We start from the raw sequence: 57,671 nt of genomic DNA, 5'->3' as shown, positions 1-57,671 counted from the left end.
ATGTTGTCGTGGATCTCGCCCATGGGCACGGTGCCGGTGCGCAGCGCGTGCACGAACTCCGCCAGCGCGCCGGCCACCCCGCGCGCCGCCGTCACCGGCCCGGGGGCGGGGGCGGCCTGCCGCCCGGCCGCCGCCGCCACGTCGAGGGCCCGGCCGCCGTCCCAGACCGCGGAGCCGTGCTCGCCGCTGAGCCGCCAGCGGCCGTTCCAGGAGGTCTCCAGCCCCGGGCTGCACCAACTGCCGGTGTAGACGTACCGGATGCCGCCCGTCATCTCGAAGACGGCGGTGGCGGCGGCATCACCGGCGTACCAGCTCCAGGAGGGGCTGTACTCCTCGCAGCGGACCGACACCGGCTCGGCGGCCAGCAGCCAGCGCGCGGTGTCGAACGGGTGTATCGCCATGTCGAGCAGCAGCGGGTGGTCCATGGCGTCGCGGAAGCCGCCGAAGCGCGGTGCGCGGAAGAACTCGGTGGTGAGGACGGCGAGCCGGCCCAGCCGGCCGGCATGTTCCCGGAAGGCGGAAAGCTGCGGGTGATAGCGGCGGGTCTGGCCGACCATGAAGAGGCGGCCGGCCAGCCCGGCCGTGGCGGCCAGGCGCAGCGCCTCGGGCAGGGTGGCGGCGGCCGGTTTCTCGCCGAGGACGGGCAGGCCGAGCCCGAGGGCCTCCAGAGTCACGGGCAGATGGGCCACGGGAACGGTCACGTCGATGACGGCGTCGGGCCGGGCCGCCGGTGCCAGCGCGGTCAGGGTCGTCCCGGTCGGCACGGCGCCGGCCCCCGTCTCCTCGGCGGCCTTGCGGGCCTCGGCCGCGTCGATGTCCACGACGCCGGCCAGCACGACATCGGGGGAGTCCTGGACGGCGCGCAGCCAGTACCGTGCCATGACTCCGGCGCCCACCAGCACCACGCGCAGCGGCCCGCCGGGCGGGACGGTGGCGAAGGCCGGCCTGCCGCTCATCCGGTCACGCCCGCCCGCCGGCGTCGAACCAGCCGGCCTCGCTGTGGATCAGCTTCGGCTTTCCCCGGAAGCCGTCGGGGGCGGCCCAGCGTACGGCGTTGGCGATCACCCGGCGCACATCCGGGTGGTGGTAGACGGGGTAGTCCTGGTCGCCGGGGCTGAAGTAGAAGATCCTGCCGTGGCCGCGGCGGAAGGTGCAGCCGCTGCGGAACACCTCGCCGCCGCTGAAGGAGCTGACGAAGACCAGCTCGTCGGGGACCGGGATGTCGAAGAACTCCCCGTACATCTCCTGCTGTTCGATCACGATGGGATGCGGCACGCCGGCGGCGATCGGATGCCCGGGGGCGAGAGTCCAGACCAGTTCGCGTTCGCCCGCGGCACGCCAGCGCAGGGTGCAGGTGGTGCCCATCAGCCGGGTGAAGATCTTCGACCAGTGCCCGGAGTGCAGCACGATCAGGCCCATCCCGCCGAGCACCCGCCGGCGCACCCGCTCCACCACCTCGTCGGAGACCTCGCGGTGGGCCAGATGCCCCCACCAGGTCAGGACGTCCGTCCCGGCAAGCACCTGTTCGGTCAGCCCGTGCTCGGGCTCGTCCAGGGTGGCGGTGCGCAGCCGCGCCCCGTCGCCCAGATGCTCCGCGATGCCCTCGGCGATGGCGCCGTGGATGCCGCGCGGATATCTGGCGGCCACCTCGGCGTGGAGCCGCTCGTCGCGGCCCTCGTTCCAGACCGTGACCCGCAGGGGTTGTGGTGAGGCATGCGTCGCTGACATCCGGACCGAGCCCTCCTCCGTCGCAGGGTGTCTGCCGGTATATCCAGGGCCAATTTGCGAAACTTCGATAGGGCAGCTTGACGCCGGTGCCGAGAGGCGTCAAGAGTTCCGGAGCATACTCTTCCGAGGTCCATGGTTTTGTCCTGGATTTTCCGAATATACCCGGGTTTTGGTGACGGACAGTGGTGACCTCCCCCGGTGATGGTTAGGAAACCACCTGCCGGGAGGGCTAGAGTGTGCGAAAAGTGTCGGGAGAACAGAGAGCGGATCGTGACCGGTACGAGCATGCAGCGTGCCACGCTCGCGCAGATTGCCGAGACCGCCGGCGTGTCGGTCTCCACCGTCTCCAAGGTCCTCAACGGCCGGGACGACGTCTCGCGGGACACCCGTGCCAAGGTCGACTCCGCCCTGCGCCGGCACCGCTATGTGCGCCGCGGTGCCTCGCTCGACCCGGCGGTGCGCACCGTCGACCTGGTGATGAGCGGGCTGGACGGCTCCTGGCCGGCGAGTGTCGCCAGCGGCATGGAGGCCGCCGCGTACGAGGCGAGGGTGCATGTCTCGATCCATGTGGCGCGGTCGGCCCGCTCCGCCCCCCACGCGGCGGGCGGCACCGCGGGCCAGGACTGGGTGGACCGGGTCCTGGAGCGCGGTTCCGAGGGCGTGGTGCTGGGCCTTGTCGAACCGGCCTCCGGCCAGCTCGCCCGGCTCCGGCAGGCCGATGTGCCGTGCGTGGTCATCGACCCGCTGAGCGACCCGCCGCCCGACGTGGTCTCGGTCGGCACCACCAACTGGGCCGGCGCCTACGAGGCGACCAGCCATCTCCTTCAGCGCGGCCACCGCCGCATCGCGCTGGTGACCGGCCCGCCGGATCACCTCTACGCGCGGGCGCGCACCGCGGGCTATCACTCGGCCATGGCGGCGGCGGGCCTCGGCCCGGCCCCGGAGCTGATCCGGAACGGCACCTACGACCGGGCCAGCGGAGCGGAGCAGGTGCGGGCGCTGCTCGCGCTGCCCGAGCCCCCGACGGCGCTGTTCATCTGCTCCGACCACATGGCCATCGGCGGCTACGAGGCGGTCTCCGAGGCGGGGCTGCGGGTGCCGGAGGACATCAGTGTCGTCGGCTTCGACGATCTGCCCGAGGCCCGGTGGGTGTCCCCGGCGCTGACGACCGTGCGCCAGCCGCTCAAGGAGATGGGCGGCAGCGCGCTGCGGACCCTGGTCCGGCTGCTGAACGGTGACGAGCTGGAGACCCCCCGCATCGAACTGGCCACCACGCTGGTCGTCCGCGACAGCACGGCCCCGCTCCGCTGACCCTCGCACCCCGGGCTCCCCGGGCCGGACTTCCGGCCCGGGGAGCCCGGCTGTGTCAGAAGCCTTGACGGTGTGCGAGGTGCGTTCCTACTCTCCCGGTTGTTGCGAAACTTTTCGTCCCGGGAATCCCGGCTGCACGGCCGTCAGGAGAGGAGCTGAAGTCCGTGACCTCTGGACAGCGGCAGGCGATGGTGGTGCGAGGAGGCTGGGACGGCCACCACCCCGTGGAAACCACCGACCTCTTCATCCCCTTTCTCGAACGGCACGGCTTCCGGGTCCTGGTCGAGGACTGCCTGGAGGTGTACGAGGAGGAGGGACTCCTCGCCGAGACCGACCTGATCGTGCAGTGCTGGACCGGGGGCGACATCACCCGGCGGGAATCCGCCGGACTGGTCGCGGCCGTCCGGTCCGGTACCGGACTGGCCGGCTGGCACGGCGGCATCCTGGACGCCTTCCGCGGCAGCCTGGACTACCAGCTGCTGACGGGGGGCCAGTTCGTCGCCGTCCCGCCGAATCCGGGCCGGCACCGGGTCCTGCTGTCCGCGGGCCGTCCGGAGCACCCGGTCGTCGCCGGGCTCGGCGACTTCGAGATCGACGCCGAGCCGTACTGGACACTGAGCGATCCCCTGAACGACGTGCTGGCGACCGTCACCGTGGACGCCGACGAGACCCGCTCCCGGCCCGCGAACATCCCCGCGGTGTGGACCAGGAACTGGGGCAAGGGCCGCGTCTTCGTGTCCACGATCGGCCACGGCCCGGAGGACTTCCGGGTCCCCGAGGTGCGCACGCTCACCGAAAGGGGCCTGCTGTGGGCGAGCCGCTGACCACCGGAACCGCCCCGCAGGCCGGGACCCGCCACTGAAATACCGGACCGGAAACGGGACCGCCGAACCCCGGACCTCCGGTCAGCACCCTCCCGGGCCGCCGTCCACCAGCACCACCAGCACCACCACCATTACCACCACCAGCACGGAACACCACCGTCGCATGCCAGGGCCGAACACCCGGGGACCCGCCCCGGACCAAGGGAGCGCACCGCCCTATCCCTCTGCAGTGGAGAGCACCTGATGACAACGGCAACCCGCCCTGCCCGCCCACCATCCCGAAGAACGGCGCTGCGCGTCGTCGCGGCCGTGCTGACGGCCGCGCTGGCGCTGCTCGTGCCCGGACTGGCCGCCGCCCATCCCGGACACGGTGACGAAACGTTCAACGCGCTGGTGTTCAGCAAGACCGCCGCCTTCCGGCACGGCTCCATCGAGGCCGGCGTCGCCGCGATCGAAGCGCTCGGCGCCGAGCACGGCTTCGATGTGACGGCCACCGAGGACGCCTCCGTCTTCAACGACGAGGACCTCGCCCAGTACGAGGTGGTCATCTGGCTGTCCACCACCGGGGATGTCCTGAACGACAGTCAGCAGGCCGCCTTCGAGCGGTACATCCGCGCCGGCGGCGGCTACGCCGGCGTGCACGCCGCCGCCGACACCGAGTACGACTGGGCCTGGTACGGCGAGCTGGTGGGGGCCTACTTCTCCGGCCACCCGGCACCGCAGCAGGCCACGGTGAAGGTCGAGGACCCCGCGCACCCCTCCACCGCCGGCCTGCCCGTCCAGTGGGAACGCACCGACGAGTGGTACGACTACCGCACCAACCCCCGGGGTGATGTGCACGTCCTGGCCTCGCTGGACGAGAGCACCTACTCCGGCGGCACGATGGGCGCCGAACACCCCATCTCGTGGTGCCAGATCCATGACGGCGGCCGTTCGTGGTACACCGGCATGGGCCACGACAACGCGTCCTTCTCCGACCCGCTGTTCCTGGACCACCTGCTGGGCGGCATCCGTTCGGCCGCCGGAGTGGCCCCGTCCGACTGCGGCGCGTCCCTGACCGGCAGCTACGAGAAGGTCGTCCTGGACGACAACACCAGCAACCCGATGGAGCTGGCCATCGCCGACGACGGCCGGGTCTTCTACATCGACCGCAACGGCGAGGTGCGCGTGGTGCGCACCGACGGCACGGTCGTGACCGCCGGCACCGTGCCGGTGTACACCGGGCAGGAGTTCGGGCTGCTGGGCGTGGCCCTCGACCCGGGCTTCGCCGAGAACAACCTGCTGTACCTGTACTACTCACCGGCCGGCACCGACCCGGTGGACCGCGTCTCCCGCTTCACCGTGAACGGTGACAGCCTGGACCTCGCAAGCGAGGAGGTCCTGCTGGAGATCGACGTGCAGCGGCAGGAGTGCTGCCACGCGGGCGGGGCCCTGGAGTTCGACTCCCAGGGCAACCTCTACATCACCACCGGGGACAACACCAACCCGTTCGCCTCCGACGGCTACGCGCCCCTGGACGAGCGCCCCGGCCGCGCCGCCTGGGACGCCCAGCGCACCTCCGCCAACAGCAACTCGCTGAGCGGCAAGATCCTGCGCATCACCCCGCAGCCGGACGGCGGCTACACCGTCCCCGAGGGCAACCTGTTCCCGCCGGGGACCGCGGACACCCGGCCCGAGATCTACGCCATGGGCTTCCGCAACCCCTTCCGGATCGGCATCGACCCCACGACCGACCGGCTCTATGTCGCCGACTACGGACCCGACGCCGGGAGCAGCAACCCCGACCGCGGACCCGACGGCCGCGTCGAGTGGAACATCGTCGACGAGCCCGGCTTCTACGGCTGGCCCTACTGCGTCGGCGACAACACCCCCTACCACGAGTACGACTTCGCCACGGGTACCTCCGGGCAGGCGTACGACTGCGCCGCGCCGGTCAACGACTCCCCGAACAACACCGGCATCACCGAGCTGCCGGCGGCGATCCCGGCCGAGCTGTGGATGGGCAAGTCCGCCTCCGGGGTGCCGGAGATCGGCGGCAGCGGCGCCCCGATGACCAGCGGCGCCTACGCCTTCGACCCGGACCTGGACTCCGGCCGCAAGTGGCCGGCCTACTTCGACGGCAAGGCGGTCTTCGCCGACTGGAACGACGGCCGGCTGTTCTCCGTCCAGCCCGACGCGGAGCGCACCGGTGTCGCGGATGTCTCCCGGATGCTGGAGGGCATGGAGTTCGCCCGCCCGCACGCCCTGCAGTTCGGGCCGGACGGCGCGCTCTATGTCATCGAGTGGGGGAGCGGCTTCGGCGGCAACAACGCCGACTCCGGCGTCTACCGGGTCGACTACGTCCAGGGCAACCGTGCCCCGATCGCCCGGTTCACCGCCGACCGCACCTCGGGGCCGCTGCCGCTGGAGGTCGCGTTCGACTCCGCGGGATCGTACGACCCCGACGGGCAGCCGGTCACCTTCTCCTGGGACTTCGACGGTGACGGCACTCCCGACAGCACCGACCCGGCCCCCAGCCACACCTACACCGAGGCCGGCCGCTACACCGCCCGCCTGACCGTCACCGACTCCGAAGGCCGCAGCGCCGTGTCCAACCTGGACATCACGGCCGGCAACACCGCACCCGTGATCGAGGTGGCCGCGCCGCTCAACGGCGGGTTCTTCGAGTTCGGCGACACCATCCGCTACGAGGTGGCGGTCACCGACCCGGACGGCGGCCCGGTGGACTGCCAGGACGTCGTGGTGCAGCCGGGCCTCGGCCATGACGAGCACTCGCACGGCTACGAGCAGTACCACGGCTGCACCGGGACCTTCCCGCTGCCCGGTGACGAGGGACACATCGGCGCCAATATCTTCGGCACCGTGACGGTCACCTACACCGACCAGGGCAACGGCGACGCACCCCCGCTGACCACCCAGGAGGTGCTGGTCCTCCAGCCCAAGCACCGCGAGGCGGAGCACTTCGACGCCACCGGCCGGCTGGCCTCCTCCACCGCGGGCGGCGATCCCGGCGTCCAGCGCGAGACCACCGGCGACACCGCCGGCGGCGGCCAGAACATCGGCTACATCGAGGACGGCGACTGGTGGGCCTGGGACCCGGCCAACCTGACCGGTATCGAGGAGATCGGCCTGCGCGCCGCCTCCCCGTCCGCCGGCGCCACCGTCGAGGTCCGCACCGGCGACCCCGACACCGGCCCGGCCGTGGCCGTCATCGAGGTCGCGGCCACCGGCGACTGGCAGGTCTACGGGGACTTCACCGCACCGGTGAGCGGCGCGAGCGCCACCGCAAGCGGGCCGCTGTACTTCGTCAAGACCACCGGCCAGCTCAATGTCAACTGGGTGGAGTTCACCGGCCGCGGCGTCACCGAGAACCAGCGCCCCGAGGTGAGCGTGACCGCCGATCCGGTCACCGGCACCGCACCGCTGGAGGTGGACTTCACCGCCGAGGCGACCGACCCCGAGGGTGACTCCCTGGAGTACGCCTGGACCTTCGGCGACGGTTCCACCGCCACCGGTCCGGCCGCCACCCACACCTACACCCAGGCCGGGGACTACACCGCACGCGTCACCGTGACCGACGCCCGCGGCGCACGTTCCTCGCAGAGCGTGGCCATCGACGTCAGCCCGCCCGACGCGCTGCCGGTCTGTCTGTCCGGCAGGTCCGACGGGTTCGACGGCACCGCCCTGGACCGCGACCGGTGGACGGAGGTGGTCCGGGAGGACCAGGACCTCGCCGTCCGCGACGGCCACCTGGTCCTGCCGCTGACCAACACCGACATCTACGGCACCGGCAACAGCGGCACGCCCAACATCGTGCTCCAGGAACTGCCCGACGGGGCGTGGGAGGCCACCGCCAAGATCACCCTTGAGGCACGCCTGGCCTACCAGCAGGCCGGCCTGATCGTCTACGGCGACGACGACAACTACGCCAAGATGGTCCTCCAGGGCCGTTCCACCGGTGACCCCTCGGCGGCGAACCGGATCTTCCAGTTCATCCGGGAGGAGGCCGGCAGCCCCAACGAGGTCGGCGACAGCAACACCGCCGCACTCGGGGCGGACTACCCCGACACCTTCTGGGTGCGCTTCACCAGTGACGGCGAGAACCTGCGCGCCTTCCACAGCCCCGACGGCACCACCTTCACCGCCATGCCCGAGACCAAGAGCCTGACGGGCATCGACAACCCGCGTATCGGACTGTTCGCCCTGGCCAACCGGGCCGAGGCGCTGCCCGCGACGGCGTTTGTCGACCACTTCGTCCTCACCCCGGACGCCACCGCGACGCGGCCCGAGCCCTCCGACGAGTTCGACGGCGGCGCGCTCGACACCTGCCGCTGGTCGGATGTCGTCCGGCCGGACACCGGCGCGCTGGCGGTGGCGGACGGTGCCCTGCGCATCGACACGAGCCCCGGCGACATCTACCAGGGCGACGCGACCGATCCGCGCAACTTCGTCCTGCAGCCCGCACCCGAGGGCGACTGGACCATCGAGACCAAGGTCGACGCCTCCGCGTTCGACGAGCGCTACCAGCAGGCCGGTCTGATGGTCTACGCCGACGACACCACCTATGTGAAGTTCGACTATCTGACCACCAACGCACCCGGCGAGGCCGTCGGCCGCGCCATCGAGCTGCGCGGCGAGGCCGGCGACGTCCTCCTGGACCCGGCGCCCAACGCGGACCCGGCACCCACCCAGGGTGTCTGGCATCTGCGGCTGACCAGGAACGGTGACACCTACACCGGTTCCTACAGCGCGGACGGCGAGACCTGGACGGAGCTGCCGCCGGTGTCCAACCCGGCGCTGGCCGAGGGCACCCCCCGCTTCGGGGTCTATGCCTTCGGGGCCGGCCAGACCGCCTCGAAGCCGGCCCTGTTCGACTACTTCCGGTATGCGCCGGTGGAGTCGGACACCACCGCGCCCACCGTGGAACTCACCACCGACCCCGCCGGGCCCACCGGCGCGGACGGCTGGTGGACCACCCCGGTGACGGTGACCGCGACCGCCGAGGACGACGGGGACGGCGAGGTGTCCGTCGAGTACCGGACGGACGGCGGCGACTGGACCGCCTACACCGAGCCCGTCACCCTGTCCGGCGACGGGGCGCACACCCTGGAGGTCCGGGCCGGCGACGCCGCCGGCAACGTCTCCGAGGCCGTCGCGGCGGAGTACCGGATCGACACCACCGCCCCCGCCGTCTCCTTCGACGGGATGGCGGACGGCGACGCCCTCGGGCTGGGCGACGTCGTGGCGGCGGACGTCCTGGCCGAGGATGCCGGCTCCGGTGTGGCGGAGGTGGCGATCACCCTCGACGGCACCCCGGTGACCTCCCCGGCGCAACTGGACCCCGCCGTTCTCGGCCTGGGCGAGCACGTCCTGGCCGTCACCGCGGCCGACGTCGCGGGGAACACGGCCGAGGTCCGGGCGGCGTTCACCGTGGCCGCCGACTACGACGGCGCGATCGCCCTGGTGGAGCGCCTGGTGGCGGAGGACCGGGTGGCCGAACGGAGCGGTGACCGGCTGGTCCGGGAGCTGACCAAGGCCCAGCGGGCGCTCGCCAAGGGCCACGACAAGCAGGTCGGGAAGCGGCTGGACCGCTTCATCCGGCACGCCGAGGATCTGCCGGACGAGGAGGTGGGAGAACTGCTGCTGTCGGTGGCCGAGGCGCTGCGCGAGCAGCTCTGACGGTCGCCCGGCGGCAGCCGTCACAGGGCCCGCGAACGGCACCGCCGCCCTCCCCGCTTGTGTTCGGCCCGGCGGGGAGGGCGGCGGGCGGGCCCGCGTGGCGGGCGGAGGACCGGAGCGATCCGGCCCTTGCCGGTGGCGTCGGGGCCGGCGCGCTCCGCCCCGACGCCACCGCCGCCCCGCGCCCCGCCGGCGCGGGCGGCGCGGGCGGTGTGGTAGGTGTTGCTGTCCGGCCGGCGACACGAGGACAGGGGCGGTTTGCGGTGGGTGTGCGATTTGCGGAACTGGACTGGCAGCCCACCCCGATGGGGGAGATCAGTCTGCGGCGCCGTATCGAGCCGGTCACCGGGAAACCGGTGCACGAGGTGAAGCTCGGTGACGAGTTCCTGATGTCGGACCTGTTCACCGCCGGGGAGGAGGAGCTGGCCCGGCTGGGCCTGGCGGCGCTCGCGGAGGACACCTCGCCCGAGGTGGTGGTGGGCGGCCTGGGCCTCGGCTACACGGCCGCGACCGCGCTGGCGTCGTCCCGGGTGGCGTCGCTGCTGGTGGTGGAGGCGCTGGAGCCGGTGATCTCCTGGCACCGGCGCGGGCTGGTGCCGCTGGGCGGCCGGCTGGCCGGCGATGCGCGCTGCCGCCTGGTGCACGGGGACTTCTTCGCCATGGCCGCCGGGGACGGCTTCGACCCGGACCGGCCCCGGCGGCGGTTCGACGCGGTGCTGCTGGACATCGACCACTCCCCGGACCATGTGCTGCGGCCGGCGAACGCCGCCTTCTACACCCCGGAGGGCCTGCGGGCGCTGTCACGCCGTCTGCGGCCGGGCGGGATCTTCGCGCTGTGGTCCGACGACGCGCCCAGCGAGACCTTCGGCGGCATCCTGGCGCAGGTGTTCACCGAGGTCACCGCACAGGTGGTGACCTTCCCCAACCCACTGCGCGGCGGCACCGCGAGCAACACCGTCTACCTGGCCCGCAACCGGGACCGCTGAACCTCCCGCGCCCTCCCGCCCTGCCCGCCCGTGCTCCGGCCCCACCGTTGACAGGGGAGCGGCGGGAGGGCTACGTTCTCGACACAATCTCGAACAGCATTCGAGATATCGAACGAATGTCATGGCTCCCGGATCTCTCCGCCTCCCGGCGGGGGCCGGGGTATCCGGGGTGCGCGGACGGGTGCGGGAGGATGACGGGAAGGGCTGCATGTTCGCTTCCTCGAACGGTAGCCGACATGCCGGGCAGCCGGCGCCTTCCGTTCCCTCCGCTCCCGTCACTCCGGCGCGAAGCACGCAAGGAGCGGAGTCCATGCCCCAGTGCGCCTTCCCCGACCGGGAGATCTGGTTCCTGACCGGCAGCCAGGACCTGTACGGCGAGCAGACCCTGCACCAGGTGGCCGAGCAGTCCCGCTATGTGGCGGAGTCCCTCGACGAGTCCCCGGGAACGGCCGCCCGGGTGATCTGGAAGCCGGTGCTGACCGACGCCGAGTCGATCCGCCGGGTGTGCCTGGAGGCCAACGCCTCGGACGACTGCGTCGGGGTCGTCCTGTGGATGCACACCTTCTCCCCGGCCAGGATGTGGATCGCCGGACTGGGCGTCCTGGACCGCCCCGTGCTGCATCTGCACACCCAGTACAACCTGTCGCTGCCCTGGCAGAGCATCGACATGGACTTCATGAACCTCAACCAGGCCGCGCACGGCGACCGCGAGGCCGCGCATCTGGAAGCCCGCCTCGGCCTGCCGCGGAAGATCGTCGCCGGCCACTTCAGCGAGCCCCGCACCCTGCGGCGGATCGCCGACTGGTCGCGCGCCGCCGTCGGCCGGCACACCGCCCGCACCCTCCGGCTGGCCCGCTTCGGCGACACCATGCGCAATGTCGCGGTCACCGAGGGGGACAAGGTGGAGGCGCAGCTCCGCTTCGGCTTCTCGGCCAACACCTATGGCGTCAACGATCTGGTGGCGGCCGTGGACGCGGTCGCGGACCGGGACGTCGACGACCTGGTGGCCGCCTACGAGGACGAATACCGGGTGGTGCACGCGCTGCGGCGCGGCGGCCCCCGGCACGACGCGCTGCGCCAGGCCGCCCGCATCGAGGCAGGGCTGCGCGCGTTCCTCACCGACGGCGGCTTCACCGCCTTCACCACCAACTTCGAGGACCTCGGCGGACTGCGCCAGCTTCCCGGCCTGGCCGTGCAGCGGCTGATGGCGGACGGCTACGGCTTCGGCGGCGAGGGCGACTGGAAGACCGCGGCCCTGCTGCGGATCATGAAGGTGATGGCGCGGGGCCTGCCCGGCGGCACCTCCTTCATGGAGGACTACACCTACGACCTCGGCCCCGGCACCCCGAAGGTGCTGGGCGCCCACATGCTGGAGGTCTGCCCCTCCATAGCGGCGGCCACGCCGAGCTGCGAGATCCACCCGCTGTCCATCGGCGGCCGGGAGGACCCGGTGCGGCTGGTCTTCGACGCCGCCCCGGGCGACGGCCTGCTGGCCGGACTGTCCGATCTGGGGGACCGGTTCCGGCTCACCCTCAACGAGGTGGACATCGTGCCCCCCGCCCTGCCGCTGAGCCGGCTGCCGGCCGCACGGGCCGTCTGGGTGCCGCGCCCCTCCCTCGCCGAGGCCGCGGAGAGCTGGCTGCTGGCCGGGGCACCGCACCACACCGTCCTCAGCTCCGCCCTCACCACCGAAGTCCTCGCCGACTTCGCCGACATGTGCGGCACCGAACTCCTCACGATCGGCGCGGACACCACCCCCCGGCAGTTCGCCCGGGAGATCCGCTGGAACCAGGCGTACTACCGCCTGGGCCGCGCCCTGTGATCACCGCACCGCCACGAAAGGAAACAACGGCATGACCGTCACCGTCCCGGACGCCCTGCGCCAGGAGGTCCTGGAGGCCAATCTCGCCATCCCGGCCGCCGGGCTGGCGACTCTGACCTGGGGCAATGTCAGCGGTGTGGACCGGGAGGCCGGGGTCTTCGTGATCAAGCCCTCCGGAGTCTCCTACGACCGGCTCACCGCCCGGGACCTGGTCACCGTCCGGCTGTCGGACGGCGCCGTGGTGGACGGCGATCTGCGGCCCTCCACCGACACCGAGACCCACCGCTGCCTGTATCTGGCGTTCCCCTCCATAGGCGGGGTCACGCACACCCACTCCACCCACGCGGTCGCCTTCGCCCAGGCCCGCCGCGACATACCCGTCCTGGGCACCACCCACGCCGACACCTTCAACGGCCCGGTGCCCTGCACCCCCAACCTCACGCCCGAGCAGTGCGCCGAGGACTACGAGTACAACACCGGCCGGGTCATCGTGGACATGCTGGCGAGCGACGACGACCGCGCCGCCGAGGTGCCCGCCGCCCTGGTCGCCCACCACGGACCGTTCACCTGGGGCTCCGGCGCGCGGAAGTCCTTCGAGCACGCGGTGATCTGCGAGGCGGTGGCCGAGATGGCCCTGCGCACCCTGGAGCTGGGCTCGCCCGTCACCCCGCCGCGCCACCTCCTCGACCGGCACTACACCCGCAAGCACGGCCCCGGCGCCTACTACGGCAACCCCTGAGCCCTCGACCACCGGGGGATCCCGCGCCGCCGGCCGGCGAACGGCCCGGCTCCCGCGCTCGGGCACGGGAGCCGGGCCGTCTTCCCGCCGGCGGCGCGGGCGGCGGGGGCTACCGGGCCGCGGAGGGCTGCCGGACGATGAGGCGCTGGAGCATGATGAAGGCGAGCAGCAGCACACCGATGACGATCTTCGTCCACCAGGAGCTGAGCGTGCCCTCGAAGGAGATCAGGGTCTGCACGGTGCCCAGCACCAGCACGCCCGCGACCGAACCGGCCACATAGCCGAAGCCCCCGGCCAGCACGGTTCCCCCGATGACCACGGCGGCGATGACGTCCAGCTCCATGCCGACCGCGTGCAGGCCGTAGCCGGAGAGCATGTAGAGGCTGAACAGCAGGCCGCCCAGCGCGGAGCAGAACCCGCTCACCATGTAGACGCCCACCTTGGCGCGGCTGGTCGCCAGACCCATCAGCCGTGCCGAGGACTCGCTGCCGCCCACCGCGTACACGGTCCGGCCGAAGCGGGTCAGATGCAGCACATACACCGCCACCGCCACCGTGAGCAGCGCGATGACCACGCTCCAGGTCACCACGATGTCGCCGGGCAGCGAGATGGTGGAGGTCGCCAGGTCGCGGAAGACCGGGTCCTGGATGGACACCGACTCCACGCTGATCAGGAAGCACAGTCCGCGGGCCAGGAACATGCCGGCCAGCGTGACGATGAACGGCTGCACCCCGAAGTAGTGGATGACCAGCCCCATCAGCAGGCCCAGGGTGCTGCCCGAGGCCAGCACGGTGAGCACCGCCAGCCAGGGCGGCCAGCCCGCCTCCAGGGTGGCCGCGGCGATCATGGTGGACAGCGCGGCGACCGCGCCCACCGAGAGATCGATGCCGCCGGTGAGGATGACGAACGTCATCCCGACGGCGAGCACGATGAGAAACGCGTTGTCGACGAACAGGTTCGCCACGACCTGTCCGGAGAAGAAGCCCTCGTAGCGGAACGAGCCGACACCGAAGGTGATCACAAAGACCGCGAAGGTGGCGATCACCGGCAGGAAACGCTGGGGAAGACGGCCCGGGAGCAGCCGCCCGGAAGGACGTGACGGAGCCAGCACAGTCATCGGACGCCCACCTTCTGCGGTCGCGGGACGGAAACGGAGGGCTGCTTCCGCCGGCGCCGCTCCCGGACGAATCCGGCGGTGCGCGGCGACTGGAGCAGGCAGACGGCGATCACCACCACCGCCTTGAACACCAGCGTCACGTTGGTGGGAACGCCGATGGTGTAGACGGTGGTGGTCAGGGTCTGGATCACCAGGGCCCCGACCAGCGTGCCGGCCAGCGAGTACCGGCCGCCGGCCAGCGAGGTGCCGCCGATGACCACGGCGAGGATCGCGTCCATCTCGATCCACAGACCGGCGCTGTTGGCGTCCGCCGCGTTCACATTGGAGCTGATCATCAGGCCCGCCACCCCGGCGCAGAGCGCGGCGAAGACATAGACCGTCCAGATGATGGTGCGCGAGCGCACCCCGGCCAGCCGGCTGGCCTCGGGATTGACCCCGACCGATTCGATCAGCATGCCCAGCGCGGTCCGGCGGGTCAGCAGCGCCACCCCGCCCAGCACGGCCAGACTGATCAGGATCGCCACCGGCAGCACCACGAAGCCCGCGCCGATCTTGCTGTACAGCGAGTCGTTGATGGTGATGATCTGGCCCTCGGTGAGCAGCATCGCCACCCCGCGCCCGGCCGTCATCAGCACCAGGGTCGCGATGATGGGCTGGATGCCGAGGACCGAGACCAGGAAGCCGTTCCACAGCCCGAGCAGCACGCACACGCCCAGCGCCATGATCATCGCCGTGACGGCATTGCCGCCGTCCGCGATCCAGGTGCAGGCGATCGCGCCGGCGATGGCGGCGACCGCGCCCACCGAGAGGTCGATGCCGCGGGTGGCGATCACCAGGGTCATCCCGACGGCGATCAGCATGGTCGGCGCGCCGTTGCGCAGGATGTCGATGGTGCTGCCGAACAGATGGCCGTCCTGGATCCGCAGACTGAGGAAGGACGGCGTGACAATGATGTTGAGCACCAGCAGGCCGGCCAGGGCCGCCAGCGGCCACAGGATCTGTGCGCGTTTCATGACGCCACCGCCGCCACCGGGCCGCTCTGCGCGGCGATCGCGGACATCACATCGCTGACGGACACGTCGTGACCGGCGAGTTCGGCCACTTTCCGGCGGTCGCGCAGCACCACGACCCGGTCCGAGACCCGCACCACTTCCTCCAGTTCGGCGGAGATGAACACCACCGCCATGCCCTCGGCGGCCAGATCGGCCACCACCTTCTGGATCTGCGCCTTGGCGCCGACGTCGATGCCCCGGGTCGGTTCGTCCAGGATGAGCAGCCGGGGCCTGGTCACCAGCCATCGCGCCAGCAGCACCTTCTGCTGGTTGCCGCCGGAGAGATTGCCGATCACCGCGCCCGGATCGGCCGGGCGGATGTCGAGCTTCTCGATGTACTCGGCGACCAGGTCCTCGGCGAGCCGCCGGGGGACCGGGCGCGCCCAGCCGCGGGCCGCCTGCATGGCCAGCACCAGGTTGTCGCGCACGCTCAGATCGGCGATGACGCCCTCCCCCTTGCGGTCCTCCGAGCAGAAGGCGACCCCGTGGGAGATCATCGACCGCGGGCCGCGGGCCCGGGCCGGCTTCCCGCCGATGGTCAGGGTGCCGGTGTCCGGCCGGTCCGCACCGAACAGCAGCCGGGCCAGCTCGGTGCGGCCGGAGCCGAGCAGCCCGGCCAGGCCCACCACCTCGCCGGCGTGGATGTCCAGGTCGAACGGCGCGATCGCGCCCGCCCGGCCCAGCCCGCGGGCCTGGAGCACCGGCTCGGTGCCCGGGGCGTGGTGCGAGGTGCGCCGCTGGACCTCCTCCAGTGTGCTGAGCTCGCGGCCCAGCATCGCCGACACCAGGTCCAGCCGGTCCAGTTCGCGGGTCAGATGCTCGCCGACCAGCCGGCCGTTGCGCAGCACCGTCATCCGGTCGGCGATCTCGTACACCTGGTCGATGAAGTGGGAGACGAAGAGGATCGCCACCCCCTCCTCGCGCAGCACGCGCAGGATGCGGAACAGTTCGGCGACCTCGTCGGAGTCGAGGCTGGAGGTCGGTTCGTCCAGGACCAGGACCCGTGCCTGCACGGCCAGGGCCCGGGCGATCGCCACCAGTTGCTGCACCGCGATGGGGTGACTGCCGAGCTGGGACGCGGGGTCGATGTCCAGGCCGATGCGGTCCAGCAGCTTTGCCGCGGCGGCCCGGGTGGCCCGGCCGTCGATGGCGCCGAAGCGGCGCGGTTCCCGGCCGAGCAGGATGTTCTCCGCGACGGTGAGGTTGGAGCAGAGATTGACTTCCTGGTAGACGGTGCTGACACCGGCCTGCTGCGCCTGGCCGGGGCCGGTGAAGGCGACCGGCCTGCCGTTCAGCCGGATGGTGCCGGCGCTGGTCCGGTACACCCCGGTCAGCGCCTTGATCAGGGTGGACTTGCCCGCGCCGTTCTCGCCCATCAGGGCATGCACTTCACCGGGGAAAAGCCGGAAGTCGACCTCCGAGAGCGCCTTGACGCCCGGGAACTCCACGCTGATACCGCGCATGTCGACCACCGGAGCGCGCTCCGGCGCTGAGGGTTCGGTCATGACCAGTGCTTTCTTGTCGAGGATGCGGTGTGTCCCCGCCACCGCTCCCCGGCGGGGGAAGGCACGGTGGCGGGGACCGAGGCGTGGGTCAGTACTGGCGCTCGTCGAGCACGGCCTTGGCCTGCTCCGGGGTGAACGTGGTCTCCTCGGTCACCACGCGCTCCGGGACCTCCTCGCCCGCCACGACCTTCTTGGCCAGGTCCATGAGCTGCTCGCCGAGCAGCGGGTTGCACTCGACGATGAAGTTGATCTCGCCGTTGGCCAGGGCCGTCATGCCGTCCTTGACCGCGTCCACGGTGATGATCTTGATGTCGGTGCCCGGCTGGAGGCCGGCCGCCTTGATCGCCTCGATGGCACCCAGGCCCATGTCGTCGTTGTGGGCGTAGACCACGTCGATGTCATCGGTGGAGTTCAGGAACGCCTCCATGACCTGCTTGCCGCCGGCCCGGGTGAAGTCACCGCTCTGGCTGGCCACGATCTCGATGTCGGGCCGCTGGGCGATGATCTCCTCGAAGCCCTCCTTGCGGTCGATGGCGGGCGCCGCGCCCGTGGTGCCCTGGAGCTCGACCACATTGACCGGGCCCTCGGTGTTGTCCACCAGCCACTGGCCGGCCTTGCGGCCCTCCTCGACGAAGTCGGAACCGAGGAAGGTCTCGTAGAGCGAGGTGTCCTCGGAGTCGACCGCGCGGTCGGTGAGGATCACCGGGATGCCGGCCCGCTTGGCCTCCAGCAGCACCGCGTCCCAGCCGGTCTCCACCACCGGGCTGAAGGCGATGACGTCCACCTTCTGCTGGATGAAGGAGCGGATCGCCTTGATCTGGTTCTCCTGCTTCTGCTGGGCGTCGGAGAACTGGAGGTTGATGCCCGCGGCCTCGGCGGCCTCCTGGATCGACTTGGTGTTGGCCGTCCGCCAGCCGCTCTCCGCGCCGACCTGGGAGAAGCCCATGGTGATGGCGGAGTCGCCGTTGCCCCCTCCGCTGCCGCCGTCGGAGCCGGAGTCCGACCCGCCGCAAGCTGCCAGGGTTGCCAGCAGCGCGAGGGCACCGGCGGCCTTGGTGATCTTCTTGAACACTGCGCATCCTCCGTGTCAACAACCGTCCGCGCCCGCGGCAGCGGGCTTGATGGCCGGGTCACTTGGCGTCCCAGAGTGAGCGCTCACAATGTGGCCGTCAACCCCCCCGGAAACGACAATTTCGCATCGTTGATACTTGGGCGGGGGTGGGCTATGTTAGCGCTCACCTTCGGACCTGCTCCGATGGTCGGGATACTTCTCGGGCCGTGGGCGACGTTCATGGAATGCGTAGACTCCCGTTGGCCGCGCCGGAGCGCCGACCGGGCCGGTTGGCGCTCCGGGGGCGGTTACCGCTCACAATCCGTGATGCGGGGAAGAACACCGTGAGCTCAGGGAGTACGGGTGGAAGGCACCTCTCAGGGCGGCCAGGCGGCACGGGCGCCGGCCATGACCGACGTCGCCCGGCTGGCCGGCGTCTCGCACCAGACGGTGTCCCGCGTGCTCAACGGGCACCCCAATGTGCGGGAGCAGACCCGGCTGCGGGTGCGGGCCGCCATAGAGGAGCTGGGCTACCGGCCCAACCGGGCCGCCCGCACGCTGGTGACCGGGCGCTCCCAGCTGCTCGGGGTGGTGGCACCGAACTCGACCCTGTTCGGCCCCGCCTCGCTGCTGGCCGCCTTCGAACTGGCCGCCGGGGCCGCCGGCTTCTCGGTCAGCGTGCGGCGGGTGCGGGTGCTGGACCAGCCGTCCATCGCCGCCGCCGTGGAGCACCACCGGGACCAGCGGGTCGCCGGGATCGTGGTGATCGCCCCGACCGCCTCGGCGAACGAGGCGCTGGCCGGGGTCCCGGCCGAGGTGCCGGTGGTGACCGTGGACGGCGATCCGGAGCGGTCCGCCGCCCTGGTCACCGTGGACCAGGAGGCCGGCGCCTATGCCGCCACCCGCCACCTGCTGGCCGCCGGGCACCGGACGGTCTGGCATGTCTCGGGCCCCTCCGACTGGCTCGACGCCGCCGGCCGGGTGCGCGGCTGGCAGCGGGCGCTGGAGGAGGCCGGGGCCGAGGTCCCGCCGGTCACCCCCGCCGACTGGAGTGCGGCGGCCGGCCACCGGGCGGGCCAGATGCTGGCCAGAATGCCGGAGGTGACCGCCGTCTTCGCCGCCAACGACCATCTGGCCCTGGGCGTGCTGCGGGCCCTGAACGAACGCGGCCGGCCGGTGCCCGCCGAGGTCAGCGTGGTCGGCTTCGACGATGTGCCGGAGGCGGCCTATTTCACCCCGCCGCTGACCACCGTGCGGCCCGACTTCGACCAGGTGGCCACCGAGACCCTGAACCTGCTGCTGAAGCGGATCACGGGCGGGGAGTCCGGCCCGGTGCGCCGGATCCTCACCCCCGTGCTCGTCGAGCGGGAGAGCGTGACCGCCCCGCCGCGCTGACCCGGGATCCGGCACGGGGCCGGATCCCGGGCCGGCGGCATGCATCGGTGCCCCCCGTACCGGTGACAAATGAATTGTGAGCGATAACAAGAATCGGCTTCGATCATTCCGGAGGTGGCCCTCATGGCCGACGCGTCAGACCCGCTCGTGGTGGGTGTCGATTTCGGCACCCTTTCCGGCCGCGCGGTGGTGGTCCGGGTGCGCGACGGCGCCGAACTGGGCACCGGCGTGCACGAGTACCGGCACGGGGTGGTGGACCGGGAACTGCCCGCCACCGGCCGGCCGCTGCCGCCGGACTGGGCGCTCCAGGTCCCCGAGGACTATCTCGACGTGCTGCGCGTCGCCGTCCCGGCCGCCCTCGCCGACGCCGGAGTGGACCCGGCCCGGGTCATCGGCCTGGGCACCGACTTCACCGCCTGCACCATGGTGCCGGTGAAGGCCGACGGCACCCCGCTGTGCGACCTGCCCGAGTACGCCGGTGAGCCGCACGCCTATGTCAAGCTCTGGCGCCACCACGCCGCCCAGCCCCAGGCGAACCGGATCAATGAACTGGCCCGGCGGCGCGGCGAGAAGTGGCTGCCCCGCTACGGCGGACTGATCTCCTCGGAGTGGGAGTTCGCCAAGGGGCTGCAGGTCCTGGAGGAGGCCCCGGAGATCTATGCCGCGATGGACCGCTGGGTGGAGGCCGCGGACTGGATCGTCTGGCGCCTGACCGGCCGCTATGTGCGCAACGCCTGCACCGCCGGCTACAAGGGCATCCGCCAGGACGGCGCCTACCCGTCGCCGGACTTCCTGGCCGGGCTCAACCCCGGCTTCGCCGGCTTCGTGGCCGACAAGCTGGAGCATCCCATCGGCAGCCTCGGCGACCGGGCGGGCGGCCTCACCGCCGAGGCCGCCGCCTGGACCGGACTGCCCGAGAACATCGCGGTCGCGGTCGGCAATGTGGACGCCCATGTCACCGCCCCCGCCGCGGGTGCCGTCCGTCCCGGCCAGATGGTGGCCATCATGGGCACCTCCACCTGCCATGTGATGAGCGGCGACGTACTGCGCGAGGTGCCCGGCATGTGCGGGGTGGTGGACGGCGGCATCGTCCCCGGCCTGTGGGGCTACGAGGCCGGCCAGAGCGGCGTCGGCGACATCTTCGGCTGGTATGCCGACCACCAGGTGCCGCCGGAGTACCACGAGCGGGCCAGGGAACGCGGCATCGGCGTCCACGAGCTCCTCACCGAACTGGCCGCCGCGCAGCGGGTCGGCGAGCACGGGCTGATCGCGCTGGACTGGCACAGCGGCAACCGCTCCGTGCTGGTCGACCACGAACTGTCCGGGGTGATCGTCGGGCAGACCCTGGCGACCCGGGCCGAGGACGTCTACCGGGCGCTGATCGAGGCCACCGCCTTCGGCACCAAGGTGATCATCGAGTCGTTCAACGACGCCGGTGTCCCGGTGACCGAGCTGATCGTGGCCGGCGGCCTGCTGCGCAACCCCCTGCTGATGCAGATCTACTCGGACGTCCTGGACATGCCGCTGTCCGCCATCGGCTCCAGCCAGGGCCCGGCCCTCGGCTCCGCGCTGCACGCCGCGGTCGCCGCCGGCGCCCACCCGGACATCCGGGCCGCCGCCGAGGCCATGGGCTCGGTGCGGCGCGCGGTGTACCGGCCGGACCGGGCCGCCGCCGACGCCTACCGGGAGCTGTTCGCCGAGTACCTGCGGCTGCACGACCACTTCGGCCGGGGCGGCAACGACGTGCTGCACAGGCTCTCGGCGATACGCCGGGCCGCCGCCGAGGGGGCGGGGGAGTAGCGGGTCCCGGGCCGGCGCGCCGGGCGCCGCCGGCCCGGGACGCACCAGCACGGCCGCCGGCGCGTCGGGCGGAAGCAACGACCGTTCCGGCCGCGGCCGGCGGCGACGACGGCCCGGCGCACCGGCACCCGTCCGCGCACCGCGGCGGTCCGGCCGGACGAGCGCCACCGACACGTCTACGGGCCCTGGGCCCAGGAGAGGATCACCGATGACTTCCGTCGCCAAACCGCAGGTCTGGTTCCTGACCGGCAGCCAGCACCTCTACGGCGCCGAGACCCTGGAGCAGGTCGCCGACCAGTCCCGGAGCATCCAGCGGATGCTGGCCGAATCCGGCGCGACCGGGGCCGAGATCGTGTGGCAGCCGGTGCTGACCGACCCGGCCGGCATCCGGCAGACCATGGAGGCGGCCAACACCGATCCGGCCTGCGTCGGGGTGATCGCCTGGATGCACACCTTCTCCCCGGCCAAGATGTGGATCTCCGGACTGGACGTGCTGCGCAAGCCGCTGCTGCATCTGCACACCCAGCTCAACCGGGCGCTGCCGTGGTCCACCATCGACATGGACTTCATGAATCTCAACCAGGCGGCCCACGGCGACCGGGAGTTCGGCTACATCCAGACCCGCATCGGGGTGCACCGCAAGACCGTGGTCGGCCATGTGTCCGACCCGCAGGTCACCGGGCGGATAGCCGACTGGGTCGCCGCCGCGCTGGGCCACCGGTGCCTGCGCACGCTGCGGGTGGCCCGCTTCGGCGACAACATGCGCAATGTCGCGGTCACCGAGGGCGACAAGGTGGAGGCCGAACTCCGGTTCGGGGTCAGCGTCAACACCTACGGCGTCACCGAGCTCGCCGACCTGGTGGACGCCGTGGCCGCGCCCGACATCGACCGCCTGGTCGAGGAGTATGCCGCGCTCTACCGGCTGGCACCGGAACTCGCGCCCGGCGGCGAGCGCCATGAGTCGCTGCGCTACGCCGCCCGGATCGAGGCCGCCCTGCGGCAGTTCCTCACCGCGGGCGGCTTCGGCGCCTTCACCACCAACTTCGAGGACCTCGGCGGGCTGCGCCAGCTTCCCGGCCTGGCCGTGCAGCGGCTGATGGCGGACGGCTACGGCTTCGGCGGCGAGGGCGACTGGAAGACCGCGGCGCTGCTCGCCGCCGCCAAGGCGATGGGCCCCCGGGCGTCCTTCATGGAGGACTACACCTACCACTTCGGCCCGGGCGAGCCGAAGGTGCTCGGCGCGCACATGCTGGAGGTCTGCCCGACCATCGCGGCCGGCCGGCCGTCCTGTGAGATCCACCCGCTGTCCATCGGCGACCGGGAGGACCCGGTGCGGCTGGTCTTCGACGCCGCGCCCGGCCCGGCCACCGTCATCGGCCTGGCCGACCTCGGCGACCGGTTCCGCCTGGTGGCCAACGAGATCGATGTCGTCGAGCCCGACGAGCCGCTGCCCAGCCTGCCGGTCGCCCGGGCGGTGTGGAAGCCCCGCCCCTCGCTGTCCACCTCCGCGGAGTGCTGGCTGATCGCGGGCGGTCCGCACCACACGGTGCTGACCCGGGCCGGATCGTCCGTGCTGCGCGACTTCGCCCGGATGAGCGACACCGAGCTGGTGGTCGTCGACGGGCGGACGACCCCGGAGGACTTCGCCGACCGGCTGGCCTGGAACCAGGCGTACCGCCGGCTGGCCCGGGGCCTGTCCTGAGCCGCCGGTCCACGGGTCCGCCCTCCCGGGCCCGTGGACCGGTGTGAGCGCACCGGCGTGAGCGGGGATGCCGCCGGCCGGGCGGAGGCGGCCCGGCGCATCGTGCACCGACCGCCCCGCGCCGGGCACCGCCCGGGCGGGGTGCCGCGGCCCGCCCTGGCCCCCGCCCGGGTGGCCGGAAATCTGTGAGCGTTCACCCATCAATGGTGCTCAGGGTGTGCGGGCCCGGCCCGGAAGGGGCCGTTCGGCGGTGCCGCGGCCGTTCTCCGGATGCCCGGCCTCGCCCATGTCACGCGATCTGCGTGCAACTTTGCCTGCGGCAGCGGCTGTCCGGCCGCCCACCGCGCCGCCTGCCCGGAACGACGAGGCGTGCGCGATCCCTTGACGCGATTTGTGTTAGCGCTCACACTTCCGGGTTATGAAGCTGGCTGTGCCCGGCTTGTCCTGCGTGGAACTCACAGTGGAGCGCGCCTCATGACAACAGCCCAGCGGCCGGGCGGCAGCCCCGGCCGAAGGTGGACCAGAGCCCTGGTGGCCGGGAGCATGACACTCGGCCTGGCGGTGCCCCTCTCCGCGGTGACCGCCCCCGGTGCGGGAGCGGTCGAAGGGGAGACCTGGACGGACGACTTCGGCTCGACGACCCTGCATCCGGAATGGGAGATCACCAACGAGGACTCCGCGGCCTGGTCGCTCGGGGACGGGGTCCTGCGCATCACCGGGCAGACCGGTGACACCTACCAGGACGTCAACTCGGCCCGGAACGTCTTCATGGTCGACATCCCGGCGGGTGACTTCACCGCCGAGGTGACCGTCCGGGCACCGGTGGCCGGCACCTACCAGGGCGCCGGCCTGATCGCCTGGCAGGACATGGACAACTACGTCCGGTCCGGCCTCACCTATGTCGGCTCCCTGTCGCCCTCGGGGATCGCCATCGAGAACGACATCGAGACCGCCGCCGCGTTCAGCGCCGTGTCCTTCACCGACCGGCCCGCATCCACCGGCGAGACGCTCCAGCTCCAGCGGACCGGAGACACCCTCACCACCCGCTACCGGGACGCCTCCGGCGCCTGGACGGACGCCTCCTCGGTGACCGCGGCCTTCCCGACCACCCAGGTGGGCATCTACGCCCTCGGCGCGCTCGACGGCACCACCCTCGACGCCACGTTCGACGACTTCCGGGTGACCGCGGCCGAGGGCCGCGACATCCAGCCCGACGGCACCTTCGCCCTGCGGCAGTCCGGCACCGGCGCCCATCTCGCCGAGACCGAGGCCGGCCTCGCCCTCACCCCCGACCAGCCGCTGTCCCCGCTGTCCTTCACCGCGACCGCCCGGAGCGACGGCTCGGTCCACCTGCACAGCACTGACGGCGACCGCCCGGTCGTCGCCGACAACGGCACGCTGGCGCTCGGCCAGAGCGGCGACCCGGCGACCGCCCTCCGGCTGACCGACGCGGGCGGCGGCGAGCTGTACCTGCGCGACGAGGCCGGCACCGGCTACGCCGGCGGCGGGAACCCGCTGGTGCTCGGCGCCGAGGCCGACGCGGTCCGCTTCAGGCTGAACCAGGTCAGCACCTCCAGCGCCGACCTGACCATCGACGGCGACGCGTCCGCCGCCCAGATCAGCGACACCATGTTCGGCATCTTCTACGAGGACATCAACTACGCCGCCGACGGCGGCCTGTACGCCGAACTGGTGCGCAACCGCTCCTTCGAGTTCAACTCCTCGGACAACGCCTCCTTCACCGGCATGACCGGCTGGCAGCTCGTCAACGGCGGCGGCCAGGCCCCCGAGGCACTCGTCGTCGACGACGACGGCCGGCTGAACGAGCTGAACCGCAACTACTTCCGGCTGGTCGCCGACGGCCCCGGCGACGGCCTGCGCAACCTGGGCTACAACAACGGCTTCGCCCTCCAGGCCGGCGCCGAGTACGACGCCTCCCTGTGGGCGCGCAGCACCACCGCCCAGCCCCTGGCCATCCGGCTGGAGAACGCCGACGGCAGCGCCGTCCACGCCGCGGCCGAGGCCGCCCTGGACGGCTCCGGAACCTGGCGGAAGTACGAGGTGACACTGACCGCGAACGCCACCACCGACGCGGCCCGGCTGGTCGTCACCTCCGGCGCCGCCTCCGAGATCGGCCTGGACATGATCTCGGTGATGCCCCGGGACCGCTGGGTCGGCCCGGTCAACGGCCGGTCCGTGCTGCGCAAGGACCTCGCCGAGCACATCGCCGCGGCGAAGCCGGCCTTCCTGCGCTTCCCCGGCGGCTGCGTCACCAACGTCGGCACCTTCCGCACCTACCAGGAGAGCGGCTACCAGGACCGGCGGCGCACCTACCAGTGGAAGGAAACCATCGGCCCGGTCGAGGAACGCCCCACCAACTGGAACTTCTGGGGCTACAACCAGTCCTACGGCATCGGCTACCTCGAATACTTCAAGTTCGCCGAGGACCTCGGCGCCGAGCCGCTGCCCGTGGTCTCGGTGGGCGCCAACGGCTGCGGCTCGACCATCCCCGAGATGCACGACCCCGAGATGATCGCCAGGTGGGTGGACGACACCCTGGACCTCATCGAGTTCGCCAACGGCGACACCACCACCGAGTGGGGCGCCAAGCGGGCCGCGCTCGGCCACCCCGAACCCTTCGGGCTGGAGATGATCGGCCTGGGCAACGAGGAGAACACCACCACCTTCGAGGCCAACTTCCCCGCCTTCCGCGACGCCATCGAGGCGGAGTACCCGGAGATCACCATCATCTCCAACTCCGGCCCCGACGACTCCGGCGCGCGGTTCGACACCCTCTGGGACTACAACCGCCGGCAGAACGTCGACATGGTCGACGAGCACTACTACAACGACCCCGCGTGGTTCCTGCTCAACAACCACCGCTACGACGCCTACGACCGCAACGGCCCCAAGGTGTTCCTCGGCGAGTACGCCTCGCGCGGCAACACCTTCTACAACGCCCTGGCCGAAGCGGCATACATGACCGGACTGCAGCGCAACGCCGACGTGGTGCGGCTCGCCTCCTACGCGCCGCTGCTGTCCAACGAGTCCTATGTGCAGTGGAGCCCGGACGCCATCTGGTTCGACAACGACGAGTCCTGGACCACCCCCAACTGGGAGGTGCAGAAGCTGTTCGGCAACAACCCCGGTGACGAGGTGGTGCCCAGCACCTTCACCGGCACCGTCAACCAGGGCGTCGTCCAGGGCGGCGTCTTCCTGTCCACCTGGAACACCGCCGCCGCCTACGACAATGTGCGGGTCACCTCCAACGCCACCGGGGAGACGCTGTTCTCCGACGGGTTCTCCGACGCCTCCGGCTGGAACCCCGTGGCCGGCTCCTGGGCCGTCACCGACGGCGAGTACGTGCAGTCCTCGGACACCACCACCGACGCCCGCTCCGTGATCACCGACGGGTACACCAAGGACTGGACCAACTACACGCTCGAACTCGACGCCCGGAAGATCTCCGGCAGCGAGGGCTTCCTCATCGGGTTCGCCGCCCAGGGCGGCAACGACTACTACTGGTGGAACATCGGCGGCTGGAACAACACCCGCTCGGTGCTCCAGCGGGCCCAGGGCGGCTCCGCCGCCGAGGTCAAGGCGGTCGAGGGCACCGGAGTGGAGACCGGCGTCACCAACAAGGTGAAGATCGTCGTCGCCGGCAACACCATCTCCCTCTACCTCAACGACGAACTGCACATGACCCATGAGGCCGCGGACAACGAGAAGCTGTTCCAGGTCGTCACCCGCGACAAGGCCACCGGGGACCTGGTGGCCAAGGTGGTCAACACCTCGGCGGAGACCGTCCGCACCCGGGTCGAGGTCTCGGACGTGGCCGTCGAGCCGTCCGGAGAGATCATCCAGATGACCGCCTCCTCGCTCACCGACACCAACACCAAGGCCGACCCCACCAACGTCATGCCGGTCACCCGGCAGATCGACGGGCTGTCCAACTCGTTCGACTACGACTTCCCCCCGCAGTCCGTCACCTTCCTGCGGATGCACACCGCCGACGGCACCGCACCCGCGGTCGACGACGTGACCGTGGCGGGCACGGCGGTGAACGGGTGGTACGCCGACCCGGTCACCGTGTCCGCGACCGCCTCCGACGACCGCGAGCTGGACCGGATCGAGTTCCGGGTGGACGGCGGCGACTGGGTGGCCAGGCCGCCCGCCGAGGCCTCCGTCCAGGTCGGCGGCAACGGCCCGCACACCGTCGAGGTCCGTGCCGTGGACGCGGCCGGCAACACCGGCGAGCTGCGTCCGGTCGGCTTCGGCATCGACAGCGCCGCCCCGGTGTCCAACGCCACCGTCGACGCCGAGGCGCGCACCGTGACGGTCCGCGCCGCCGACTCCGGCTCCGGCGTGGAGCGGATCGAGACCCGGACCGGCACCTCGGGCGACTGGCAGCCGTACACCGGCCCGGTCGTGGTCGGCGACGCCGAGACCACCGTGCAGTTCCGCGCGGTGGACCGGCTGGGCAACGCCGAGCAGCCCGGCACCGTGGTGGTGCCCGCCCACCGGGCGGAGCTGACCGGCACCATGACCACGGTGTGGCCCGGAAAGGTGAAGGCCGAACGCGGCGAGGCCGTGGAGCTGACCGTGCGCGTCATGGGAGCCGACGGCGGCCCGGCACCCACCGGCGAGGTGCGCGTCCTGGAAGGGGGCGAGCCCCTGGCCTCCGGGATGCTCACCGACGGCACCGCGACGGTGTCCCTCGACACCACCGTCCTGACCAGGGGCACCTACCGGCTCGTCGTCCGCTACCTCGGCGACGGCGACCACAAGCCCTCCCAGACCAGCCTCAAGCTGCGCGTCACCAAGCCGAAGAAGGACTGACCGCCATGCGGAAAACCACACGCAGACGGGCCGGTATCGGCGCACTGCTGAGCGCCGCCCTGCTCGCGGGCTCACTCACCGTCACCGCCGCTCCCACCCACGCGGCCGAGGCGCCCGACCCCGGCCTGGTGGCCTGGTACCGGCTCGACGAGACCGAGGGCACCCGGGCCGCCGACTCCTCGGGCAACGGCAACGACGGCACCGTGGAGGGCGAGGCCGCCTGGCGCTCCGGCGCGGGCTTCGCCTTCACCGGCGGCCCGGAGAGCTCCGGCAACGCGATCCGGCTGCCGGACTCCCTGCTCGCCGGACTCGACGAGATCACCGTGGACTTCGACGTCAGCGTCGACCCGGGCCTGACCGGGAACTGGTTCATGTTCAACCTGGGCAACCGGCAGAACTGGCCGGACGGCGACGGCTATCTCTTCGTGACCGGATCGGACGCCGACGGCCGGCTGCGCGCCGCCATGGCCGAGAGCGGCCACGCCACCGAGCAGAGCGCCACCGCCGCCACGGCACTGCCGGCCGGTGCGTGGAAGCACATCACCTACACCGTGCGGGGCGGCAGCGCCGCCTCGCCCGGAACGGCCCGGCTCTATGTGGACGGCACCCTGGTCGCCGAGAACAGCGGCATCACCTCGCTGCCCGGTGCCATCGGGGAACCCGACGGCGTCTCCGCCCACAACTGGCTTGGCCGCTCCGCCTACCCCGCGGACAACTCCTTCGCGGGGATGCTGCGCGACTTCCGCATCTACGACCGGGCGCTGGCGGAGAGCGAGGTCACCGCGCGCATGGCGGCCAAGGCACAGGAGGCGGCCGACGCCGTCACCCTGACCGACGCCGACGGGGTGCGGGAGAACCTCACCCTGCCCACGGCCGGTGCCTACGGCGCCGAGCTCACCTGGCGGTCCGCCGACGAGTCGGTGGTGACCGCCACCGGCGAGGTCACCCGGCCCGAGCACGGCGCCGAGGCGGTCACCGTCCCGCTCACCGTCACCGCCTCGCTGGCCGGCGCCACCGCCACCAGGACCATCCCGGTCACCGTGCTGCCCCGGCCGGCCCCCGCACCGTACGAGGCGTACTTCTTCCCCTACTTCGCCGGTGAGAGCACCGACGACGGCGAGAAGATCTACTTCGCCGCGTCCAAGGGGAACGATCCGACGGCCTGGGACGAGCTGAACGGCGCCCGGCCCGTGCTCACCTCCACCATGGGCGAGCGGGGCCTGCGCGACCCGTTCCTGATCCGTTCCCCCGAGGGCGACAAGTTCTATCTGCTCGCCACCGACCTGAAGATCTACGGCGGGAACAACTTCGGCGAGGCCCAGGAATCCGGCAGCAGACACCTGATGGTGTGGGAGTCCACCGACCTGGTGCACTGGTCCGACCAGCGGATGGTCAAGGTCTCCTCGGACTTCGCGGGCAACACCTGGGCCCCCGAGGCGTTCTGGGACGAGGCATCCGGCCAGTACGTCGTCTACTGGGCCTCCAACCTCTACCCGACCACCGATGTGGAGTCCCGCGACGTCCGGACCACCTACAACCGGATGATGTACGCCACCACGCGGGACTTCCGCACCTTCAGCGAGGCCCGGCCCTGGGTCGACGTCCAGCGGGGCGCCGGCCTGGGCATGATCGACGCGACCGTGGTCCGGGACGGCGACACCTTCTACCGGTTCATCAAGGACGAGGCGTCCATGACCATCCGGCAGGAGAGGTCCACCGATCTGATGGCCCAGGTCAGCGGGGAGCTGCCGACCGCCTCCTCCGCGCCGTGGTCGCTGGTCGCCGAGCGCATCGGGGTGGGCCAGCCCAACCCGTGGGGCGGCACCTTCACCGGCGGCGAGGGCCCGACCGTCTTCCGCGACAATGTGATCCCGGACCGCTGGCACATGCTCATCGACCAGCCCGGCTACCACGGCGGGCAGGGCTATCTGGCGTTCTACACCGACGACATCGCCTCCGGCTCCTGGACCTCCGTTCCGGAGGCGGAACTGCCCAGCAGCCCGCGGCACGGCACCGTCATCCCCGTCAGCCAGGACGAACTCGACGCCCTGCGTGCCGCGTACCAGCCGCACCTGCTGGCCACGGCCGCGGCGCCGGCCGAGGTGCGCACCCGGGAGGGCGTCGCCCCGGAGCTGCCCGCCACGGTGGAGGTCGGCTACGCCGACGGCTCGACCCGGGCCACCGCCGTCGACTGGGACGAGGTGGCGCCCGGACAGTACGCGGCCTGGGGAACGTTCCGGGTCGAGGGGGCGCTGACCGGGCAGCGGCTGCGCGCCGAGGCCACGGTGACCGTCACCGACGCCGCGGACCCGGTGGTGGAGCTGGGCACCGACCCCGACGGGCCGGACGGCCTCGCGGACTGGTTCACCGTCCCGGTGACCGCCCGCGCGACCGCCACCGACGACACCGGGGTGCGGCAGGTGGAGCTCTCCCTCGACGACGGCGCGACCTGGACGGCCACCGACGGCGGGGAGGCGTCCCTCCCGCTGGGCGACGGCCGGCACACCGTCCTGGCCCGGGCGGCGGACCTCACCGGCAATGTCTCCGCCCCGGTCGGCCGGGAGATCGCGGTGGACACCGAGGCACCGGTGAGCCGGGCCGTGTGGAACGGCGAGGACCGGACCGTCACCATCGCCTCGGCCGACAACACCTCGGGCGTGGCCCGGGTCGAGTACCTGGCCGGCGCCGGATCCTCCTGGACGGTCTACACCGGGCCGCTGACCTTCGGCGATGTGGCGACCACCGTGCTGTACCGGGCGGTGGACCACGCGGGCCTGGTGGAGCAGACCAACTCCATCGCCGTGCCGCGCCGGCAGCTCGACGCCACCACCACGACCGCCACCCTGACCCGCAAGTCGGTGGGGCCGGGCGGCGAGGTCTCCGCGGTGGTCGAGGTGACCGGCGGGGCGGCCACCCCGACCGGCGAGATCCGCATCCTCTCCGGCGGCGATCTGGAGGTGGGCCGCGGCACGCTCTCCGGCGGGCGCGCCACCATCGCCATCGACACGGCAACCCTGGGCACCGGCACCTGGCGGCTGACCGTCGGCTACGCCGGCGACGACAACCACGCCACATCGGCCGCGGAGGTGACGCTCAAGGTCCGCAAGCGCTGAGCGGCGGACGCCGGGGCCCTCCCGGCATCCGGCGGGCGGCCGTCCCGGCAGGCAACCACGCGCCGGGACGGCCGCCTCGCCGCACCGGCGGGGCCGGGCCGGCGGCGCTCAGCGGATGCCGGCCCGCCGGGCGCGGGCCAGGTACCGGTCGCGCAGGGCGGTCCAGCGGTGCTTCTCGGGCACCGGGAGATCGCTCCACGGCTTGGCGCCCCCGGCATAGTGCAGCAGCCGGACGTCCTCGCCGACCGGCTCCCGGGTCGGGAAGGCGTTCCACCGGTCCGGGAGCCGGGCCGCGCCCTCTCCGGCGTAGCAGCAGAGCACGTCCTGGTCGTTCAGCCCGTAGCGGCCGGCGATGCCGGCGAAGTGCTCCGTGAAGCCGTCGGCACGCATCCGGGCCAGATCGAGCACCAGGATGCCGGCGTTGAACGAGGTGAAGTCGCCGCCGACCCGGGCGTGCATATAGGCCCGGAACTCGTGTGCCGGCTCGACGGGGAGCCGCTGCGCGGAGCGGTAGACGGACCGGAGGCCGGACTCGGCCCACTCCGAAGCGGTCGGACGGGCCGCGAGTGCCGCGCCGCCCAGGCCGAACTCCCACAGCTCCCGCACATCGCCGAGCACCGCGACATCGATGTCGAGGTAGACGACGCGGTCGAGACCGCTCAGGATGTCCGGCAGCAGCAGGCGGTCCATGGTGGAGACGGTGGTGTGCGAGAGCATGCCGCGGATCTCGCCGTAGCCGACCTCGTCGAAGCGGTAGTGCGAGAACTTCAGGCGCGGAAAGGCCTTCGCCCAGTCCCCGACCGTCTCCGGGCCGATGCCGCGGGTCATCACATGGACCCGGACATCGGAGGCGGTGTGCGTGTCGATGCCCTCCAGCACCACGGGCGCCTGCTCGACGAGGTTCTGGTCGAGCGCGATCGCGACATGGACATCGCCGCCCTCGCCGAGGTGGACGGCGTTCTCCCGGACCGGGTCCGCGGCCGTCGCGAGCGACTCGACCGGCGGGCGGAACGCCTGCCACCGGGCACGCCGCTCGCGGGCGAGCCCGACCAGCGGAGCGGTGGCCTCGCGCCAGGCGTCGTACACCTCCTTCTCCTCGGCACCGGAGGTGACCGGGCCCAGGACGGTGTCCAGCAGGCCGGAGATCCGCTCCTGGATGGCGGTGATCTCCGGGGAGCCGGGGGTGAGGCCGGCCAGGCCCTCGAAGCGGATGTCGGCCGCGTTGCGCGGCTCGAAGTCGACCGGCACGCCCATGGAGGTGGCCGGCAGGTAGACGTGGAGCCGGCTGGTGCGGAGCCGCTCGTGGGCGTCGCGCAGCACCAGGTGGTGTTCGTGGGCGGCGAGGAGGTTCGCGCCGAAGGACCGGTCGTTGACCTCCGTCGTGACCTGTGTGAGCCCCGTCCCCGGGGCCTGGCCCCGCGCGTCGACCTCACCGGTCCCGGGGGCACCGGTGCCCGGCCTGCGGATGCCGCCGGTGAAGTACGTGGTGGTGGTGACGCAGCCGGAGAAGAAGGCGTCGACGCCGTGGCTCAGGAGCCGGTCGACGGTGTGCCAGTCGCGGCAGCCGACCGGGCCGTACTTCTTGAGGTACGCCACGGCCCCGGGGGTGAGAATCTCGGACCGGTTGAGGTGGAAGCTGAGGAAGAGGGGCCGGATCGCCGGGTGCAACGGGAAGTCGTGGCGCCCCCATATCCGGCGCATGTACCAGCCGAACACGATGGTCCAGGTCGGCTCCGGCAGCGCGTCCCGGCGGGACGCGTCGCGCGAGACCGGGACGAGATCGGCGTCGGCGGCCGGACGGTCCAGCCGGATCTCCGGGGGAATGCAGGCGCGCAGGGTGTCCAGGGCGCCGGCGAGCCCGGTGTCGTCGGTGTGCAGGGTCAGACCGTTGCGCCGCAGCAGGTGGCCCAGTACGGCGACGGTCTGGGTGTAGTCGCCGATGTCGGAGGATTCCAGCTCGTGGTGCGGGTGCCCGTAGTGGATCAGGCCGATCGCCGGGCGGGTCCGCGGCGGCGCCACGGTGTCGAGCTCCTCGGGGCGCTCCCGCAGCCACTCGCCGAGCCGCGCGATGTCCCTGGCGAGCAGCCCGGTGTGCGGGCCGCTCTCCTCGGCGCGCCGGAGGGCACGGCGGGCGAGGGCGAGGCGGTGCTCGCCGGTCAGCACGCCCGCCACGGCGAAGGCGGCCTGCCCGGAGAGGCCCGGTTCCGCCACGAGTCTCGACGCGAGTTCCTGGCCCGCCGCCGGGTCGGCATGGAAGGCGCAGGACAGGGCCTCGCCGGCCGCCGTCCTCGCGATCAGGTCGACGGGGGCCCGGGAGAAGGCGCCGTGGGCCTTCTCCCGCGAGCCCCACACCAGCAGGTAATGCCCCAGGGCGACCCAGGCGCCGGGGCGGGTGCGCTCGTCCTCCAGAAGCGCGGTGCACAGCGCGCGGGCGCGGGCGATGTGCTGCGGGTCGGCCAGCAGGGCCCGGACCGCGCCGACGACGGCATCGTCCAGGCCCTCGCCGTGCAGAACTCCGTGGACCAGCAGCGCCTCGGCCTGGAGCCGGCCCACCGCCTGACGCAGGTGGCCGGCGCCCGCGGCGGGGTCGAAGTCGAGGCCGAGCTTCCTGGCCAGGGCGTCGATCGCCAGGGCGGCGGGCCGGAAGCGGTCCCGCTGGTTCTCCAGGACCGTGCTGCGCTTCAGCGCACGCCTGAGCTCCTTCTCCAGCTCACGCCCGCGGTTGTCGAGTGTGCGCGCGCGCTCCTCCAGCACCCGCGCGCGTTCCTCCAGTACCCGCGCGCGCTCCTCCAGCGCCCGCGCACGGTCGGAGGTGATGCCGTGCGCGGCGGCTCTGTTGACCACTCTGCTCGCGGCCCTGCGCGCCGTTGACCTCAGCCGTTCGCCGACCGGCTTCGATGCCATGCCCTTACCCCTGCTCTCTGCCGTGCGGCGACCGCGGACGCGGGTTCTCTTCGGTGGCGGAATGCGTGGCGAAGAACCTACCTCACCCGGGCGGCGGGGCCCGGGGGCCGTCGGCGGTCGCGGTGGCGAACGGGGTCAGCGGGCGCCGAGCCAGGCGAAGGTCTCCTCCCACACGGGTTCCGAGCCGCTGCGGAAGAAGCCGAAGTGGCCCAGCCCGCGGAGCCCGTGGTCGGCGGGGCGCAGATGGCGGCGCTCCAGGCGGGGATAGGCGGCCATCATGGCGTCGACCGAGCGGGCGGTGCCCCAGGCGTCGTCGTCGATGGAGTAGGCCAGGACGGGGGCGTGGAATGTCCGGTAGCGCTCGACGGGAAGAGTGGCATCGCCCAGCAGATAGCGGGGGTCGCGGCACCAGCGGGACCACTGGAGGGCCACGCCCCCGGGGAGGTCCTGGGCCGAGGAGAAGCGGCTCCAGGGCATGTATCCCAGGGCGCGGGAGAGCAGCGGCAGGGTGACCCGGGTGTGGAAGGCGACCGGGAGGCGCTGGCGGCGGCCCTGGTAACGCCAGTAGCCGCTCTGGGAGGAGACGGTGATCATCCCGTCCACCGCGGCGGTGTTGTCCAGCAGCCCGGCCGCCTGCCCGCCGAAGCTGTGGCCGACCAGGAAGAGGCGCTCGGGACGGAGGGTGCCGGTCACATGGTCGAGCACCCCGGCCATGTCCTTGAGCGCCCAGTCGGCGGCCGTGGCCGGGAAGCCGCGCAGGCCGGTCTCCGGCCGCGAGCCGCCGATTCCCCGGTAGTCGTAGGTGAGGACGGTGTAGCCGCGGTCTGCCAGGGCGGTGGCATAGGCCCGGTAGTAGCCGCGCGGGACGGCGGTGGCCGAGCTGATGACGACGGCGCGGGGGCCGGAGCCGTAGCGGGTGGCGGCGAGCCGGTAGCCGTCCCGGGCGGGTATCCGGATGTCCTGGCGGGCGGAGGTCGCGGTCATGCGGGATGTCCTCGGGGGTGCAGTTCGGCGGCGATACGGCCGGCGAGGCGTTCGCTGACCGTCTTCAGCGGGGCGGTGGAGCGGAGCGCCTTGGCCAGCAGCAGGGCGCCCTCGACGGCCGCGACGATCTCCATGGCCAGGGCGGCCGGATCGGGATGGGCGGGGTTCTCGGCGGCGATGCGGCGGGCGAAGGTGCCGACCAGCAGCTCCATGGCGGCACCGATTTCCCGGCGCACGGTCTCGTGCAGGGCGCCGCTCTCGGCGGCGACGGCGGCCAGCGGGCAGCCGTCGCGGAAGTCGCTGGCCGCCAGGTCCTCGGCGTAGCGGTCGCAGAAGGCGCGTACCGCCGCCCCGGTCGATCCGGCGCGGTCGGCGAAGCGTTCCAGAGCGGCCACCATGCCGGCCGCCGACTGCCGTACCGCCTCGGCGGCGAGCTCGGACTTGCCGCCGGGGAAGTGATGGTAGAGCGAGCCCTTGGGCACGCCGCTGGCGGTGAGGATCTCGGTGAGCCCGGCGCCGTGGAAGCCGCGCTCGCGCAGCAGCGCGGCGGTGGTGGTCACCAGCCGGCCGGGGGTGCTCCCGGGGGCGCTTCCGGGGGATTTCCGTGGCTCCATGTCGGCCTCCACGCCCCAGTAGACCGGTCGGTACAGGGGCTGTCAAGCAGCCCGCGGCCGTCGCGACGGGCGGCCGCCGGGGTCAGCCGGGATCCCGCGGCAGTCCCGGGGAGCCGGCGATCTCCCGCTCGGCGGCCTCGATGACCGCCAGCACGGCCGCCGAGGCCGCCGCGGGGTCGCCGGCCGCCACGGCTTCGACGATGGCGCGGTGGGGTGCCAGCGAGGCCTCGGCCGCGCCGGGGGTCTGGGTGCTGATCAGGAAGCTGTGCTCCAGCGCGATGTCCACCGCACGGCCCAGTGAGCCGAGGAGGCGGTTGCCGCTCGCGTTGAGCAGGGCGCGATGGAAGGCGATGTCGGCCTCGACATAGCCGCCGCGTTCCGGCCGCGCCGCGGCGGCCTCCATGGCCGCCAGGGCGTCGTGCAGGGCGCGCAGCTCGGCCGGTCCGGCCCGGCCGGCGGCGAGCCTGGCGGCCTCGGGCTCGACGATCCGGCGCAGCTCGCCGGTGTCGCGCAGCAGGGCCGCGGGGTCTCCGGCCTGTTTCCAGCGCAGCACGTCGCGGTCCAGATGGTTCCAGTGCTCCGGGGGCAGCACGCGGGTGCCGGTGCGCGGACGCACGGCCAGCATCCCCTTGGCCGCCAGGGCCTTGACCGCCTCCCGCAGCACGCCGCGGCTGACGCCGATGTCGGCGGCGAGCGCCTCCTCGACCGGCAGCGGCTGCCCCGGCTCCCATGCGCCGCCCACGATGCGGCGGCCGAGTTCGTCGACCACGCGCTGATGCATGGTCCGGAAATGCACCACGGCCTTCGCTCACCCCCTGGACACCAATCATCCAATCATTTAATGATTGTCGTCATGGTACCGGCCTGGGTGCCCGCCCGAACGGGCGAGGAGCGGGCGAGGAGCGGGCGAGGAGTATGCAGATGACGGACGCGAACCGGACGGGCCGCCGCAGCCAGGCATGGTTCGGCGCCCAGGGCCGCAGCGGGATGCTGTACCGCTCCTGGATGCGCAACCAGGGATTCGGCCACGAGGTGCTCGACGGCCGCCCCGTCATCGGCATCGCGACCAGCGCCTCGGAACTCGCCCCGTGCAACGCCCATCTGACGCGGGTGGCCGAAGCCGTCAGGCGCGGGGTGTGGCAGGCGGGCGGCTTCCCGCTGGAGTTCCCCACCATGGCCACCGGCGAGACCCTGATGCGTCCCACCGCCATGCTCTACCGCAACCTCATGGCCATGGAGGTCGAGGAGCTGATCCGGGCCAACCCGCTGGACGGTGTCGTGCTGCTGTCCGGCTGCGACAAGACGACGCCCGCCATGCTGATGGGCGCCGCCAGCGTCGACCTGCCCGCGATCATGGTCACCGGCGGGCCGATGCTCAACGGCAAGTACCGGGGCCGGGACGTGGGCTCGGGCACCCAGGTGTGGAAGTTCGAGGAGGACCTGAAGACCGGCCGGATGACGCAGGAGGAGTGCTTCTTCGCCGAGGGCTGCATGGCCCGCTCGGCCGGCCACTGCATGACCATGGGCACCGCTTCGACGATGGCCTGCGTGGCCGAGGCACTCGGCATGCAGCTGCCCGGCTCGGCGGCCTGGCCGGCCGTGGATTCCCGGCGGATGGAGACCGCACAGGCGGCCGGGCAGCGCATCGTGCGGATGGTGGAGGAGGAACTGCGGCCCTCGCGGATCCTGACCCGCCGGGCGTTCGAGAACGCCATCCGGGTCAACGCGGCCATCGGCGGCTCCACCAACGCCATCATCCATCTCACCGCCCTCGCCGGACGCGTCGGTGTCCCCCTGAGCCTGGAGGACTTCGACGCCCAGGCCCGTGCGGTGCCGACCCTGGTCAATCTGATGCCCAGCGGCAGCTATCTGATGGAGGACTTCTGCTACGCGGGCGGGCTGCCCGCGGTCATGGCCGAACTCCTCCGCGGCGGCCTGCTGCACGGCGGGCAGATCACGGTCACCGGGCGCGGCATCGCCGAGAACGTCGCGGACGCCGAGCGGCTCGATCCGGACGTCATCACCGGCCTGGACGCGCCGTTCCAGCCGGCCGGCACCGGCACCGCCGTCCTGCGCGGCAACCTGTGTCCGGACGGCGCGGTGCTCAAGCAGTCCGCCGCCTCGCCGCACCTGCTCACCCACCGCGGACCGGCACGCGTCTTCGACTCCCCCGAGGAATACCACCGGGTCGCCGACGACCCGGAGCTCGATGTCGACGAGAACACCGTGCTGGTCATCCGCAACGCAGGCCCCAAGGGCTACCCCGGCATGCCGGAGGTCTCCAACGTCCCGCTGCCCGCCAGGCTGCTGAAGGCCGGCATCCGGGACATGGTGCGCATCTGCGACGGCCGGATGAGCGGCACCGGGTACGGCACCGTGGTCCTGCACGTGGCGCCCGAGGCCGCCGTCGGCGGGCCCCTCGCCCTGGTGCGGGACGGGGACCCGATCGTCCTCGACGTGCCGCAGCGCACCCTGCGACTGGACGTGGACGAGGCCGAACTGCGGCGCCGCCGGGAGGCATGGCGGGCGCCCGCGGCCCCGCACCGCAGCGGCTATGCCTGGCTCTACACCCAGCACGTCGAACAGGCCGACAAGGGCGCCGACTTCGGCTTCCTGCGGGGCTGCCGCGGGCACGAGGTCCCGCGCGACTCGCACTGAGCCGGCGGCACCGGCGTCACCACCCCTCGAAACCGGGAGAGCAGCACCGTGGAACCGGCAGCACACCGCCCCCGCCCCGTCCTGGCGCCCGGCACCGTCCTTCCGTCGGACGCGGACCGGGCCGCCCTGGTCGCCCGCGTCCACGAGCCGCGGTGGGACGGGCCGTGCGTGGCCGCGGTGCGCGGCGAGCGGGTCGTGGACCTCACCGCCGTCGCGCCCACCGTCTCCGACCTGCTGGAACACGACGACCCGGCCACCGTCGTCCGGGAGGCCCCCGGCGGACACGTCTGGCACCTCGACGAGCTGCTGGAGGCGACCGCCGCCGGCCGCCGGGACGCCCCGCACCTGCTCGCCCCCGTCGACCTCCAGGTGATCAAGGCCGCGGGCGTCACCTTCGCCCGCAGCCTGCTGGAGCGCGTCATCGAGGAGCGCACCGGCGGCGATCCGGCGCAGGCCGCCCGGATACGGGACCGGGTCGGGCAGGTGGTGGGCGGCGCGCTCGACGGCCTCCGCCCCGGCTCGCCGGAGGCCGCCGAGGCCAGGGAACTCCTGGTGGCCGAGGGGCTGTGGTCGCAGTATCTGGAGGTCGGGATCGGGCCGGACCCGGAAATCTTCACCAAGGCCCCGGTGCTGTCCGCGGTCGGCACCGGAGCCGATATCGGGGTGCTGGCCGCCTCGGTGTGGAACAACCCCGAGCCCGAGGCCGTTCTGGTCGTGGACTCGCGCGGCCGGGTGCGCGGCGCGACCCTGGGCAACGACGTCAACCTCAGGGACATCGAGGGGCGCAGCGCGCTGCTGCTGTCCCGCGCCAAGGACAACAACGCCTCCTGCGCGATCGGGCCGTTCGTGCGGCTGCTGGACGACGGCTTCGGCATCGACGACGTGCGCACGCTCGACATCGGCCTGCGGATCGACGGCCCGGACGGCTATGTGCTGCACGGCAGCAGCTCGATGCGCGAGATCAGCCGCGACGTGCTGGACCTGGTGGCGGCCACCCACGGCGCGCACCACCAGTACCCGGACGGTTTCGTGCTGTTCACCGGCACCCTGTTCGCCCCCACCGAGGACCGGCACGCCCCCGGAGCGGGCTTCACCCATGAGCCCGGCGACCTCGTGCGGATCTCCAGCCCCCGGCTCGGCGCCCTGGTCAACACCGTCATCCCCAGCGAACAGGCCGCGCCGTGGTCCTTCGGCGTCCGCGCGCTGATGCGCAGCCTGGCCCGGCGCGGACTGCTGTGAGCCCTCCCGCGGAGCGGCCCCGGGGCGGCTCCGGGGCCGCCCCGGCTGCCCGGCTGACCCGCTGACCCGATCGGCTTGCCGCGGCGGCGCTCCCCGGCCCCAGCACCTAGCCTGACGGCCATGGGACGAATCCCGATGCCGGGGCCGCTGCGCGGGACGGCCCGCGTCTTCCCTCTTCCCCGAGGAGCGTGGTCGGTGTGGCCCGGAACCACCGCCTGATCCTCAGTTCCCGGTCCGAGGTCTGGGACCTGCTCGCCGACGGGCACCGCTACGGCGAGTGGGTGACGGGAACGCGGCGGGTCCTGGCCGTGGACCCGGCCTGGCCCGAGGTGGGCGCCGGCCTGCGGGTCCGGGTCGGCATCGGCCCGCTGACCCTGGACGACACCTGCGTCGTGCGCCTGTGCGAACCCCGCAGCCGGCTGGAGCTGGAAGCACAGGCGCACCCCTTCGGGGCGGCCCGCATCGCCATGAACCTGATCCCCTGGGGCGGGCACACCCTCTTCGTTCTCGACTGGCATCCCCTCCGGGGCCCCGGCACGCGGATGCACGGACTCCCCGTCGACTACGCCGTCCGGATCCGCAACGGCATCATGCTGACGAAGCTGGCCCGGATCGCGGTGCGGGAGCATGCGCGCCCGTCCCCGGCACGGCGGCGGCCCGCCGCACCGGCATGATCTCCACCGGACCGCACCCCGGCGCCGCGGAAGCGAGGCGGCATGCACGATCCTGATCCACCGTTCCGGCCGGTCCGCAAGCGGGACGGCTACCTGCCGCTGGAGGATCTCGGCCTCATCGGCGACGGGACGACCGCCGCGCTGGTCGGCCTGGACGGCTCCATCCCCTGGATGTGCCTGCCCCGGTTCGATTCCGAACCCCTGTTCTGCGGTGTGCTGGATCACGCACGGGGCGGCCATTTCACCCTGGCACCAGAGGAGCTGACCGAGGCCCGCCAGCGCTATGAACCGGACACCGGCGTGCTGACGACCGAGCTGCGCAGCCCCACCGGCCTGGTGCGCATCACCGATGCCCTGGCCCTGCGCTCCGGCGCCGACCTCACCGACGACGCACCGGCCGACCGGGCCGAGCTGGTACGTTCCGCCGTGGTGCTGGCCGGGGAGGTCCGCCTTCGGGCGGAGCTGGAGCCCCGGGGCGGCGCGCGGACGCGGGCATTGTTCAGCGGGCTGGAGGTGCTGCCCGCCCGGCGGCCGGACCTGCGGCTCCACCTGCGGTCCAACCGCCCCCTGACCGGTCTGCGCAGCACCCACGAGCTGCGGCAGGGCGACCGCCTGGAGCTCGTGCTGTCCTGGGGCCGCTTCCATCGTCACCATCGGTACGACACCGCCGCGACGCTGCGGGCGACCGCCGACGCGTGGCGCCGCTGGATGAGCCGTCTCGACTACCGCGGTCCCGAGGAAGCCCTCGTCAGACGCGCCGCGATCACCCTGAAACTGTGCGATGACTGGACCAGCGGCTCGCTGGTCGCGGCACCCACCTCCTCGCTGCCCGCACCCATCGGCGGCGTCCGCAACTGGGACTACCGCTATGCCTGGATCCGCGACGCGGCATTCGCCGTGTTCGCCCTGCGCCGCATCGGCTACCGGGGGGAGGCCGACGCCTTCCTCGGCTGGGTGCTCGACGCCTTCGAGTACGGCGGACGGCCCAGAATCATGTACGGGGTCCGGGGCGATCCGGTGCCCGACGAGACCGAGGACGGCGAACTGGAGGGCTACCGGCGCTCCGCCCCGGTGCGGTGGGGCAACGGCGCGGCCGACCAGCGCCAGCACGACGTCTACGGCGAGATCCTGGACTGTGCCCATCAGTGGCTGCGCGCCGGCGGCGAGATCCAGCCCGCGCTCCGGTCCGGCCTGGCCGGACTCGCCGACGCGGCGGAGCGGACCTGGAACCAGCCGGACCAGGGCATCTGGGAGGTGCGCAGCGAGGGACGGGTGTTCACCTACTCGGCCGCGCTGTGCCAGGTGGCCCTGGACCGGGCCGCCCGGATCGGTGAGCACCTCGGTCTGCCCTGGCCGGTCGCCCGCTGGCGCGACGCGGCCGGCCGGCTGCGCCGGCGCATTCTGGAGCGGTCCTGGGACGAGGCGGCGCAGACCCTCAGCGCACACCTGGACGGCGGCGGCATGCTGGACGCGAGCCTGCTGGCGCTCCCGCTGCGCCATGTCGTGGACGCCGGCCACCCGCGGATGGTGGCCACCGCCGCGGCCATCGCCGAGCGCCTGTCGGCAGGTGACGGACTGCTCCACCGCTATCTGCACACCGAGTCGCCCGACGGCCTGCCCGGCGACGAGGGCGCCTTCGTGCTGTGCAGTTTCTGGCTGGCCGACAACCTGACCGGCCAGGGCCGGATCGAGCAGGCCGAGGAGCTCTACGCCTCGTTGTGCGCCCGGGCGAGCCCGCTGGGCCTGATGTCCGAACAGATCAACCCGTCCACAGGAGAGTTCATGGGCAACTTCCCCCAGGCGTTCAGTCACATCGGGATCATCGCCAGCGGCGTGAACCTCGCCCGGGCCAGGGAGGGCGGGCGGGGATGATCGGCCGGCTTGTCCTCTTCGGCGCGACGGGGGACCTCACCGCGCGCTATCTGCTGCCGGCGCTGGCCGCCCTGCGGTCGGCGGGGCACCTCGGCGACCGGACGCAGCTGACCTGTGCAAGCAGGGAGGACTGGGACGACGGGCAGTACCGGGAGTGGGCCGCCGCCCAGCTCGGCCGGCACGGCGGACACCTTCCGGCCGGGGCCAGGGACGCGGTCGCGGCCTCGGTCCGCTACCTGCGGGCCGATGTCACCGACCCCGCCGACGTGGCCGCCGCCATCGCCGGCGACGGGCCGGTCGCCGTCTACCTCGCCCTGCCCCCGGCGGTCTTCCCCCGCGCGGTCACCTGTCTGCACCAGGCGGGCCTGCCGGCGGGCAGCCGGATCGTGCTGGAGAAGCCGTTCGGCGAGGACCTGGCCGGCGCCCGGGAACTGAACCGGCTGCTCGGCCGTCTGGTGCCGGAGCAGGCCGTGTTCCGGGTCGATCACTTCCTGGCGATGACCACCGTGCAGAACGTGCTCGGCAGCCGGCTGGCCAACCGGATGCTGGAACCGATCTGGAACAGCACCCACATCGCCGAAGTGGAGATCGTCTGGGACGAGACCCTGGCACTGGAGGGCAGGGCCGGCTACTACGACCGTGTCGGGGCGCTGAAGGACATGGTGCAGAACCATCTGCTGCAACTGCTCTGCCTGGTGGCCATGGAACCGCCGATCACCCTCGGCGAGCGCGATCTGCGCGACCGGAAGGTCGATGTCCTGCGGTCCGTACGGACCCTGACCGAGGACGATGTCGTGCGCCGCACGCGCCGCGCCCGCTATCTGCCCGGCCGGATCGGTGACCTGGACATCCCCGGCTACACCGAGGAGGAGGGGGTCAGCCCGCGGCGCCGTACCGAGACCTTCGCGGAGGTGGAACTGGAGCTGGAGAGCTGGCGCTGGGCCGGCACGACGTTCCGGCTCCGCAGCGGCAAGGCGCTGGGCAGGGACCGCAAGGAGGTCGCGGTGCGCTTCCGGTCCGTGCCCCATCTGCCGTTCGGCCACAGCGGGGAAGCCCTGCCCAATGTGCTCCGGTTCCATCTGGAACCCGAAGGGCTGACCCTGGACCTGACGGGCATCGGTGCCCACGCCCACCAGCTCACCGCGCTGTCGCTGACCGCCCGGATGGAACCGCCGGGCCTGCCCGCCTACGGCCGGCTGCTGCTGGACGTGCTGCACGGGGACCCCGCCCTGTCCATCCGCGGCGACGAGGCCGAAGAGGCCTGGCGGGTCCTGGAACCCGTCCTGTCCGGCTGGGCGGCCGGCCTGGTGCCGCTGGAGGAGTACCCGGCCGGCTCAGCGGGCCCGCCCCCGCGGCGGCGGTAGCGGGGGCCGGCGCGGAGCCCCGGGTGCGGCTTCCCCCACCGGCCCGGCGGCCTCCGGATCGTGCTCCGGGATCCGCGGGCCGGTTACCGCGCGGCGGGTGCGGTCTCGTCCTGGGCGGTGGCGATCCTCTTGTTCAGCAGGACGTTGCCGGGGGTGAGGTTCTTGACGCGGTCCACGAAGTCGAGCTGGATCCCGGGGCGGAACAGCAGGCAGTGCGTCGAGCCGCCGTAGTGGAACATGCCCAGCTCCTGTCCTCAGGATCGCGTTCACCGGGAATCCCACGAGCTGTGTCTCGTCGAATGCCGGAGCTGTACGGACCGCCCCGGGACCTGTTCGCCCGGGGCGGTGGCGTGCACTGCATCACGCAGCAGCAGCCCGCACCCGCCTGAGCCGCTCCGCGGCGGGGGCCGGGGAGGAGCCCCGGGTTCCTCCCCGGCCCGCCCGCTGCGCCCAACGGCGGCGGGGCCGTGTGCGGCGGAGGCTACTCCTCGATGACCGCCTCGACCCGGACCACGGACCCGGCCGGAGCCGGCGGGAGCTGGTTGCCCTCCACCCGCCGGCCGTCCACCATCAGGTGCCGCACCCGGCCCCGGACGCCCGCGGCCTTGCGCACGGTGATGTCGTAGGTGATCCCCTGGAACTTCCGGCTGGCGCTGAAGCCCTCCCAGGCGGCCGGCAGCACCGGGTCGATGCGCAGCCCGCCGAAGTCCGGCCGGATGCCGAGGATCCACTGCGTGATGGCCACGTAGTTCCACGCCGCGGTGCCGGTCAGCCAGGAGTTCTTGGCCTCGCCGTGGGTGGGGGCGTCCTTGCCCGCGATCATCTGGGCGTAGACATAGGGCTCGCAGCGGTGCAGTTCGCTGATGTTCTCCCGGGCCGAGGGGTTGATCCGCCGGTAGTAGTCGAAGGCACCGTCCCCGTTGCCCACCATGGCCTCGGCGATCATCAGCCAGGGGTTGGTGTGGCAGAAGACGCCGGCGTTCTCCTTGTAGCCGGGCGGGTACGAGGAGATCTCGCCCAGCTCGACCCGGTAGCGGGAGTAGGCCGGCTGCTGCAGCACGATGCCGTGCTCGGTGGCCAGCCGTTCCCGGACGCTCGCCAGGGCCTGGACAGCCATGCCGTTCTCGACCCCGACGCCGCCGATGATGCACATGCCCTGCGGCTCGATGAAGATCTGGCCCTCGTCGTTCTCGCCCGAGCCGATCACATTGCCGTGGTAGTCGAAGGCCCGCCGGAACCAGGCGCCGTCCCAGCCGTGTTCGGCGATGGTGCCCGCCATCTTCTCGCCCGCGCTGCGGTACTCGGCCGCGTCCGCGGGCCGGTCACAGGCCTCGGCGATGCCCGCCAGCTCCCGGGCGGCGAGCGCGAACAGGCCGGCGATGAACACCGACTCGGCCACCCCGCCGTCCTTGTTCTCGGTGGTCTGGAAGGGCTCCCCGGGGGTCTCCGAGAAGCAGTTGAGGTTCAGGCAGTCGTTCCAGTCGGCCCGGCCGATCAGCGGCAGGCCGTGCGGACCGAGCCGGTCCAGGGTGTACCGGAGCGAGCGCTGGAGGTGTTCGTACAGCGGGGTGGCGGCCGACTCGTCGTTGTCGTACGGCACCTGTTCGTCCAGGATCGACAGGTCGCCGGTCTCCTTGAGGTACGCCGCCACGCCCGTGATCAGCCACAGCGGGTCGTCGTTGAAGCCGGAGCCGATGTCGTTGTTGCCGCGCTTGGTGAGCGGCTGGTACTGGTGGTAGGCGCCGCCGGTGGGCAACTGGGTCGCGGCGATGTCGAGAATCCGCTGCCGGGCCCGTTCGGGCACGATGTGCACAAACCCGAGCAGGTCCTGGTTGGAGTCGCGGAAGCCCATGCCCCGGCCGATGCCGGACTCGAACGACGACGCCGAGCGGCTCATGTTGAACGTCACCATGGACTGGTAGGCGTTCCAGATGTTGACCATGCGGTCGGTGTCGGTGTCCGGGGAGTTCACCTGCATGACCGCCAGCATCGAGTCCCAGGACGCGCGCAGTTCGGCGAATCCCCCGGCCACCGCCTCGGGGGTCAGCCACCGCTCGATCACCGGGCGCACCAGGGTCTTGTTCACGGTCTGCGAGCCCGGCGGGTCGAACTTGGCGTCCCGGGGGTTCTCCCAGTAGCCGAGCAGGAAGATCACCTCACGGGTCTCGCCCGGGGCCAGGGAGAGCCGGACGTGGTGGCTGCCCATGGGCGCCCAGCCGTGCGCTACCGAGTCGAAGGACTGGCCGCGTTCGACGGCGGCCGGGCGGTCCCAGCCCCGGTAGGGGCCGAGGAAGGTGCCGCGCTGGGTGTCGTATCCGGCCAGCGGCTCGGAGCAGGCGAAGTAGGCGAAGTGGTCGCGCCGCTCCCGGTACTCGGTCTTGTGGTAGATGACCCCGTCCACCAGCTCCACCTGGCCGGTGGAGTAGTTGCGCTGGTAGTTGGTGGCGTCGTCCTGGGCGTCCCACAGGCAGAACTCGATGGCCGAGAACAGTGAGAGATCGGCGGCGGCGTCCCGCTCATTGGTCACCCGCACCCGCCAGACCTCCAGGTTCTCGCGGAGCGGGACGAAGTACAGCGTCTCGGAGCGGATGCCGCCGCGTGCGGAGGCGATCGTGGTGTACGACAGGCCGTGCCGGCACTCGTACGCGTCCAGTTCGCTGCGGGTCGGCTGCCAGGACGGCGACCAGAAGTCGCCCGAGCCGTTGTCCCGCAGGTACACATAGCGGCCACCGCTGTCCAGAGGCACATTGTTGTAGCGGTACCGGGTGAGGCGGCGCAGCCGGGCGTCCCGGTAGAAGGAGTAACCGCCTGCGGTGTTCGAGACGATGCCGAAGTACTCCTCGGTGCCCAGGTAGTTGATCCAGGGCAGGGGTGTGTCCGGCTGACCGATCACATACTCGCGTCGCTCGTCGTCGAAGTGGCCGTACCTCATGTGTGTCCTCCAGCACAGTGGGCGGAATGCGGTGGCGAGGAGGGAGGCGGCGAGTTATGGGAGCGCTCCCATCCCGGGGAAGTCATCCTGCCACGTCGCCCGGTCCGGCAAAAGGTGGCCGGACGGCTCTGCCCGAACGGTGCGCTTGTGTGCCGGTGCGGGCGGTTCGGCCGGGATCGGACGGCCTCGCCGCGGGCGGGAGCGGCCGCGCTAACGTGCGCCGCGCTGCGGGCGGGGATGCGGGGGCCGGTGGTGCTCGGTCAGAAGACCGAGCAGCCGGACGAGTTCGTCCTGTTCGCCGGTGGTGAGGGGGGCCAGGAGTTCCCGCTGGGCGTCGGCGATGACTGTGTCCAGGCGCTCCAGGCGGCGCCGGCCGGCGGGGGTGAGGGAGATGACGTTGCGGCGGCGGTCGGCGGGGGCGGGTTCGCGGCGGATGCAGGCGGCGTCGGCGAGCTCGTTGAGGACGGCGACCATGTCGCTGCGGTAGATGCCGGTGCGGCGGCTGAGTTCGGCCTGGCTGGCGGCGCCGGCCTCGGCGAGCGTGACCAGGACGGCGAAGTGCCACTTGTGGGCGTCCTCGGCGGCCAGGCGCTCGCCGACCAGCCGGTCGGCGACGAGTGCGGCCCCGGCGAGCAGACGGCTGGGGATGGTGCGCAGCCGCGCGGGTTCGGGGGTCGGGCTCACGGGCATCCTCCACGGCTATTGCATTAGTGGCACTAACAGTCTACATTCGTTAGTGCCACTAACGTTTAAGAGGAGAAGACCGTGATCAAGCCGTTCCGCATCGACATCCCCCAGGCCGGCCTCGACGACCTGGCCGGCCGTCTGGCCCGCACCCGCTGGCCCAACGAGGTCGCCGACGCCGGGTGGGACTACGGTTTCCCGCTGGCGAGGCTGCGGGAGCTGGCCGAGTACTGGCGCACCGGTTACGACTGGCGTGCGCAGGAGGCCCGGCTCAACGCGCTTCCGCACTTCAGCACCGAGATCGACGGCCAGCGCATCCACTTCCTCCACGTCCGGTGCGCCAGGCCGGACGCGCTCGCGCTGATCCTCACCCACGGCTGGCCCGGTTCGTTCCTGGAGTTCCTCGACGTGATCGAGCCGCTGTCGCGCGACTTCCACCTGGTGATCCCGTCCCTCCCGGGGTACGGCTTCTCCGGCCCGACCCACCGGCGCGGCTGGGACATCGACCACATCGCGCGGGCCTGGGCCGAGCTGATGCGCCGGCTCGGCTACCGGCGCTACGGCGCGCAGGGCGGCGACTTCGGCTCGGGCATCTCCCTGGCGCTCGGCGCGGCGGCCCCCGGACAGGTCGCCGGAGTGCATGTCAACTATCTGCCGACCCGGCCGGACCCGGACGCCGGCGTCGAACTGTCCGCATCGGACGAGGCCCGGCTGGACCGGATCCGCCGGCTGATGGCCAACCGTCCGCCGTACCAGGCCCTTCAGGCCACCACCCCGCAGACCATCGGCTATGCGCTGACCGACTCACCGGTCGGCCAGCTCGCCTGGATCGCCGAGCGCTTCGCGCAGTGGACGGACCCGCGCTCGGCGATCAGCGACGAGCGGCTGCTCACCAATGTCTCGCTGTACTGGCTGACCGCCACCGCGGCGTCCTCGGCACGGCTGCACCGGGAGGCGCCGCGGCGGACCGAGCCGTGCCCGGTGCCGGTGGGCGTGGCGGTGTTCGCGCACGACATCACCCAGCCGGTGCGCCCGCTGGCCGAGCGGCGCTACGACATCAGGCACTGGTCGGAGTTCGAGCGCGGCGGCCACTTCGCCGCCATGGAGGTGCCGGAGCTGCTCGCCGAGGACATCCGGGACTTCTTCCTCGCCCTCGGGCAGGGCCGGGCGCGGGCGGCCGGCCGCGGGGCAACGGCACACTGACCGCGGGCCGAGGCGCAATCCGTTGCCGGGACCCCCGGCGCGGGAACGGAGATCGCCGCGACCGGGCCGCCGGACGGCCGGATCAGTGGCCGCGCGGCGCGTACATGATCACCGCCATGCCGGCCAGGCAGACCGCGGCGCCGATGATGTCGAAGCGGTCGGGGCGGTAGCCGTCGGCGATCATGCCCCAGGCCAGGGAGCCGGCCACAAAGATCCCGCCGTAGGCGGCGAGGACGCGGCCGAAGTTGTCGTCGGTCTGGAAGGTGGCCACCACCCCGTACAGGCCCAGGGCGATGGCGCCGGCGCCGATCCAGAGCAGGCCGCGGTGTTCGCGGATGCCCTGCCAGACCAGCCAGGCGCCGCCGATCTCGAACAGGGCGGCGACGACGAACAGGGCGGCGGATCGGGCGATGGTCATACCGGCCGACCCTACCGACGGCCCGTTTCCGCGCCGCGGGCCCCCCACGGCCGGCGGCCCGGCCGTTCACCGGACCGTCTCCCGGCCGCCCGGGCCGGGGGCGCGGCAGGCGCAGCCCGGCGCGCACCCGCACGCGTCCCCCGGTGCGGTCTCCGCCCCGGCGGAACGGGGCGCGGGCACGGCGCAGCAGGCCTCCCCGCGCCAGGCGTCGCGGCCCTCCTTCGCCGCGACCGCGGCGATGACCAGGGCGGCGACGGGGTCGGCCCATGACCAGCCGAGTGCGGCATTGGCCACCAGGCCCACCAGCAGCACGGCGGAGAGGTAGCTGCACAGCAGGGTCTGCCGGGAGTCCGCCACCGCCGAGGCGGATCCCAGTTCCCGGCCCGCCCGGCGCTGCGCGTAGGAGAGGAACGGCATGACCGCCAGTGACAGGGCGGCCAGCACGATGCCGGGGACGGAGGCCCCGGCTTCCCCGGGGCCGGCCAGCGCGCGTGCGGCGTCGGCCGTGACATAGGCGGCGAGCGCGAAGAACGAGACCGCGATGATCCGCAGGGCTCTCCGCTCCCGGGCCTGGCGCACGGCGTGCTCGGTGGCCGAGAACTGCCAGGCGACCGCCGCGGCGGAGGAGACCTCCACCACCGAGTCCAGGCCGAAGCCGATCAGCGCGCCGGAGGAGGCGAGGGTGCCGGCGGTCAGCGCCACGGCCGCCTCGACGACGTTGTAGCCGATGGTCGCCGCGACCAGCAGCCGTATCCGGCGGGCCAGCACCGCGCGCCGCTCGGGGACCGGGCCGGGCCGGAGCGGCACGGGCGTGTCCGCCATCAGCAGCAGCCCTTCTCGCCGGCATCCGGGCAGCTGCGGTCGGTCTCGACGGCGACCACGGCGGTGCGCAGATCGTCCAGCGCGTGCCCGAGGCGGGGGTCGGCGAGTTCGTAGCGGGAGCGCCGCCCCACCGGGACGGCCACCACCAGCCCGCAGTCCCGCAGGCAGGCCAGGTGGTTCGACAGCCGGGTACGGGAGATGCCCAGTGCCCCGGCCAGATCGGCCGGGTGCGCCGGGGCCGCGCGCAGCGCGAGCAGGATGCGGCAGCGGATCGGATCGGCCAGCGCCCGGCCGAACCGCGCCAGCACCTCGATGTCGGAAGCAACAGTCAGCACCCGGCCCACACTAGTACATGGATTCGTGAATTCATAGTTCACTGAACCCAGGGCTCCGCGAGCGGGCGGCGGCCCCGCCCCGCGCAATCTCAGAGCCTTCTGAGTTCGCACCGCTACCGTCCGGCCCATGGTGCGCGATTACCTGATCATCGGGGCCGGACCGGCCGGACTTCAGCTTGCGGCTCTGCTGCAACGCGACGGACGCGACTACGTCGTCCTGGAGCGGGGGAGCGGACCGGGGACGTTCTTCGCCACGTATCCCAGACACCGGCAGTTGATCTCGATCAACAAGGTGAACACCGGATACACCGACCCGGAACTCAACCTCCGCATGGACTGGAACTCGCTGCTCAGCGACGACCCGCGGCTGCTGTTCACCCGGTACAGCGAGGACTACTTCCCCCGCGCCGACGACCTGGTGCGCTATCTGGCCGACTTCGCCGGCCGGACCGGCGTCCGCGCCGAGTACGGCACGGAGGCCGTCCGCATCTCCCGCGCGGACGGCGTCTTCACGGTCCTGGACCACACCGGACGGACCTGGGCGGCCCGCCGGCTCATCATGGCGACCGGCGTCTCCCGGCTCCGGGTGCCGCCCATACCCGGCATCGAACTCGCCGAACGCTACGACGACTTCGACCCCGACCCGGCGTCCTTCACCAACCAGCGGGTGCTGATCCTCGGCAAGGGCAACTCCGCCTTCGAGACCGCCGACGCCCTGCTGCCGAAGGCCGCGGTCATCCATGTCGCCGGTCCGCACTCGCTCAAGATGGCCTGGAAGACCCACTTCGTCGGGCATCTGCGCGCGGTCAACAACAACTTCCTGGACACCTACCAGCTCAAGTCGCAGAACGCCGTGCTGGACGGCACCGTGGAGAACATCGCCAGGACCGAAGGCGGCCGGTTCCGGGTGATGTTCCGCTATGCCCGGACCACGGAACGGCTCCGCGAACTGCACTACGACCGGATCATCGTGTGCACCGGCTTCCGCTTCGACGCCGGCGTCTTCGACGAGACCGCCCGCCCCGCGCTCGTCATCGACGACCGGTTCCCCGAGCAGACCCCGGCCTACGAGTCGGTCAACGTGCCCGGCCTGTACTTCGCCGGCACGCTCACCCAGCAGCGCGACTTCAAGCAGTCCACCAGCGGCTTCATCCACGGCTTCCGCTACGGTGCGCGCGCCCTGCACCGCATCCTCGGCGCCCGCTACCACAATGCCCCCTGGCCGGCCCGGCGGCTCCCCGCGGCACCGGAGGCGATCGCCGACGCCATCGTCGCCCGCGTCAACCGCTCCTCCGGGCTCTGGCAGCAGTTCGGGGTCCTCGGCGACGTGGTCGCGGTGGACGGCGACCGGGCCGTCTACCAGGAGGAGGTGCCGCTCGGCCATGTCACCGGCGGCGGGCTCGGCCCCGCCGCGCACCGGTTCGTGGCGGACCTGGAGTACGGGCCGCACCACGACCATGTCGACCCGTTCGACGTCACCGTGGCGCGGGTGGCCGAGAACGACGCCGAGCACGCCATGGACTCCACCTACCTCCACCCCGTGGTGCGCCACTACCGCGACGGCGTCCTCGACGGCACCCATCATCTGGCGGAGAACCTGGAGAACGACTGGGACATCCCGGAGGTGCACCAGCAGCCGCTCACCGCGTTCGTCAAGGCCTGTCTTGGCTGAGCAGTTCCCCGGCGGCGTACTGGACCTGCTGGACGCGGCCGGGGACCGCCCCGTGTTCGAGCACGCCGGCCGGACCGTCTCCGGAGCGGGGCTGCTGGCCCGCATACGGCGGGCGGCCGGCGCCCTGCGCAAGCAGGGAGTCGGGCCCGGCGACGGAGTCGCCATGCTGCTGGGCGTCAGCCCCGACGCGTTCGCCGCCGTCATCGCGGCCCATGTCCTGGGCGCCCGGGTCACCGGAGTGCGGCCGGGCCTGACCGGGCGACAGCGGGACCACCTGCTGGCGGAGGCCACCTGCACGGTCACCGACGGGGCCGGCGGCCCGGGCGCCGGGACCGCCGGCCGCCCCGTCCTCCCCCTCGGCCGCCTGCTGTCGGCGGCCGACGACGGCGTCCGGCCGCGGGTCATGGCCCGGCCGGGCGACATCGCCCGGCTGCTGCACACCAGCGGCAGCACCGGCGTCCCCAAGGCATGCGCCCAGACCTACGCGGCGATGACCGCCGCCTGGACGCTCCGGCCGGACCACTGGCCGCCCGCCGTCCGCGCCCTGGCCGCCCGCCTGGACCGGTTCCTGGTGTTCGGCACCCTGGCCAGCCAGGTGGTGATGGAGTACGGGCTGCTCGCGCTCGCCGCCGGCGGCACCCTCGTCACCGCCGCCCCGCCCCTCTTCCCCGACGCCCTGGTGCGGCACCGGGCGACCGCCAGCGTCATCACCGTGGCCCGGCTGACCCAACTGGTGGCACAGCAGCGGGCGTCACCCGCGGACCTCGGCGGTCTGCGCGCGCTGATGGTGTCCGGCTCACCGCTGACCCCGGGACGGGCGCGGGAGGCCGCCGAGGTGCTCGGGCCGGTCGTCTTCCACGGCTACGGCCAGACCGAGACCGGCATGATCTCCATGGCCACCCCCGAGGACCCGCCCGGCTCGCTGGGCGTCCCGCCCGTCGGCCTGGAGGTCCGGGACCCCTCAGGCCGCCCCGTCCCGCCCGGCACCGACGGCGAACTGTTCGTCCGGACCCCCTCGCAGAGCGCCGGCTACTGGCGGGAACCCGCCCTCACCGCCGAGGTGTTCGCCGACGGCTGGGTGCGCACCCGCGACCTCGGCCACCTCGATGCCCAGAGCCGGCTGTGGCTCACCGGGCGGACCCGCGACGTGATCATCGTCGACGCCCAGGTGTACTACGCCGGCCCCGTCGAGCGGCTGCTGGCCACGCACCCCGATGTGGCCGAGGCCCATGTCGTCGCCGTGCCCGACGACCGCACCGGGGAGGCCGTCCACGCGTTCGTCGTGCCCGCCGCCGGCCGCATACCGGACCTCGGCGAGCTGCGCGCCCTGGTGGCGGCGGAGCTCGGCGAGGCGTGCGCGCCGACCCGGCTCACCCCGGTCGCCCAGGTGCCCCTGACCCCCGCCGGAAAGCCCGACAAGCGGCGGCTGGCGGCCGGGGGATGACCGGTCCGTCCGGCGGGATTTCAGAACGCTCTGAGAATGGCCGCCTAGGTTCCCCGATGTGCTCACCACCACGGACACCGTCTCGCTCACCGGCCCCCTGGACTCCGCCGCCCTGCGCCGTGCGGCGGCCCCGCTCACCGTCACCGTGGACGCGGAGGTCCGCGCGCGCGTGGACCTCGGCCGCCGCCTCTTCGGCGCCCTGCGCAGCGGCGACGGCGGCACCGCGCCCCGGATCTACGGCGCCACCACGGGCTTCGGCGCGCTCGCCGGATACGCCGGCCGCTCCGACGAGGCCGACCAGTGCGACAACACCCTGGCGCATCTCGGCGCCGGCCAGGGCCCCGACCTGCCGCACGAGATCACCCGCGCCGCCCTGCTGCTGCGCACCCGGTCCCTCGCCCAGGGCCGCTCCGGTGTGTCCGCCGAGGTCGTGGAACGGCTCGCCGCGATGTTCGCCACCACGTTCTCACCGGCCGTCCCGCGCTACGGCTCCGTCGGCGCGAGCGGCGACCTGATCCCGCTGGCCTACGCCACCCAGGCGCTGCGCGGCCGGGGACACGCCTACCTGGACGGGCGCCGGATGCCGGCCGCCGAGGCGCTGCCCGCCGCCGGGCTGCGCCCGCTCGCCCTGGACGGCCGCGACGCGCTCGCCCTGGTCAACGGCACCTCCGTCACCACCGCGGCCCTGGCCCTGGCCCGCGACGCGGTCCGCGCCGCCCACCGCTCGCTCACCGCGCTCACCTGCCTCCTGGCCGACCTGCTCGGATGCGATGCCGGCTTCCTGGACGAGGACCTGCTGCACGCCTTCGGCCACACCGGCGCCCTGGCCATCGGCGCGGACATGCGCCGGACCCTCGCCGGCACCACGCCCACCGGCACCCGGCCGCTCCAGGAGCCCTACAGCATCCGCTGCTCCCCGCAGCTGCTCGGTGCGGCGGAGGACGCGCTGCGCTACATCGACGGGGTGGTCGCGGCCGACCTCGGCGGCATCAGCGACAATCCGCTGTTCTTCCCCGGCGGCCCGGAGCAGGAGCGGGCCGGAGCGGGCGGAGCGGCCGGAGCGGCGGGGAAGGCGGTGCACGGCGGGAACTTCTTCGGGCAGCCGGCCGCGTTCGCCGCCGATCTGCTCGCCTCCGTCACCGCCCAGCTCGGCAACCTCGCCGAACGCCAGCTCGACCTCCTGGTGGACCCGGCGCGCAACGGGGGACTGCCGCCCATGCTGGCCACCACGCCGGGCATCCAGCACGGCCTGCAAGGCGTGCAACTGGCCACCACCGCGCTGGTCGCGGAGCTGCGCCGCGCCGCGACACCGGCCGCCATGCAGAGCCTGCCGACGAACCTGCACAACCAGGACGTCATCCCCTTCGGCACCCAGGCGGCCCTGCGCTGCCACGACATGGCGGAACTGCTCGGCCTGCTGTGCGGCTCGCTGGCGCTCGGCCTGCGCCAGGCCGTCCACGTCGGCGCCCGCCGCCCCACCGCGCCCCGGTGCGGGGAACTCCTGGACGCCCTCGCCGACGCGATCCCCCCGGTCGAGCCGGACCGCCCCCTGGACGCGGATGTCCGCGCCGCGGCCCGGCTGCTGCTCACCCGCGACCTGCCCTGACCCGGCGGGCCGGTGCCGCGGCGGGCGCGGGCGAACACTCCGGGAGCCGGATGGCGAACCGGGCGCCGCGCCCCGGCCGGCCGGCGGCGACGACCGTGCCGCCGTGGTGGGTGACGACCTCGCGCAGCAGCGCCAGTCCCAGTCCGTACCGGCCGCCGTGGCCGCCCCGGTGGAACCGCTCGAACAGCCGTTCCGTCTCGGCGGGGTCGAAGCCCGGCCCGGTGTCCGTGACCGTCAGCTCCGCCCCGCCGCCGCGGCGCAGCAGGGTCACCTGTATCCGGCCGCCCGCCGGGGTGTGGCTGATCGCGTTGGACAGCAGCTCACCGACCGCGCGGCGCAGCGCGGACTCGATGCCGTCGACGAACAGGGGGTGCGGCGGTGAGTCCACGGTGACGGTGAGACGGCCGTCCCGCGTCCGGTCCGACTCCCCGGCGACCACCGACCGGGCCAGCGCCACCAGGTCGACCGGCCGGCGTTCCGCCGGCCGCGCCGGACCCGCCGCGAGGGCGGCGGACAGCAGCAGGTCGTCGAGCACCTCGCCGAGCCGGCCGGCCGAATCGACCAGCCGGGCCAGCCCTTCGCGGTGCGCGGCCGGCAGCTCCCCGGCGGCGGCCTGCCGCGACAGCATCTGGGCCCGGGTGTACACATGGGTGACCGGGGTGCGCAGCTCATGGCTGGCGTCGGTGACGAACCGCCGCTGCCGGGCCAGCGCCTCGGCGAGCGGGGACACGGCCAGGCGCCCGAGGACGGCCCCGGTGACGGCCGCGATCAGCAGCCCGGCCACCTCGGCGACCCCGAGCGCGAACCACATATGAGTGCGGTCGGCGAGCTGGAAACGCATGTCGAACACCGCCTGCACCACGTTTCCGTCCGCCCTGGCCTGCGTGCGCACCAGATAGACCGTGCGGTCGCGCCGCACCGTGCGCTCCACGGCTTCCCCGGTCCGGCGCACCCGTTCCAGGTCGGCGCGCACCGGGAAACCGGCCGGGAGGTCCGCGTGCGGGGTCGCGCCGGGCGCGTACAGCCGGGTGCACACCGGCGGGCTCGACAGGTCGCCGTGCGCCGCGTTGTGGCGCAGCTCCCGCCACATCTGTTCGCTCTGCGCATGCCTCATCACCAGGTCCGCCACCCCGCCGACGGCCGTGACCAGCAGCGTGATCATCACGCCGGTGATGACGGCGATCCGCCGGCGTGCCCGGCGCACCGCCGCCCGCTCCGCGGACGCCGACGAGCTCACAACGCCCCCAGGCGGTAGCCGAGTCCGCGGACCGTGCGCACCACCTGCCGGCCGAGTTTGCGGCGCAGATAGTAGACATAGGTGTCGACGATGGACGAGGCGGGCGTCTCGTGGAACACCAGCCGGCGCAGCTCCGCCCGGGAGTACACGGTGCCGGGGCGGGAGGCGAGCACCCACAGCAGCGCGAACTCCCGCGCCGCGAGGGCGATCCGTTCCCCGCCGGCCAGCTCGACCTCGCGCGGCCCGACGTGCAGGTGGCCCGAGCCGATCCGCAGCACATCGGCGACGTCGAGCGACCGTCGGCACAACGCCCGTAATCGGGCGCTGAGTTCGTCGAGCTCGAAGGGCTTGGCCAGATAGTCGTCGGCGCCGGCGTCCAGGCCGTCGACCCGGTCGTGCACGGTGCCCATCGCGGTCAGCAGCAGCACCGGAGTGCGGACCGCACGCGACCGCAGCCGGCCCAGCAGGTCGAGACCGTCCAGCACCGGGAGCCGCCGGTCGACGACGAGCACGTCGTACCGCCTGGTGAGGCCGAGATGCATGCCCCGCTGGCCATCGGTCGCGACATCGACCGCGTAGCCCTCGTCGCGCAGCACCCCGGAGAGCATGGTGACCAGCTCCCGGTCGTCCTCCACCAGCAGCAGCCGCCAGGGATCCCGCGCACGCCCCTCGGGCATCTGTGTCATCGCCTCACTCCTCCCGTCCCCGGCGTCACCCGCCACCGTCTTTGTTTAATAGGAAACGTTCCGGGGCGGGAGGGTGCTGTCAAACCACGGTTCGATCAGCGAGACCGCGCGGGCGCCAGGCGAGCACCGGGGTTGCTGTGCGCGCTAACAGATAGCGGCCCGCGCTCACACCCGACCCCTGCCCGGCTGACGTGGCATCAGGCGGTTCACCGGCCGGGCGCGGGCGTTGAATATTTTCGGTGGATGTTCGAAAGTTTTTTGTGTTACCGATAACAACAGGCTTGTTGGGGCGCTGACCGCCAAGCTACGTTACGGTCGTCGCTCCCCGGCGCCGGCCGGGTGCTGCCGTGGCGGGCAAGGGGGAGCCGGGCGTGCGAAATGTCATGTCCATGTCGATCGACTCCAGGCTGAGGGAGACGCCGGCCGCACCGGAGCGAGCAGCCCGCGCGGACACCGCGGAGAGCCGTGGCGACGGCCGGTGCCCCTGGTGCGAAGAAGGAGGACTACATGTCGATATATCAGCCAGAGAAGGGCTTATCACATGGTGAGCAGTAGGCTCCGCCTGGTGCCGGTCGTTGCCGCGGCGCTGCTGACACTGGCCACCGGCGGCCCGGCGATGGGCAGCGGTCCCGGGAGCGACACCCGGTCCACCGAGGCCGGCACGTATGCGGCGACCCCCGGCTGCGGCCGGACCCCGGCCCTGCGGGACGGCACACACACCATCCAGAGCGGCGGACGGAACCGCAGCTTCATCCTGGACATCCCCGACACCTACGACAACACCCACCCGCACCGCCTGGTCTTCGGATTCCACTGGTGGGGCGCCACCGCGAGCGATGTCGCCACGGGCCAGACGGTGGAGCGGGGCACCTGGGCCTACTACGGCCTGCAGCGCCTGGCCGGCGACAGCACGATCTTCGTCGCACCCCAGGGCATCGACAACGCATGGGCCAACTCCGGCGGCCAGGACGTCACCTTCGTCGACGACATGATCGCGATGATCGAGCAGGATCTGTGCGTCGAGACCACGCAGCGTTTCGCCCTGGGCTTCAGCTACGGCGGCTCCATGAGCCATGCGCTCGCCTGCGCCCGGCCCGACGTCTTCCGCGCCGTGGCGGCCTATGGCGCACCCGGGCAGGTCAGCGGATGCAGCGGAGGCACGCAGCCGGTGGCCTACTTCGGGGCGCACGGCATCCGGGACAACGTCGCCGGCATCGCCAGCGGCAGATCGCTGCGCGACAGGTTCGTCGGCAACAACGGATGCACCCCGCAGAACGCCCCGGAGCCGGCCCAGGGCAGCCTGACCCACATCACCACCGCCTACTCGGGGTGCCGGGACGGATATCCGGTGGTGTGGGCCGCCTTCGACGAGGGGCATATCGCCGCGCCACAGGACGGAGCGGCCGGCGACAGCGGCTCCCGCACCTGGCTTCCGGGCGCGACCTGGGACTTCTTCACCCAGTTCGGCGGCGGGCCCGATCCCGGCGGTGACACCGAGGCGCCGTCGGTGCCGGGGGTGCCGGTGGTCTCGGGGGTGACGGCTTCCTCGGTGACGCTTCAGTGGGCGGCTGCCACCGACAATGTGGGGGTCAGCGGCTATGAGGTGGTCCGCGTGGACGGCGGCGGTGAGAGCGCGGTGGCCTCCTCCGCGGTGAACCGG

At 72.6% G+C, this 57,671-nt stretch carries 40 protein-coding genes (1 of these 40 running past the window's edge); 22 read left to right on the top strand and 18 right to left on the bottom strand.

Annotation, left to right across the window (positions count from 1 at the left end; translation table 11 throughout):
- Together BM242_RS26970 and BM242_RS26965 are read right to left on the bottom strand one after the other, a co-directional pair.
- On the bottom strand, window positions 1-956 hold the 5' portion of the coding sequence (locus tag BM242_RS26970) for a Gfo/Idh/MocA family protein (protein WP_093841564.1). 187 nt of this gene lie to the left of the window's left edge; 956 of the gene's 1,143 nt are visible here — the first part of the coding sequence; it begins with the start codon at window positions 954-956; the stop codon falls past the left edge of the window.
- Between the two features lie 4 nt (window positions 957-960).
- A complete protein-coding gene (locus BM242_RS26965) occupies window positions 961-1,728 on the bottom strand; it encodes a ThuA domain-containing protein (RefSeq protein ID WP_093841563.1) in 768 nt (255 codons plus the stop codon).
- A 285-nt stretch (window positions 1,729-2,013) separates the two neighbouring features.
- Between BM242_RS26965 and BM242_RS26960 the strand changes: the two genes are divergently transcribed.
- The 6 genes from BM242_RS26960 to araD all read left to right on the top strand — a co-directional run bounded on the left by BM242_RS26960 (window position 2,014) and on the right by araD (window position 13,089).
- On the top strand, window positions 2,014-3,039 hold the full coding sequence (locus tag BM242_RS26960; protein ID WP_093841562.1) for a LacI family DNA-binding transcriptional regulator: 1,026 nt from the start codon (window positions 2,014-2,016) through the stop codon (window positions 3,037-3,039).
- A 164-nt stretch (window positions 3,040-3,203) separates the two neighbouring features.
- Window positions 3,204-3,863, top strand: a complete 660-nt coding sequence (locus BM242_RS26955; RefSeq protein ID WP_245834559.1) for a ThuA domain-containing protein — start codon at window positions 3,204-3,206, stop codon at window positions 3,861-3,863.
- Between the two features lie 243 nt (window positions 3,864-4,106).
- Entirely contained in the window at window positions 4,107-9,542 is a 5,436-nt protein-coding gene (locus BM242_RS26950; protein WP_093841560.1) for a ThuA domain-containing protein, read from the top strand.
- Between the two features lie 263 nt (window positions 9,543-9,805).
- On the top strand, window positions 9,806-10,528 hold the full coding sequence (locus BM242_RS26945) for a polyamine aminopropyltransferase (RefSeq protein WP_093841559.1): 723 nt from the start codon (window positions 9,806-9,808) through the stop codon (window positions 10,526-10,528).
- Window positions 10,529-10,838: 310 nt separating this feature from the next.
- A complete protein-coding gene (gene araA / locus BM242_RS26940; RefSeq protein WP_093841558.1) occupies window positions 10,839-12,350 on the top strand; it encodes an L-arabinose isomerase in 1,512 nt (503 codons plus the stop codon).
- Between the two features lie 31 nt (window positions 12,351-12,381).
- The gene (araD, locus tag BM242_RS26935) at window positions 12,382-13,089 is read left to right on the top strand and encodes an L-ribulose-5-phosphate 4-epimerase AraD (RefSeq protein ID WP_093841557.1); all 708 of its coding nucleotides are present in this window, start codon (window positions 12,382-12,384) and stop codon (window positions 13,087-13,089) included.
- A 109-nt stretch (window positions 13,090-13,198) separates the two neighbouring features.
- Here the strand turns inward: araD and yjfF are convergent, their stop codons facing one another.
- From yjfF to BM242_RS26915, 4 genes are all read right to left on the bottom strand, one after another.
- Window positions 13,199-14,206 (bottom strand): galactofuranose ABC transporter, permease protein YjfF, encoded by a 1,008-nt coding sequence (gene yjfF / locus BM242_RS26930; protein WP_093841556.1) that lies wholly within the window; start codon window positions 14,204-14,206, stop codon window positions 13,199-13,201.
- Entirely contained in the window at window positions 14,203-15,219 is a 1,017-nt protein-coding gene (locus BM242_RS26925) for an ABC transporter permease (RefSeq protein ID WP_093841555.1), read from the bottom strand. The genes yjfF and BM242_RS26925 overlap by 4 nt, the downstream gene beginning before the upstream one ends.
- Complete coding sequence (locus BM242_RS26920) at window positions 15,216-16,763, bottom strand: sugar ABC transporter ATP-binding protein (protein ID WP_093841572.1); 1,548 nt, start codon at window positions 16,761-16,763, stop codon at window positions 15,216-15,218. The genes BM242_RS26925 and BM242_RS26920 overlap by 4 nt, the downstream gene beginning before the upstream one ends.
- A gap of 88 nt (window positions 16,764-16,851) precedes the next feature.
- Complete coding sequence (locus BM242_RS26915; RefSeq protein ID WP_093841554.1) at window positions 16,852-17,835, bottom strand: ABC transporter substrate-binding protein; 984 nt, start codon at window positions 17,833-17,835, stop codon at window positions 16,852-16,854.
- 387 nt (window positions 17,836-18,222) lie between these two features.
- Here BM242_RS26915 and BM242_RS26910 point away from each other — a divergent pair, with 387 nt between their 5' ends.
- The 6 genes from BM242_RS26910 (at window position 18,223) to BM242_RS26890 (ending at window position 30,663) form a co-directional block, all read left to right on the top strand.
- Window positions 18,223-19,209: a LacI family DNA-binding transcriptional regulator gene (locus BM242_RS26910; RefSeq protein WP_093841571.1), complete on the top strand. Its 987-nt coding sequence runs from the start codon at window positions 18,223-18,225 to the stop codon at window positions 19,207-19,209.
- A 123-nt stretch (window positions 19,210-19,332) separates the two neighbouring features.
- Entirely contained in the window at window positions 19,333-21,009 is a 1,677-nt protein-coding gene (gene araB / locus BM242_RS26905; RefSeq protein WP_093841553.1) for a ribulokinase, read from the top strand.
- Window positions 21,010-21,217: 208 nt separating this feature from the next.
- Window positions 21,218-22,711, top strand: coding sequence for an L-arabinose isomerase (gene araA / locus BM242_RS26900; RefSeq protein ID WP_093841552.1), 1,494 nt, complete (start codon window positions 21,218-21,220; stop codon window positions 22,709-22,711).
- Between the two features lie 57 nt (window positions 22,712-22,768).
- On the top strand, window positions 22,769-22,900 hold the full coding sequence (locus tag BM242_RS30995) for a hypothetical protein (protein ID WP_281254724.1): 132 nt from the start codon (window positions 22,769-22,771) through the stop codon (window positions 22,898-22,900).
- A 285-nt stretch (window positions 22,901-23,185) separates the two neighbouring features.
- Window positions 23,186-27,550, top strand: a complete 4,365-nt coding sequence (locus BM242_RS26895; RefSeq protein WP_175541601.1) for an alpha-L-arabinofuranosidase C-terminal domain-containing protein — start codon at window positions 23,186-23,188, stop codon at window positions 27,548-27,550.
- Between the two features lie 5 nt (window positions 27,551-27,555).
- Complete coding sequence (locus BM242_RS26890) at window positions 27,556-30,663, top strand: OmpL47-type beta-barrel domain-containing protein (protein ID WP_093841550.1); 3,108 nt, start codon at window positions 27,556-27,558, stop codon at window positions 30,661-30,663.
- Between the two features lie 108 nt (window positions 30,664-30,771).
- Here the strand turns inward: BM242_RS26890 and BM242_RS26885 are convergent, their stop codons facing one another.
- The 4 genes from BM242_RS26885 to BM242_RS26870 form a co-directional block, all read right to left on the bottom strand.
- A complete protein-coding gene (locus BM242_RS26885; RefSeq protein WP_107365189.1) occupies window positions 30,772-33,567 on the bottom strand; it encodes a glycosyltransferase in 2,796 nt (931 codons plus the stop codon).
- 135 nt (window positions 33,568-33,702) lie between these two features.
- Window positions 33,703-34,551 carry an alpha/beta hydrolase family protein gene (locus BM242_RS26880; protein WP_093841548.1) on the bottom strand — a complete coding sequence of 283 codons (849 nt, stop codon included), beginning with the start codon at window positions 34,549-34,551 and terminating at the stop codon, window positions 33,703-33,705.
- Complete coding sequence (locus BM242_RS26875; RefSeq protein WP_139238465.1) at window positions 34,548-35,165, bottom strand: TetR/AcrR family transcriptional regulator; 618 nt, start codon at window positions 35,163-35,165, stop codon at window positions 34,548-34,550. Before BM242_RS26875 ends, BM242_RS26880 begins: the two co-directional genes overlap by 4 nt.
- Before the next feature lie 82 nt (window positions 35,166-35,247).
- Entirely contained in the window at window positions 35,248-35,946 is a 699-nt protein-coding gene (locus tag BM242_RS26870) for a FadR/GntR family transcriptional regulator (protein WP_093841570.1), read from the bottom strand.
- A 140-nt stretch (window positions 35,947-36,086) separates the two neighbouring features.
- On the opposite strand from BM242_RS26870, the gene BM242_RS26865 reads away from it, so the two are divergent.
- From BM242_RS26865 to BM242_RS26845, 5 genes are all read left to right on the top strand, one after another.
- Window positions 36,087-37,823 carry an IlvD/Edd family dehydratase gene (locus BM242_RS26865; RefSeq protein ID WP_093841569.1) on the top strand — a complete coding sequence of 579 codons (1,737 nt, stop codon included), beginning with the start codon at window positions 36,087-36,089 and terminating at the stop codon, window positions 37,821-37,823.
- A 48-nt stretch (window positions 37,824-37,871) separates the two neighbouring features.
- Window positions 37,872-39,062 (top strand): fumarylacetoacetate hydrolase family protein, encoded by a 1,191-nt coding sequence (locus BM242_RS26860; protein ID WP_093841546.1) that lies wholly within the window; start codon window positions 37,872-37,874, stop codon window positions 39,060-39,062.
- Window positions 39,063-39,259: 197 nt separating this feature from the next.
- A complete protein-coding gene (locus tag BM242_RS26855) occupies window positions 39,260-39,736 on the top strand; it encodes an SRPBCC family protein (RefSeq protein ID WP_093841568.1) in 477 nt (158 codons plus the stop codon).
- 42 nt (window positions 39,737-39,778) lie between these two features.
- Window positions 39,779-41,608, top strand: a complete 1,830-nt coding sequence (locus BM242_RS26850) for a glycoside hydrolase family 15 protein (RefSeq protein WP_093841545.1) — start codon at window positions 39,779-39,781, stop codon at window positions 41,606-41,608.
- Window positions 41,605-42,972: a glucose-6-phosphate dehydrogenase gene (locus BM242_RS26845; RefSeq protein ID WP_093841544.1), complete on the top strand. Its 1,368-nt coding sequence runs from the start codon at window positions 41,605-41,607 to the stop codon at window positions 42,970-42,972. Before BM242_RS26850 ends, BM242_RS26845 begins: the two co-directional genes overlap by 4 nt.
- Window positions 42,973-43,055: 83 nt before the next feature.
- Here the strand turns inward: BM242_RS26845 and BM242_RS29715 are convergent, their stop codons facing one another.
- The 3 genes from BM242_RS29715 to BM242_RS26835 all read right to left on the bottom strand — a co-directional run bounded on the left by BM242_RS29715 (window position 43,056) and on the right by BM242_RS26835 (window position 46,594).
- Complete coding sequence (locus tag BM242_RS29715) at window positions 43,056-43,211, bottom strand: hypothetical protein (RefSeq protein ID WP_175541600.1); 156 nt, start codon at window positions 43,209-43,211, stop codon at window positions 43,056-43,058.
- Window positions 43,212-43,453: 242 nt separating this feature from the next.
- Window positions 43,454-45,904 (bottom strand): glycoside hydrolase family 94 protein, encoded by a 2,451-nt coding sequence (locus tag BM242_RS26840; protein ID WP_093841543.1) that lies wholly within the window; start codon window positions 45,902-45,904, stop codon window positions 43,454-43,456.
- Between the two features lie 210 nt (window positions 45,905-46,114).
- On the bottom strand, window positions 46,115-46,594 hold the full coding sequence (locus BM242_RS26835) for a MarR family winged helix-turn-helix transcriptional regulator (RefSeq protein WP_093841542.1): 480 nt from the start codon (window positions 46,592-46,594) through the stop codon (window positions 46,115-46,117).
- 75 nt (window positions 46,595-46,669) lie between these two features.
- Between BM242_RS26835 and BM242_RS26830 the strand changes: the two genes are divergently transcribed.
- Complete coding sequence (locus tag BM242_RS26830) at window positions 46,670-47,791, top strand: epoxide hydrolase family protein (protein ID WP_093841541.1); 1,122 nt, start codon at window positions 46,670-46,672, stop codon at window positions 47,789-47,791.
- Window positions 47,792-47,873: 82 nt separating this feature from the next.
- Here the strand turns inward: BM242_RS26830 and BM242_RS26825 are convergent, their stop codons facing one another.
- The 3 genes from BM242_RS26825 to BM242_RS26815 form a co-directional block, all read right to left on the bottom strand.
- Entirely contained in the window at window positions 47,874-48,209 is a 336-nt protein-coding gene (locus BM242_RS26825; protein ID WP_093841540.1) for a YnfA family protein, read from the bottom strand.
- Window positions 48,210-48,275: 66 nt separating this feature from the next.
- Complete coding sequence (locus BM242_RS26820) at window positions 48,276-49,031, bottom strand: cation efflux transmembrane domain-containing protein (RefSeq protein WP_175541599.1); 756 nt, start codon at window positions 49,029-49,031, stop codon at window positions 48,276-48,278.
- Window positions 49,031-49,366 carry an ArsR/SmtB family transcription factor gene (locus BM242_RS26815; protein WP_093841567.1) on the bottom strand — a complete coding sequence of 112 codons (336 nt, stop codon included), beginning with the start codon at window positions 49,364-49,366 and terminating at the stop codon, window positions 49,031-49,033. Before BM242_RS26815 ends, BM242_RS26820 begins: the two co-directional genes overlap by 1 nt.
- A gap of 127 nt (window positions 49,367-49,493) precedes the next feature.
- Here BM242_RS26815 and BM242_RS26810 point away from each other — a divergent pair, with 127 nt between their 5' ends.
- The 3 genes from BM242_RS26810 to BM242_RS26800 are packed head-to-tail and all read left to right on the top strand — an operon-like array spanning window position 49,494 to window position 54,088.
- Window positions 49,494-51,038 carry an NAD(P)-binding domain-containing protein gene (locus BM242_RS26810; protein WP_093841538.1) on the top strand — a complete coding sequence of 515 codons (1,545 nt, stop codon included), beginning with the start codon at window positions 49,494-49,496 and terminating at the stop codon, window positions 51,036-51,038.
- Window positions 51,031-52,482 carry a class I adenylate-forming enzyme family protein gene (locus BM242_RS26805; RefSeq protein ID WP_093841537.1) on the top strand — a complete coding sequence of 484 codons (1,452 nt, stop codon included), beginning with the start codon at window positions 51,031-51,033 and terminating at the stop codon, window positions 52,480-52,482. Before BM242_RS26810 ends, BM242_RS26805 begins: the two co-directional genes overlap by 8 nt.
- 58 nt (window positions 52,483-52,540) lie before the next feature.
- Window positions 52,541-54,088 carry an aromatic amino acid ammonia-lyase gene (locus BM242_RS26800; protein ID WP_093841536.1) on the top strand — a complete coding sequence of 516 codons (1,548 nt, stop codon included), beginning with the start codon at window positions 52,541-52,543 and terminating at the stop codon, window positions 54,086-54,088.
- Here BM242_RS26800 and BM242_RS26795 read toward each other — a convergent pair.
- Window positions 54,069-55,292, bottom strand: a complete 1,224-nt coding sequence (locus BM242_RS26795; protein WP_107365188.1) for a sensor histidine kinase — start codon at window positions 55,290-55,292, stop codon at window positions 54,069-54,071. The genes BM242_RS26800 and BM242_RS26795 overlap by 20 nt on opposite strands.
- Window positions 55,293-55,321: 29 nt before the next feature.
- Entirely contained in the window at window positions 55,322-56,011 is a 690-nt protein-coding gene (locus BM242_RS26790) for a response regulator transcription factor (protein WP_281254723.1), read from the bottom strand.
- Window positions 56,012-56,576: 565 nt separating this feature from the next.
- On the opposite strand from BM242_RS26790, the gene BM242_RS26785 reads away from it, so the two are divergent.
- Window positions 56,577-57,671, top strand: a 1,095-nt coding sequence (locus BM242_RS26785) for a CE1 family esterase (protein ID WP_175541598.1), incomplete at its 3' end; no start/stop codon positions are given.

The organism is Streptomyces aidingensis (genome assembly GCF_900112355.1).
Classification (GTDB): domain Bacteria; phylum Actinomycetota; class Actinomycetes; order Streptomycetales; family Streptomycetaceae; genus Streptomyces; species Streptomyces aidingensis.
This window is presented reverse-complemented; position numbering and strand designations above follow the sequence as displayed.

Excerpts from the sequence above, each read along its gene's own strand:
- BM242_RS26885 (WP_107365189.1), bottom strand. The coding sequence starts at position 33,567 with ATGGCATCGAAGCCGGTCGGCGAACGGCTGAGGTCAACGGCGCGCAGG.
- BM242_RS26865 (WP_093841569.1), top strand. The coding sequence starts at position 36,087 with ATGACGGACGCGAACCGGACGGGCCGCCGCAGCCAGGCATGGTTCGGC.
- BM242_RS26950 (WP_093841560.1), top strand. The coding sequence starts at position 4,107 with ATGACAACGGCAACCCGCCCTGCCCGCCCACCATCCCGAAGAACGGCG.
- BM242_RS26850 (WP_093841545.1), top strand. The coding sequence starts at position 39,779 with ATGCACGATCCTGATCCACCGTTCCGGCCGGTCCGCAAGCGGGACGGC.
- araA (WP_093841558.1), top strand. The coding sequence starts at position 10,839 with ATGCCCCAGTGCGCCTTCCCCGACCGGGAGATCTGGTTCCTGACCGGC.
- BM242_RS26965 (WP_093841563.1), bottom strand. The coding sequence starts at position 1,728 with ATGTCAGCGACGCATGCCTCACCACAACCCCTGCGGGTCACGGTCTGG.
- yjfF (WP_093841556.1), bottom strand. The coding sequence starts at position 14,206 with ATGACTGTGCTGGCTCCGTCACGTCCTTCCGGGCGGCTGCTCCCGGGC.
- BM242_RS26840 (WP_093841543.1), bottom strand. The coding sequence starts at position 45,904 with ATGAGGTACGGCCACTTCGACGACGAGCGACGCGAGTATGTGATCGGT.
- BM242_RS26820 (WP_175541599.1), bottom strand. The coding sequence starts at position 49,031 with ATGGCGGACACGCCCGTGCCGCTCCGGCCCGGCCCGGTCCCCGAGCGG.
- BM242_RS26825 (WP_093841540.1), bottom strand. The coding sequence starts at position 48,209 with ATGACCATCGCCCGATCCGCCGCCCTGTTCGTCGTCGCCGCCCTGTTC.
- BM242_RS26960 (WP_093841562.1), top strand. The coding sequence starts at position 2,014 with ATGCAGCGTGCCACGCTCGCGCAGATTGCCGAGACCGCCGGCGTGTCG.
- BM242_RS26925 (WP_093841555.1), bottom strand. The coding sequence starts at position 15,219 with ATGAAACGCGCACAGATCCTGTGGCCGCTGGCGGCCCTGGCCGGCCTG.
- BM242_RS26875 (WP_139238465.1), bottom strand. The coding sequence starts at position 35,165 with ATGGAGCCACGGAAATCCCCCGGAAGCGCCCCCGGGAGCACCCCCGGC.
- BM242_RS26845 (WP_093841544.1), top strand. The coding sequence starts at position 41,605 with ATGATCGGCCGGCTTGTCCTCTTCGGCGCGACGGGGGACCTCACCGCG.
- BM242_RS26870 (WP_093841570.1), bottom strand. The coding sequence starts at position 35,946 with ATGCATCAGCGCGTGGTCGACGAACTCGGCCGCCGCATCGTGGGCGGC.
- BM242_RS26790 (WP_281254723.1), bottom strand. The coding sequence starts at position 56,011 with ATGACACAGATGCCCGAGGGGCGTGCGCGGGATCCCTGGCGGCTGCTG.
- BM242_RS26910 (WP_093841571.1), top strand. The coding sequence starts at position 18,223 with ATGACCGACGTCGCCCGGCTGGCCGGCGTCTCGCACCAGACGGTGTCC.
- BM242_RS26920 (WP_093841572.1), bottom strand. The coding sequence starts at position 16,763 with ATGACCGAACCCTCAGCGCCGGAGCGCGCTCCGGTGGTCGACATGCGC.
- araD (WP_093841557.1), top strand. The coding sequence starts at position 12,382 with ATGACCGTCACCGTCCCGGACGCCCTGCGCCAGGAGGTCCTGGAGGCC.
- araB (WP_093841553.1), top strand. The coding sequence starts at position 19,333 with ATGGCCGACGCGTCAGACCCGCTCGTGGTGGGTGTCGATTTCGGCACC.
- BM242_RS26895 (WP_175541601.1), top strand. The coding sequence starts at position 23,186 with ATGACAACAGCCCAGCGGCCGGGCGGCAGCCCCGGCCGAAGGTGGACC.
- BM242_RS26880 (WP_093841548.1), bottom strand. The coding sequence starts at position 34,551 with ATGACCGCGACCTCCGCCCGCCAGGACATCCGGATACCCGCCCGGGAC.
- BM242_RS26810 (WP_093841538.1), top strand. The coding sequence starts at position 49,494 with ATGGTGCGCGATTACCTGATCATCGGGGCCGGACCGGCCGGACTTCAG.
- araA (WP_093841552.1), top strand. The coding sequence starts at position 21,218 with ATGACTTCCGTCGCCAAACCGCAGGTCTGGTTCCTGACCGGCAGCCAG.
- BM242_RS29715 (WP_175541600.1), bottom strand. The coding sequence starts at position 43,211 with ATGTTCCACTACGGCGGCTCGACGCACTGCCTGCTGTTCCGCCCCGGG.
- BM242_RS26835 (WP_093841542.1), bottom strand. The coding sequence starts at position 46,594 with ATGCCCGTGAGCCCGACCCCCGAACCCGCGCGGCTGCGCACCATCCCC.
- BM242_RS26890 (WP_093841550.1), top strand. The coding sequence starts at position 27,556 with ATGCGGAAAACCACACGCAGACGGGCCGGTATCGGCGCACTGCTGAGC.